The sequence below is a fragment of the Thermophilibacter sp. genome, assembly GCF_966187215.1.
Genome location: NZ_CBIFYV010000028.1, coordinates 1 through 50,198 on the forward strand (window position 1 = coordinate 1; position 50,198 = coordinate 50,198).

42 protein-coding genes and 1 tRNA gene are annotated in these 50,198 nt (G+C 68.5%); 12 read left to right on the forward strand and 31 right to left on the reverse strand.

Annotated elements, in window-relative coordinates:
* A partial coding sequence (locus ACWTSU_RS02620) for a DUF3825 domain-containing protein (RefSeq protein WP_455138324.1) occupies positions 1-643 on the forward strand: 643 nt, incomplete at its 5' end.
* Between the two features lie 381 nt (positions 644-1,024).
* Positions 1,025-2,245 (forward strand): NADP-dependent isocitrate dehydrogenase, encoded by a 1,221-nt coding sequence (locus ACWTSU_RS02625; RefSeq protein ID WP_455138325.1) that lies wholly within the window; start codon positions 1,025-1,027, stop codon positions 2,243-2,245.
* Here the strand turns inward: ACWTSU_RS02625 and ACWTSU_RS02630 are convergent.
* A complete protein-coding gene (locus ACWTSU_RS02630) occupies positions 2,242-2,961 on the reverse strand; it encodes a YdcF family protein (protein WP_455138326.1) in 720 nt (239 codons plus the stop codon). The two genes, ACWTSU_RS02625 and ACWTSU_RS02630, sit on opposite strands and share 4 nt — an antisense overlap.
* A 61-nt stretch (positions 2,962-3,022) precedes the next feature.
* Positions 3,023-4,444, reverse strand: coding sequence for an amidophosphoribosyltransferase (locus ACWTSU_RS02635; protein ID WP_455138327.1), 1,422 nt, complete (start codon positions 4,442-4,444; stop codon positions 3,023-3,025).
* 220 nt (positions 4,445-4,664) lie between these two features.
* On the opposite strand from ACWTSU_RS02635, the gene eno reads away from it, so the two are divergent.
* Positions 4,665-5,954 carry a phosphopyruvate hydratase gene (gene eno / locus ACWTSU_RS02640; protein WP_455138328.1) on the forward strand — a complete coding sequence of 430 codons (1,290 nt, stop codon included), beginning with the start codon at positions 4,665-4,667 and terminating at the stop codon, positions 5,952-5,954.
* A gap of 108 nt (positions 5,955-6,062) precedes the next feature.
* Entirely contained in the window at positions 6,063-7,256 is a 1,194-nt protein-coding gene (locus ACWTSU_RS02645; protein ID WP_455138329.1) for a diphosphate--fructose-6-phosphate 1-phosphotransferase, read from the forward strand.
* A 209-nt stretch (positions 7,257-7,465) separates the two neighbouring features.
* Here the strand turns inward: ACWTSU_RS02645 and ACWTSU_RS02650 are convergent, their stop codons facing one another.
* Genes ACWTSU_RS02650 through ACWTSU_RS02660 form a run of 3 tightly spaced genes read right to left on the reverse strand, consistent with a single transcriptional unit; the run spans position 7,466 to position 9,162 of the window.
* Positions 7,466-8,140 carry a pentapeptide repeat-containing protein gene (locus ACWTSU_RS02650; RefSeq protein WP_455138330.1) on the reverse strand — a complete coding sequence of 225 codons (675 nt, stop codon included), beginning with the start codon at positions 8,138-8,140 and terminating at the stop codon, positions 7,466-7,468.
* Entirely contained in the window at positions 8,141-8,806 is a 666-nt protein-coding gene (locus ACWTSU_RS02655) for a copper homeostasis protein CutC (protein WP_455138331.1), read from the reverse strand.
* Positions 8,800-9,162 (reverse strand): arsenate reductase family protein, encoded by a 363-nt coding sequence (locus ACWTSU_RS02660; protein ID WP_455137301.1) that lies wholly within the window; start codon positions 9,160-9,162, stop codon positions 8,800-8,802. The genes ACWTSU_RS02655 and ACWTSU_RS02660 overlap by 7 nt, the downstream gene beginning before the upstream one ends.
* Positions 9,163-9,270: 108 nt before the next feature.
* Here ACWTSU_RS02660 and ACWTSU_RS02665 point away from each other — a divergent pair, with 108 nt between their 5' ends.
* Complete coding sequence (locus ACWTSU_RS02665; protein WP_455138332.1) at positions 9,271-10,287, forward strand: HNH endonuclease; 1,017 nt, start codon at positions 9,271-9,273, stop codon at positions 10,285-10,287.
* Positions 10,288-10,526: 239 nt separating this feature from the next.
* A complete protein-coding gene (locus ACWTSU_RS02670; RefSeq protein WP_455138333.1) occupies positions 10,527-11,135 on the forward strand; it encodes an HAD family hydrolase in 609 nt (202 codons plus the stop codon).
* Positions 11,136-11,138: 3 nt separating this feature from the next.
* On the opposite strand, the gene ACWTSU_RS02675 is transcribed toward ACWTSU_RS02670, so the two are convergent.
* The 3 genes from ACWTSU_RS02675 to ACWTSU_RS02685 form a co-directional block, all read right to left on the reverse strand.
* On the reverse strand, positions 11,139-12,416 hold the full coding sequence (locus ACWTSU_RS02675; protein WP_455138334.1) for a serine/threonine-protein kinase: 1,278 nt from the start codon (positions 12,414-12,416) through the stop codon (positions 11,139-11,141).
* 75 nt (positions 12,417-12,491) lie between these two features.
* The gene (locus tag ACWTSU_RS02680) at positions 12,492-12,911 is read right to left on the reverse strand and encodes an XRE family transcriptional regulator (RefSeq protein ID WP_455138335.1); all 420 of its coding nucleotides are present in this window, start codon (positions 12,909-12,911) and stop codon (positions 12,492-12,494) included.
* 12 nt (positions 12,912-12,923) lie between these two features.
* A complete protein-coding gene (locus ACWTSU_RS02685) occupies positions 12,924-13,640 on the reverse strand; it encodes a DUF4352 domain-containing protein (protein WP_455138336.1) in 717 nt (238 codons plus the stop codon).
* A 543-nt stretch (positions 13,641-14,183) separates the two neighbouring features.
* Between ACWTSU_RS02685 and ACWTSU_RS02690 the strand changes: the two genes are divergently transcribed.
* Complete coding sequence (locus ACWTSU_RS02690; protein WP_455138337.1) at positions 14,184-15,416, forward strand: Wadjet anti-phage system protein JetD domain-containing protein; 1,233 nt, start codon at positions 14,184-14,186, stop codon at positions 15,414-15,416.
* Positions 15,417-15,450: 34 nt separating this feature from the next.
* On the opposite strand, the gene ACWTSU_RS02695 is transcribed toward ACWTSU_RS02690, so the two are convergent.
* From ACWTSU_RS02695 to ACWTSU_RS02705, 3 genes are all read right to left on the reverse strand, one after another.
* Entirely contained in the window at positions 15,451-15,789 is a 339-nt protein-coding gene (locus tag ACWTSU_RS02695) for a P-II family nitrogen regulator (protein WP_455138338.1), read from the reverse strand.
* A 9-nt stretch (positions 15,790-15,798) separates the two neighbouring features.
* Positions 15,799-17,076 carry an ammonium transporter gene (locus ACWTSU_RS02700; RefSeq protein ID WP_455138339.1) on the reverse strand — a complete coding sequence of 426 codons (1,278 nt, stop codon included), beginning with the start codon at positions 17,074-17,076 and terminating at the stop codon, positions 15,799-15,801.
* A 422-nt stretch (positions 17,077-17,498) separates the two neighbouring features.
* Positions 17,499-18,257, reverse strand: a complete 759-nt coding sequence (locus ACWTSU_RS02705) for an SDR family NAD(P)-dependent oxidoreductase (protein ID WP_455138340.1) — start codon at positions 18,255-18,257, stop codon at positions 17,499-17,501.
* A gap of 217 nt (positions 18,258-18,474) precedes the next feature.
* Here ACWTSU_RS02705 and ACWTSU_RS02710 point away from each other — a divergent pair.
* From ACWTSU_RS02710 to ACWTSU_RS02720, 3 genes are all read left to right on the forward strand, one after another.
* Positions 18,475-18,551 (forward strand) — tRNA-Met (locus tag ACWTSU_RS02710).
* Positions 18,552-18,726: 175 nt separating this feature from the next.
* Positions 18,727-20,133: an ATP-binding protein gene (locus tag ACWTSU_RS02715; protein WP_455138341.1), complete on the forward strand. Its 1,407-nt coding sequence runs from the start codon at positions 18,727-18,729 to the stop codon at positions 20,131-20,133.
* A 327-nt stretch (positions 20,134-20,460) separates the two neighbouring features.
* Complete coding sequence (locus ACWTSU_RS02720) at positions 20,461-21,876, forward strand: DUF2252 domain-containing protein (RefSeq protein ID WP_455138342.1); 1,416 nt, start codon at positions 20,461-20,463, stop codon at positions 21,874-21,876.
* On the opposite strand, the gene ACWTSU_RS02725 is transcribed toward ACWTSU_RS02720, so the two are convergent.
* The 7 genes from ACWTSU_RS02725 to pepT form a co-directional block, all read right to left on the reverse strand.
* The gene (locus tag ACWTSU_RS02725) at positions 21,873-23,048 is read right to left on the reverse strand and encodes a hypothetical protein (protein ID WP_455138343.1); all 1,176 of its coding nucleotides are present in this window, start codon (positions 23,046-23,048) and stop codon (positions 21,873-21,875) included. The two genes, ACWTSU_RS02720 and ACWTSU_RS02725, sit on opposite strands and share 4 nt — an antisense overlap.
* Before the next feature lie 35 nt (positions 23,049-23,083).
* Positions 23,084-24,391, reverse strand: coding sequence for a type IV secretory system conjugative DNA transfer family protein (locus tag ACWTSU_RS02730; protein WP_455138344.1), 1,308 nt, complete (start codon positions 24,389-24,391; stop codon positions 23,084-23,086).
* Positions 24,392-24,991, reverse strand: a complete 600-nt coding sequence (locus tag ACWTSU_RS02735; protein ID WP_455138345.1) for a ClpP family protease — start codon at positions 24,989-24,991, stop codon at positions 24,392-24,394. It abuts the gene before it with no gap.
* A 67-nt stretch (positions 24,992-25,058) separates the two neighbouring features.
* Positions 25,059-25,892, reverse strand: coding sequence for a hypothetical protein (locus tag ACWTSU_RS02740; RefSeq protein ID WP_455138346.1), 834 nt, complete (start codon positions 25,890-25,892; stop codon positions 25,059-25,061).
* Positions 25,893-26,336: 444 nt separating this feature from the next.
* Positions 26,337-27,185, reverse strand: coding sequence for an HAD family hydrolase (locus ACWTSU_RS02745; protein WP_455138347.1), 849 nt, complete (start codon positions 27,183-27,185; stop codon positions 26,337-26,339).
* 8 nt (positions 27,186-27,193) lie between these two features.
* Entirely contained in the window at positions 27,194-27,730 is a 537-nt protein-coding gene (locus ACWTSU_RS02750) for a hypothetical protein (protein WP_455138348.1), read from the reverse strand.
* 1 nt (position 27,731) lies between these two features.
* Positions 27,732-28,991, reverse strand: coding sequence for a peptidase T (gene pepT, locus ACWTSU_RS02755; protein ID WP_455138349.1), 1,260 nt, complete (start codon positions 28,989-28,991; stop codon positions 27,732-27,734).
* Between the two features lie 172 nt (positions 28,992-29,163).
* Here pepT and ACWTSU_RS02760 point away from each other — a divergent pair, with 172 nt between their 5' ends.
* Positions 29,164-30,486 carry a CapA family protein gene (locus ACWTSU_RS02760; protein ID WP_455138350.1) on the forward strand — a complete coding sequence of 441 codons (1,323 nt, stop codon included), beginning with the start codon at positions 29,164-29,166 and terminating at the stop codon, positions 30,484-30,486.
* A 19-nt stretch (positions 30,487-30,505) separates the two neighbouring features.
* Here ACWTSU_RS02760 and ACWTSU_RS02765 read toward each other — a convergent pair whose 3' ends face one another.
* The 3 genes from ACWTSU_RS02765 to ACWTSU_RS02775 all read right to left on the reverse strand — a co-directional run bounded on the left by ACWTSU_RS02765 (position 30,506) and on the right by ACWTSU_RS02775 (position 36,868).
* A complete protein-coding gene (locus ACWTSU_RS02765) occupies positions 30,506-31,324 on the reverse strand; it encodes an HAD family hydrolase (protein WP_455138351.1) in 819 nt (272 codons plus the stop codon).
* Between the two features lie 154 nt (positions 31,325-31,478).
* On the reverse strand, positions 31,479-36,203 hold the full coding sequence (locus ACWTSU_RS02770) for an acyl-CoA dehydratase activase-related protein (protein WP_455138352.1): 4,725 nt from the start codon (positions 36,201-36,203) through the stop codon (positions 31,479-31,481).
* On the reverse strand, positions 36,203-36,868 hold the full coding sequence (locus ACWTSU_RS02775; RefSeq protein WP_455138353.1) for a TetR/AcrR family transcriptional regulator C-terminal domain-containing protein: 666 nt from the start codon (positions 36,866-36,868) through the stop codon (positions 36,203-36,205). Before ACWTSU_RS02775 ends, ACWTSU_RS02770 begins: the two co-directional genes overlap by 1 nt.
* Before the next feature lie 374 nt (positions 36,869-37,242).
* On the opposite strand from ACWTSU_RS02775, the gene ACWTSU_RS02780 reads away from it, so the two are divergent.
* Positions 37,243-38,268: a serine hydrolase gene (locus ACWTSU_RS02780; protein ID WP_455138354.1), complete on the forward strand. Its 1,026-nt coding sequence runs from the start codon at positions 37,243-37,245 to the stop codon at positions 38,266-38,268.
* Between the two features lie 59 nt (positions 38,269-38,327).
* On the opposite strand, the gene ACWTSU_RS02785 is transcribed toward ACWTSU_RS02780, so the two are convergent.
* The 10 genes from ACWTSU_RS02785 to ACWTSU_RS02830 all read right to left on the reverse strand — a co-directional run.
* Positions 38,328-38,642 carry a thioredoxin family protein gene (locus ACWTSU_RS02785; protein ID WP_455138355.1) on the reverse strand — a complete coding sequence of 105 codons (315 nt, stop codon included), beginning with the start codon at positions 38,640-38,642 and terminating at the stop codon, positions 38,328-38,330.
* Between the two features lie 16 nt (positions 38,643-38,658).
* Complete coding sequence (locus ACWTSU_RS02790) at positions 38,659-39,573, reverse strand: NAD(P)/FAD-dependent oxidoreductase (RefSeq protein ID WP_455138356.1); 915 nt, start codon at positions 39,571-39,573, stop codon at positions 38,659-38,661.
* 34 nt (positions 39,574-39,607) lie between these two features.
* On the reverse strand, positions 39,608-41,473 hold the full coding sequence (locus ACWTSU_RS02795) for an aryl-sulfate sulfotransferase (protein ID WP_455138357.1): 1,866 nt from the start codon (positions 41,471-41,473) through the stop codon (positions 39,608-39,610).
* A gap of 2 nt (positions 41,474-41,475) precedes the next feature.
* Positions 41,476-42,450 carry a sugar-binding transcriptional regulator gene (locus tag ACWTSU_RS02800; RefSeq protein ID WP_455138358.1) on the reverse strand — a complete coding sequence of 325 codons (975 nt, stop codon included), beginning with the start codon at positions 42,448-42,450 and terminating at the stop codon, positions 41,476-41,478.
* Between the two features lie 73 nt (positions 42,451-42,523).
* Positions 42,524-42,808: a PTS sugar transporter subunit IIB gene (locus ACWTSU_RS02805; protein WP_455138359.1), complete on the reverse strand. Its 285-nt coding sequence runs from the start codon at positions 42,806-42,808 to the stop codon at positions 42,524-42,526.
* Positions 42,809-42,811: 3 nt separating this feature from the next.
* Positions 42,812-44,236, reverse strand: a complete 1,425-nt coding sequence (locus ACWTSU_RS02810; protein WP_455138360.1) for a PTS ascorbate transporter subunit IIC — start codon at positions 44,234-44,236, stop codon at positions 42,812-42,814.
* 477 nt (positions 44,237-44,713) lie between these two features.
* Positions 44,714-47,197, reverse strand: coding sequence for a phosphoketolase (locus ACWTSU_RS02815; protein WP_455138361.1), 2,484 nt, complete (start codon positions 47,195-47,197; stop codon positions 44,714-44,716).
* Positions 47,198-47,323: 126 nt separating this feature from the next.
* Positions 47,324-48,331: a LacI family DNA-binding transcriptional regulator gene (locus ACWTSU_RS02820; protein WP_455138362.1), complete on the reverse strand. Its 1,008-nt coding sequence runs from the start codon at positions 48,329-48,331 to the stop codon at positions 47,324-47,326.
* A gap of 125 nt (positions 48,332-48,456) precedes the next feature.
* Positions 48,457-49,161 (reverse strand): L-ribulose-5-phosphate 4-epimerase, encoded by a 705-nt coding sequence (locus ACWTSU_RS02825; protein WP_455138363.1) that lies wholly within the window; start codon positions 49,159-49,161, stop codon positions 48,457-48,459.
* A 62-nt stretch (positions 49,162-49,223) separates the two neighbouring features.
* A partial coding sequence (locus ACWTSU_RS02830) for an FGGY-family carbohydrate kinase (protein ID WP_455138364.1) occupies positions 49,224-50,198 on the reverse strand: 975 nt, incomplete at its 5' end.

Here is a 50,198-nt window from a genome sequence, read left to right on the forward strand (position 1 = left end):
TGCCCCTCACCTCACTAGCGGTGGGGGGGGGGGCTCCCTGACCTCGGGTCGACCGCTCACCCAGACGATCGCCCTCGGCTCCTGGGAGGAGGCGCTCGAACGCCTCGCCGCGCTGGCCGCCCCCGAGGACTGGGGGCCGGGACGCGACATCCTGCGCGGCTACCTGACGATGACCTTCGACCGCGTCAGCTCGCAGGAGCTGCTCCGAGTCTCCAACGATGGCTCGTCCGCCGACTTCGACACGGGTCTGCTCACCGCCGACGGCCTGCCCGTCCACGCCCGCCTCGCGGCGCGGCCGAGCGACATCCCGTGGAAGCTCGAGGGCTTCGTCACCGATGGCCCGGGCAAGCCCGCCGGCCTCAACGCGCCCCCGGCGTTGCGGCTGTTTGACCCGACGCTCCCCGCCCCTGACGTGCCCGGCACCGACGCGCTCGCGCGCAGCCCCCGGCTCTCCACGGCCGCCTATGACCCCGTCGCCCGCGCGGCGCGCCTGCTCGTCCCCGCGGGCGGCCGCGCCCTGGCGCTCGACCTCGTCAACGGGGCCTACGCGCGCGTGGCCGAGCTCGCCCTCGAGGACGCCTACGTCTGCGCCCGCGCGCTCGGCTCCGAGCAGCCCTCCTGGCTGCGCCCGCGCCAGCCATAGGCCCCTGGATGTGCAATACGCCCTCTCGTTACACAAATTAGCCCCTCGCAGCGCAATAGAGCCGTTTCTTACACAGGGTTTTGGGGGTCCGCAGACATCCGTGCGGACCCCCAGTGCAGAAAACCGCAGTTGGCATATATCAACTTTTAATCCGTATTCACCTTTTTCAAAAAAATCCTGTGTAAGGAACGGCGCTATTGCACGCGGACTTCCGATTTTGTGTAACGAACGGCACTACTGCGCGCGTCGCCCCCACGGCGGCGTGGCACAATCCCGCGCGCGTCCCGTAACAAGCGCGTCTCAAGCCGCCGTCGCCCGCCGGGCGCCGCGCGCGGCCGTGCTACATTCGTGCCGCTCACCAACGCGACCCGGGAGGCACGCATGGCCAAGATCGAGATGAAGACCCCGCTCGTCGAGATGGACGGCGACGAGATGACGCGCGTCATCTGGCAGATCATCAAGGACGAGCTCATCTGCCCGTACGTGGATCTCAAGACCGAGTACTACGACCTCGGCCTCGAGAACCGCGACGCCACCGACGACCAGGTCACGGTGGACTCCGCCGAGGCCACCAAGCGCCTCGGCGTGGCCGTGAAGTGCGCCACCATCACCCCCAACGCCGCACGCGTGGAGGAGTACGATCTCAAGCAGATGTGGAAGAGCCCCAACGGCACCATCCGCGCCCTGCTCGACGGCACCGTCTTCCGCGCCCCCATCGTGGTCAGGGGCATCGAGCCCACGGTCACCACCTGGAAGCGCCCCATCACGATCGCGCGCCACGCCTACGGCGACGTCTACAAGAACGCCGAGATGCGCGTCGACGGCCCCGGCAAGGTCGAGCTGGTCTACACCGCCGCCGACGGCACCGAGCGCCGCGAGCTCGTCCACGTCTTCGACGGCCCCGGCGTGGTCCAGGGCCAGCACAACCTCGACGCCTCCATCGAGAGCTTCGCGCGCAGCTGCTTCGAGTACGCGCTGTCCACGAGCCAGGACCTCTGGTTCGCCACCAAGGACACGATCTCCAAGACCTACGACCATCGCTTCAAGGACATCTTCGCCGACCTCTTTGAGGCCGAGTACCGGGCGCGCTTCGAGACGGCGGGCATCGAGTACTTCTACACCCTCATCGACGACGCCGTGGCCCGCGTCGTGAAGTCGGAGGGCGGCTTCATCTGGGCCTGCAAGAACTACGACGGCGACGTCATGAGCGACATGCTGAGCTCGGCCTTCGGCAGCCTGGCCATGATGACCTCCGTGCTCGTGAGCCCGCACGGCTACTTCGAGTACGAGGCCGCGCACGGCACCGTCCAGCGTCACTACTACAAGCACCTGAGGGGCGAGCCCACCTCTACCAACTCGGTAGCCACGATCTTCGCGTGGACCGGCGCGCTGCGCAAGCGCGGCGAGCTGGACGGAACGCCCGAGCTCGTGGACTTCGCCGACCGCCTGGAGGCCGCCACGCTCCACACGATCGAGTCCGGCCGCATGACCGGCGACCTCGCGCGCATCACGACCCTCCCCGACCCCGTCACGCTGGGGACGCGCGAGTTCATCCTCGCCGTCCGCGAGACCCTGGACGCCGAGGCGGCCGCGCGCGCCTAGAGGCTCCCGGCGAGCTCGCCCAGCGCGACGGCGCAGCACTCGCGCAGGAGGGCGTGTGGCAGATAGAGCGGGTTCGAGCGGGCTGCCAGGCCGTACGCGCCGGGCAGCCCGCCCCTTTGCGCGATGCGCAGCGCCCGATAGAGGTGGAAGTCGCTGGTCACCACGCCGACCATCGCGTCAGCGTCACCATGCGCGGCGAGAAGCTCGGCGGAGTAGCGGATGTTCTCCTCCGTACTGGTCGAGCGGTCCTCGCGGAGCACGCGCGCCTCGTCCACGCCATGCTCGAGCAGGTAGTCCGCCATCACGTCCGCCTCGGGACGGACCTCGTCGGGTCCCTGCCCGCCCGAGACCACGCAGACGGTCCCGGGGTTGTCGCGCAGGTACGCCAGCGCCGCGTCAAGCCGAAACGTCAGCGCCTCGCTCGGGGAGCCGTCCGACCTGACGTGAGCGCCCAGCACCACCAGGTAGTCGAGACCCGCGGGCGGCGTCACCGAGGTCGCGGACCACACCCGCGCGCCCATCGCGCACGCGGCGAGAAGCCCCATAGCGCAGACGACGCACACCACCGTCCGCACGCGCTCCACGAGGCCCGCGGCCGCGAGCGCCGCGCCCAGCGCCAGCCAGACCACGAAGAAGCCGCCCGCCGGGTACAGCGCCGCCATAGCGACCCCATAGACAAGCGACACCACGCCGAGCGCGACCAGCACATGACCCATATGGCCTCCTCCAGCATGTGGAAAAGGGACAGTCCCTTTTCCACACTTTTCCACATGCGCGCTAGTCCCGTCCGCTCCAGCAGTAGGTGCAGACCTTGCTCCGGTCGATGCCGATGGCCTCGAGCATGCCGTCGAGGCTCTGGTACTCCAGCGAGTCGAAGCCCATCTCCTCGCAGATCGAGCGCAGCAGGCACCGCCCGCGCTCGGAGCGGCCGTCGGCGTACTCGTCGAGGTGCCTCTCGCCCTCGTCGCCCTCGAGCTCGCGGACCTTGCGCCGCGCGATGAGCTCGTACTCCGAGCGACTGCGCGAGAACGACAGGAACTTGCAGCCAAACATGATCGGCGGGCACGCAGAACGCATGTGCACCTCGGCGGCGCCGGTGTCGCGCAAGAAGTCGATCGTCTCGCGCATCTGGGTGCCGCGGACGATGGAGTCGTCCACGAGCAGCAGGCGCTTGTCGCGGATGAGCTCGGGCACCGGGATCTGCTTCATCTTGGCCACGCGATTGCGGACCTCCTGGTTGGCGGGCATGAACGAGCGCGGCCAGGTGGGCGTGTATTTGACGAAGGGGCGCGCGAGCGGCACGCCCGACTCCGTGGCGTAGCCGATTCCGTGCGGCAGGCCGCTGTCGGGCATGCCGGCCACGTAGTCCACCTCGGGGAGAAGCCCGGCGGCACGCTCGGCGCGGGCCATGATCGCGCCGTTGCGATAGCGCATGACCTCCACGTTGACGCCCTCGTAGGTGGAGTTGGGATAGCCGTAGTAGACCCAGAGGAACGCGCAGATGCGCATCTCGTCGCGCGCCGGGGAGAGCGTCTCGTAGCCGTCCGCGGTGATCCGTACGATCTCGGCGGGGCCGAGCTCGTGCTCGTCCACGTAACCGAGCTTGCCGTACGCAAAGGACTCAAAGGTCACGCAGTAGCCGTCGTCGTCGCGACCGATGAGCACGGGCAGGCGGCCGCGGGCGTCGCGCGCGGCGATGAGCTCGCCGGCCTCGGTCATGATGAGCAGCGTGAGCGAGCCCTCGATCGAGTCCTGCGCGTAGCGGATGCCGTCGACGAGATTGTCCTGGGTGTTGATGAGCGCCGCCACGAGCTCGTTGACATTGACCGCGCCGGAGCCCATGGCCATGAACTGGTGCCCCTCGCCCTCGAAGCGCGCCACGAGCGCGTCGAGGTTGGCCACCGCGCCCACCGTTGAGATCGCGTAGACGCCCAGGTGGGAGCGGACGAGCAGCGGCTGCGGGTCGTTGTCGGAGATGCAGCCCATGCCGCAGGTGCCGCCGAGGCTGGGCAGGTCGTGCTCGAACTTGGTGCGGAACGGCGTGTTCTCGATCGAGTGGATCTGGCGGTTGAAGCCGCCGCCCGCGCGGCACGTGACCATGCCGGCGCGCCGCGTGCCGAGGTGCGAGTGGTAGTCCACGCCAAAGAACACGTCGAGTGCCACGTCGCGGTGCGAGACGGCGCCGAAGAACGCTCCCATGGGTACCTCCCCGTCGATGGCGGCGGGCGCCCCCTACGACCAGCCGCGTCCGTTGTTGAGACGAGGATAGCATGCGCGTCGCTCGCGTCGGGCCACGTCGCCGCGGGCGCGCGGGCTTCTCGCCGCTCGCCATGCCGCCCGGTCCGCCGCGCATGACAAAAGTTAGGTTGGGTATACTACAATCATGCAAAGTTAGCCTTATCAAACAGAAAGGCATGCCATGAGCAAGATCACCAAGGTTCACGGCCGCGAGGTCCTCGACTCCCGCGGCAACCCCACCGTCGAGGTGGAGGTCACGCTCGAGGACGGCTCGGTCGGACGCGCCATCGTCCCGTCCGGCGCCTCGACCGGCGAGTTCGAGGCCGTCGAGCTGCGCGACGGCGAGAAGGACCGCTACCTGGGCAAGGGCGTCCTCAAGGCCGTCGCCCACGTCAACGACGAGCTCGCCGCCGTGCTCGTGGGCCGCGAGGCCACCGACCAGCGCGGCGCCGACGAGGCCATGATCGCCGCCGACGGCACGCCCAACAAGGGCCGCCTGGGCGCCAATGCAATCCTGGGCTGCTCGCTGGCCATCGCCCGCGCCGCCGCGGCCTCCGCCGGCCTGCCGCTCTACGCCTACCTCGGCGGCCCCAACGCGCACACCCTGCCCGTCCCGATGATGAACATCCTGAACGGCGGCGTGCACGCCGACAACAACTTGGACTTCCAGGAGTTCATGATCATGCCCGTGGGCGCGCCCGACTTCGCGACCGGCCTTCGGTGGTGCGCGCAGGTCTACCACACGCTCAAGGACACCCTCAAGGCCGCCGGCCTCTCCACCGGCGTCGGCGACGAGGGCGGCTTCGCGCCCGACCTCAAGACCAACGCCGAGCCGTTCGTCTACCTGATGGAGGCCGTGGAGGCCGCGGGCTTCAAGCCGGGCGAGGACTTCATGTTCGCGATGGACCCCGCCACCTCCGAGTGCTACAACCGCGAGACCGGCAGGTACGAGCTCAAGGGCGAGGGCCGCACCCTCACGTCGGACGAGATGGTGGACTACTGGGCCGAGCTCGTGGAGAAGTACCCGATCGTCTCCATCGAGGACGGCCTGGCCGAGGAGGACTGGGACGGCTGGGTCAAGCTCACCGAGCGCCTGGGCAAGAAGGTCCAGCTCGTGGGCGACGACCTCTTTGTCACCAACACGGCGCGCCTGCGCCGCGGCATCGAGCTCGGCGCCGCCAACGCCATCCTCATCAAGGTCAACCAGATCGGCACGCTCACCGAGACCCTCGACGCCATCGAGACCGCCAAGCGCGCGGGCTACGCCGCCGTGGTGAGCCACCGCTCCGGCGAGACCGAGGACACCACGATCGCCGACCTCGCCGTGGCCACCAACGCCGGCCAGATCAAGACCGGCGCCCCGGCGCGCACCGACCGCGTGGCCAAGTACAACCAGCTCCTGCGCATCGAGGACGCGCTCGGCGACTCCGCCGAGTACCTCGGCCGCGCGGCCTTCTACAACCTCGCGTAGCAGGCGCCCGTCCGCCGGTCGCCGCTCGCGCCCCGGGCCCCAGGGTCCGGGGCGCTTTTCTCGTCGCGTGCGTTATCCTTGCACGCAGGTCCACGTGAAGGGAGCGTCATGGCAGTCGAGAAGTGCGTGCTGGTCGGGCAGTCGGGCGGACCCACCGCCGCCATCAACTCGAGCCTCGCGGGCGTGATCGCCGCGGGCATCTTCGAGGGCGCGCGCGTCGAGGGCATGCGCTACGGCATCCAGGGGTTTCTCGACGGCTGCCACGTGCGCCTGGACGAGGCGTTCATGAGCAGGGTCGACATCGACCTGCTGCGCCAGACGCCCGCCAGCTGGCTGGGCAGCTGCCGCTACAAGCTCCCCGACCCCACGCGCGACACCGAGGTCTTTGAGCGGCTCTTCGAGCGCTTCGACGAGGTGGGCGCCACCGCCGTGCTCTACATCGGCGGCAACGACTCCATGGACACCATCGCCAAGCTCGCCGCCTACGGCAGCTCCGTGGGCAGCGACATCCGCTTCATCGGCGTGCCCAAGACCATCGACAACGACCTCGTGGGCACCGACCACACGCCCGGCTACGGCAGCGCGGCGCGCTTCGTGGCCACCACGATGAACGAGCTTGCCTACGACGCGGACGTCTACAACCTCAAGAGCATCTCGTTCGTCGAGATCATGGGGCGCGACGCCGGCTGGCTCACCGCCTCGAGCGCGCTCGCCCTCGCGACGCCCGACCTGGTGCTGCTCCCCGAGGTGCCCCTCGACGAGGACGTGCTCGTCGAGCGCATCGCCGGGATCTGCGAGCGCAAGAACACCGTCATGGTGGCCGTGAGCGAGGGCGTGCGCACGCCGGACGGCGCGCTGATCTGCGAGCGAGCGTCCTCGCAGGCGGGCGTGGACGAGTTCGGCCACCTCGCCGCGCTCTCGGGCGCGAGCCGCTACCTCGCCGCCCTCACCAAGCAGCGGCTGGGCTGCAAGACCCGCGCCATCGAGCTCTCCACCCTCCAGCGTTGCGCGAGCTACGCGGCGAGCCGGGTCGACCTCGACGAGGCCTACGACCTCGGGCACGCCGCCGTCGAGGTCGCGTTTGCCGGCGAGACCGGCAAGATGTGCGCCCTCGAGCGCGTCTCGGACAGCCCCTACGAGGTGCGGACGGCCCTGGTCGACGTGGCGTCTGTCGCCAACCAGGTGCGCAACGTCCCCAGCGAGTGGATCTCCGCGGACGGCATGGGCGTGGGCGACGAGCTCATGGCCTACATGCGCCCGCTCGTGGGCGACCTCCCCGCGCAGATGGCGCCGCTGAGCTAGGCCGCTGGGACGTTCCGCGCCCGGATTTCATTTTGTCTGTAGTTTATGCGGCACCCCTCAAGTATCACCCGAGGGGTGCCATTTTTTCTACCAGCGCGTTTGCGAGCGATTTTTTGTCTGTAGTTGGACGCGCCCCGATAAACTACAGACAAAACGGGCCGGCCCCTTTGACCGCGGTCGCGCAGGCGCATTATCGCTTGCGTCGGCCGTCACTCATCCTCCTTGATGCGGACACCAAGAAGCCCTATGAGCTCCGCGGCCTGGCCCTCGTCAATGATGGCGCCGCGCAGCTCGCGCAGGTCACTCGAGACGCGGATGCCCGCGATCTCGCATGACGAGAGGTCGATTCCCTCGAGGCTCGTACGGAAGAACGTCGCGCGCGTGAGGTCGCAGCGGTCCAGCGACACGTGGCGCAGGCGCGTCTGGTGCAGGGTCGCCTCCATGAGGTTCGTCTCGCTCGCAGCCAGGCGGTCGACCGTGGCCTCCGAGAGGTCGACGTAGCTGAGCTGGCAGTCCTCAAACGACACGCCGGTGAACCGCCCCTTGGCAAAGCTCAGACCCGGCGCCGAGCACGAGTGGAAGTCCACATGGTTGAGCCACGAGCGCCCCATCTCGCAGCGCACGAACCGGCAGCCCGAGAACAGCACGTCGGAAAACGTGCAGCCGCTGAGGTCCACCCACTCGAACGTGCAGCCGCGAAAGGCCACGTTCGAGAAGCCCGTGCCGTCGGCCGAGACCTCCGCGAGCTCGAGGCCGCTGAGGGTCGTGTTCTCCACGCGGGCGTCCGGCGCGCGCAGCGCGGCGAGAAGGTCCTCGCGATCCAGGTGCTCCCCCAGGTTGGGCGTGACCTGAGCGAAGCCCGTCTGGCGACGCGGGCGCGGCACCTACGCCACCCGCACGATCTTGGTGCCGTGCACCTCGGCCACGTCGAGCGCCGCGGCCACGTCCTCCGCGTTCTCCCAGGTGATGCCGCCGCCGGGCAGGATGGTGAGACGCCCCGCGGCGCGCTCTACGTACGCGCGCAGGCGCCCGAGGTTGTCCGCGACGGGCGTGCCGGCGGGACCCCCGTGGGTGAGGATGCGCTCGACGCCCTGGTCGGCCAGCCAGTCGATGGCCTCGAGCTGGTCGGTGGGCGCGAGCGCATCAAAGGCCATGTGGAAGGTCACGGCCACGCCATGCGGCGCCTCGGCCGAGGGATCGTGGGCCAGCCGGACGAGCTCGGCGGTGAGCTCGCGATCCAGCCGACCGTCCCTCAGGCAGCCGAAGACCACGCCGTCCACGCCCAGGCGCTTGGCCATGAGCAGGTCGTCGCACATCATAGCCGCCTCGGCAGCGGTGTACTCGAAGTCGCCGCCGCGCGGCCGCACCATGCACATGACCTTGGTGCCCGTCTTGCGCGCGTGCGCCACCGCCGCACGGATGACCCCGTAGCTGGGCGTGGTGCCGCCCACGGCGAGGTTGTCGCAGAGCTCCACGCGCGCCGCCCCGGCGGCCACCGCGGCGGGCACGAGCGTCATGTTCTCGGCACAGAACTCGCGGGTCGTCAGCACAGCGCGGCCTCCCACTCCGGCTCGCGGAAGCCCACAAGCACGAAGTCCTCGCCTACCACGATCGGGCGCTTGACGAGCATGCCGTCCTCGGCGAGCAACGCGAACGCGTCCGCGTCGGACAGGCCGGCGTCGAGCTGCGCCTTGATGTTGCGCTCGCGGTAGAGCCGGCCGCTCGTGTTGAAGAAGCGGCGGACGGGCAGCCCGGAGCGCTCCTGCCAGGTGGCCAGCTCGGCGGCCGTGGGGTTGTCCTCAACGATGTGGCGGTCCGTGTACGAGACGCCGTGCGCGTCCAGCCACGCCTTGGCCCGCTTGCAGGTGCTGCACTTGGGATACTCAACAAAGAGCACGTCAGCCATGGTTTTTCCTCTCGTCGGAGCGTGGGGCCAGTGTATCACGGGGACGGGACGCCATGCGGTCGAGCATCCATCAGCCGTATAATCGATCCATCCGCGGAGAGGAGGAGCATGCCAACCCAATTCGTCCATGAGTGCCCCGTGCTTCTCCCCTCGCTTGCCCGTGCCGAGAAGCTCGTGCCGGCACAGTTTGTCCCCTGCTACGAGTGGTTCATCGCAAACGCGGGCGAGAAGATCTCTCGTCTCCCTCACCGCATGGAGCGCAAGCCACGAACGCCCATCCCGTTGAGCAGGGACTCGGGCATCTATGTTCCCGGAACGGCGCACGTCACCTACGACGGTGGGAGAAGGTACGCCCTCTCGGTCCATTCGAGTGGCGGCGGACGCTACGACGACAGGAGGCCCATCCACCTCGCTGACGGGACCTGGATCTTCGACTACGCCGCCCACCAGGGGTCCGATCTGAGCCAAGGCTACAACGTCGCCCTCATGAACTGCCTCGACGACGGAGTGCCCGTTGGCGTCATGGTCCGCGAAGCGGGGGGCTACCGTGTTCTGGGCCTCGCCTTCATCGAACGGTACAACAGCGTCACGCGCATGTTCACCTTACACGGACCCGTCTCGCTTGCGACCGAGTCCTCCGGAGCGTTCCTGGCTCAGGGATTTGATGAGCTCTCAACCGACGACCAGCAGGTCATGATTGAGTATGACGGTTCCGACGAGAGACGCATCGTGACCGTTCAGCAGGTCAGACGCGAGCAGCAGAGCCGCTTCCGCGACGCGCTGCTCAGTGCATACGGCGGAGCCTGCGCAATCTCAGGAACCGACGTCAGTGCCGTCTTGCAGGCCGCGCACATCAATCCGTATCGAGGGCGCAAGTCGCAGATTGTTCAGAACGGCATCCTTCTGCGGGCCGATTTGCACCTTCTCTATGACGCGTATCTCATATCAGTTGAGCCGGACACTCACGCCGTCAGGCTCAGCGGGCGCCTTGCGGGCACCGATTATGCACACCTCAATCATCAACGGCTGCGGGCAACCTCGTCGCCCGAACTCGCCCCCAATGAGGATCTTCTCGCTCTGCACTATGAGCAGTTCAGGCAGGAGAACCAAGTTCTCGTTGCCTAACGGATACGTACACACGCAGCGGGTACGTACACTATTCAACTTTTGATATATGTGGGGACGGGCCTATGAGCTGGGGCTTCTCGCTTTGTGGGAAGAAATCAGGATTGCAACTGTATACGTAACCCGAAGAAGTGTACGCAACCGGAGGTAAGCGGCCATCGCAGGACGCAAGATGGCGCCCGCGCGGCGGCTGGCCGGCCGTGCTATGCTGCCGATATCGCCGAGGCAAGGAGGCCACCATGGACACGCCCGTCACCAACGTCGTCTTTGACATGGGCGGCGTGCTCATGAACTTCGACGGACCGTACTTCTCGGCTCAGTTCACGGACACGCCCGAGGACGCCGCGGCCCTCAACGCCGCGCTCTTTGGCTCGCCGCTCTGGACGCTGCTGGACTCCGGCACCATCAGCCACGAGACCATGGCCCGCTACGCCCGCGCCCACCTGCCCGAGCGCCTGCACCCCAACCTCGCCGACTGCATCGCGCACTGGCCGGAGCACTCCGCTCCCCTCGAGGCCACCAACGAGCTCGCCATCCGGCTCAAGCGCGAGGGCTACGGCCTCTACCTGCTCTCCAACGCGTCCACGCGCATCATGGAGCAGCTCAACCACATGCCGGCGATGTCATACCTGGACGGCTACCTGGTCTCGGGCATGGAGCGGCTGATGAAGCCCGACCCGGCCATCTACGAGCTGCTGTGTCGTCGCTACTACCTCGACCCCGCCACGTGCCTGTTCGTGGACGACAACGCCGACAACTGCGAGGGCGCGCGCGTCGCCGGCATGCGCGCGTTCCACTTCACCGGCGACGTCGCCGTGCTCGAGGCCGAGATCCGCGCGCTGCGGTAACCGTTACGCCGGCTGAGCCGCCACCGAGATCAGAGCCCACACCGCGAGGATGGCCCCGATGGCGAGAAGACCCGCGCGGGTCTCGCGACCCACGGTGAGACGGGCCAGCGCGGGGATCTCGCGGCGCAGGGGTCGCCGGTCGAGCAGCAAGTAGCCGACTATCAGGAAGAGCGGCACCATGAGGACGACGTAGGTGACGACGAGATACCACGTGGGCCAGGAGGCGTTGGACGGCGAGGGCTCCACGACCGCCATCACGCAGCCGACCACGAGCACCGCCGTCACGCCCAGGACGGCCACGTCCCAGAGCGCTCCTATCCAGCCGGGCACGCGGGCGAGCCGTACGCCGAGGGCGGAGGGGCCCCGGTGCTCGGGCTCGAACGTCGGCGGCTCGGGGTCGGGTGCCGGGGACGCGAGCGGGACGGGCGGCACGCCCCTCTCGGCCCCCGCGCTCTTCTCGGCCCCCGCGCCCAGCGCCGCGGCGAACGCGTCTCGCAGCTCGCGGGCCGAGGCGTAGCGCTGAGCGGGGTCGAGCTCCGTCGCGCGGACGACCACGGCGCGCAGCGCGTCCGGCAGGCCCGCGTCCGCGAACCCGGCCTCGCGGTCGCGCGCCAACGGCTCCCGACCCGTGAGGCAGAACAGCAGCACCATCCCGAGCGCGTAGACGTCGCTCTGGACGCTCGTCTGACCGAAGCCGAACTGCTCGGGCGGCGCGTAGGCGCGCGTGCCGAAGTGCGTGGTGTCCTGCTCGGCCCCCTCGCGCCAGGTGCGAGCGATGCCCAGGTCGATGAGGGTGACGCCGCCCTCCGAGACCATGACGTTGCTCGGCTTGAGGTCGCGGTGGACGATGGGGGCGCCGAGGCGCTCGTGGAGCTCGCTCACCGCGTCGCAGAGGTCCGGGAACACGCGGGCCGTGAGCTCGAGCCGCGCGCCGGCGCCCGCGGCGCGCCCCACAACGGCGTCGAGCGTCTCGCCGGGGACGTGCTCCATGACCACCACGAGGTCGTCGTCGCGGCGGTGGCACTCCACCAACCGCGGGAGGTGCGCCAGCCGCACGCCGCGACGCTGGGCCGCGAGCACCAGCTCGTAGGCCGCGCCCAGCCCGGAGTCAGCCCGGATGACCTTGCGCACAAGGGGCCCCAGCTCGGAACCGTTGGACCCCACGAAGAAGACGCGCTCCGTGCGCTCGAGGCGACCCTGCTTGTAGACCGCGTCCACGCGGTAGCAGTCATCGCGGCGCAGCGCGTCGAGGTAGCGCGAGAGCTCGTCATCGGTATCCATGGGGCCATCCTAACAGAGCGGGCGGACGGCGCCGCACCGACGCCGCCCGCCCGGGGCCTCATCCCCGCCGCATCCCTAGCAGATGGTCCGCTCGCCGAAGCGGTAGAGCTCCTCGTTGACCTTCTGGAGCGAGCAGCCGCGATCGATGCAGAAGATGATGATCGCGTCGCGCCGGTCCTTGCAGTAGAGCTCGGAGACGCCGGCCGCGGTGAGCGCGCGGTTGGTCTCGCGCAGGGTGAGCGCCATCGCGAAGGCGATCTGCAGCACCTTGTCGCGGCTCGGGTTGCGCGCGCCGGTGAAGATCTGATAGCCGAACGTGTCGTTGAGGTTGGCCATGCGCACCACGCGCGAGCGCTCGAGGCCCTTCTCGTCGAGCAGCTGCTGAAGGTACTCGGCGAGCGTGCGGTTGCCGGGCTCGCGCGCCGCGAGATAGTCGTCGATGCTCGACGTGGAGAGCAGCTCGTCAAGCAGCTCCTCGGTCAGCGGCTCGCTCATCGGTGGCCCATCCTACGCAACGTCCCAGCTCGCCGACGGCGAGTCACTGAGCATGGAGCCGAAGTACAGGATCTTGACCGTGCCCTCGACGAAGTAGACGGTGCCGGACTTGGTCCCACCGGCGGCAAGCGTGCCGGACGAGAGGTCGTCGGTCGCCTCGCTGTAGTAGGTCGTGTATTCCTGAGCGCCGTTGGCATCCTCGCCCTTCCAGTCATACGTATTGTAGGCTGCCGGCTCATCACCGTTGTTGACGTACGTCACATGCGCGGCCACTAGGGCTGAGCCATCATAGTTGGTGATGCCCGTCTCGACTGAGTCGACCGTAACCGTGAGCCCATTGTCGAGGCTAATGGATGCGCCGGGAGCGAGGTCAGTGGTTGCCTGCTCGTCGGAACCATCCTGCTGACCGTCAGCTCCCTCAGAGGAGCTCACGCCCGTGACGTCAGGGCCGCTCGTCGCATCGTCGATAGCCGCGCTCATGGCGCTCTGACTCGCGAGGACCACCACGAGCGCCACCACGTTCACCACGACAGCCGCAACCGCGAGACCCTTGCCCGACCGCTTGCCGCGCAACGTCCCCACCAGACCGACGATGGCCAGCACCAAGCCGATGGCCCCGATCACAAAGCTCAGGTTGTTCACGATTGGGACCCACGAGGACACCGCTGCGATGATGCCCAGCACCAGTCCCACGATTGCCATGACCGATGTGCCCCTCTTCTCGCTCATCCTCTGCACCTTCCTTCCGGCGCGCGCGGCGCCGCTCTTCAACGGACGAGTCCCATTCTTGTGAAGACGCAGATTGATTTCATTAGCTGGGAGCTAATGTGACGGGAGGCGCAGACGACGAGACACGCTATAACTCCGGTTGGCCGAAAATCCGTGCAATAACGCTGTTCGTTACACAAACAGGGGACCATCCATGCAATAGGTCGACTTGTTACACAGGGGGTTCTAGCTTCCAGAGATATCTTTCCCATGATTTAACTGTCTATATCGCTGTCTCCGCAGGTAGAAAGGATATAGGAGTGTTAATTAACGCCCGGATACTCCTCGAGTCGTCCATAATCCGTGTAAGAAAGCGCTCGATTGCACGACAGTCCGCAATTCTGTGTAAGAAACGGGCAAATTGCACACTTTTCGGTCGTCCCAGCCGTCCGTCCGAGCCCACAACCGCGTCGCCCCTCGCGTTAACACGCGGACGGATGGCACTGCCCCTCCCCGTCGCGGTATGCTTTTGGTAACGAATCTCGCACCCCACGAAAGGCACCCATGGCAAAGAAACTCACCGAGCAGGAGCAGGCGGCCGTCGTGGCGCTGGCCAAGCTCCTGGGCAAGGAGCTCCCCGCGGACCAGCGCGGCAACGCGGGCGGCATCGCGAGCGGGCTCGTGCGCCTGCGCCAGAACCCGATTCCCGAGAAGGACATCCGCACCGTCGTCGCGCGCTACGACGGGGACGACCGCACCATCGGCGCCCTCATCGACCTCGGCGTGCTCGCGGTGATGCCGGACAACGGCGGCTACGAGCTCGTCCTCCCCGGCACCCCCGACGGCGACGCCGAAGGCGCCCCGACGCCCGACGCCGACGCCGGCTCCGACGCCCCCATCGAGCGCGCTTCCCGCCGCGCGCCCAGCCGGCGCGAGAACCGCAGCCTCTCCCACCTCGACTGCGTGCGCAAGCAGACCCCCGAGCTCAACGAGGTCCGTCGCCAGATCGTGAGCCTCGACCCGCGCCTGTGGATCAACGGGTGGCTGCTCAGCTCGCCCGATGCCTTCGTCCTCTACGAGCGCGAGCTGCGCGCGCTCGACGCGGCGCTCGCCGGCAAGCCCGCGCTCGGCGACGGCACCCTCAGCGTCCGCGAGCTCTCCTACCAGGTCTTCGGCGACGAGAAGTTCCTCGCGCTGGAGTCGGACGGCCGCAAGCTCCTGCACCTGATGGGCCTCTCGGACATCGTGAGCAGCCGCCCGCAGGTCCGCCTCGACCTGATGCACCACATCCCCAAGCGCCATCGCCACATGCGACTCGTGGTGTCCGAGAACCTCGACCCCTGGGTCAACATGCGCAACGCCCTGTACCGCGACGGCCGCAAGCGTCTGCTCGGCGAGCGCGTCCACGGCGTGGTTTTTGGCAACGGCTACATCGTCGACGACCCGCACAAGCTGCCCGACCTCATCGCGACGCTGGACGCCGAGAGCGTCTGCGTGCTCTACTGGGGCGACATCGACCGCGCCGGGATCTCCATCCTCGACAAGCTGCACGAGATGGCCGACGGCCGCTTCGAGGTGCGCCCGTTCACGGCCGCCTACCGCCTCATGCTGCGTCGCGCGATGGACCGCTTCCCCGACCCCCTGGACAACGAGGGCACCGACCAGCGCACCGTCCCCGCGCACGGGCTCGAGCTCCTCGAGGCCGACCTCAGTGCCGATGAGGCCGCCTACCTGCGCGCCGTGGTGGACAACGCCCGCCTCATCCCCCAGGAGATCGTCACCGCGGCGGACCTGTAGGCCGCGCCCCGCGCCGCCCGCGTGGGCGGCGCGCCTACACCGCCTTGACGCCCCGCTCGCCGGTTCGGATGCGCACGCACTCCTCGACCGGGTAGACGAAGATCTTGCCGTCGCCCACCTCTCCGGTGCGCGCCACCCGGCAGATGAGGTCGATCATGTCCTCCACCTGCGCGTTGTTGATGACGAGCTCGACCTTGACCTTGGGGATCATGTTGAGCATGACCTCCGAGCCGCGGTAGTACTCGGTCCAGCCGTGCTGGCTGCCGCACCCCATGACCTCGTAGACGGTCATGCCGTGGCTGCCCTTCTCGTTGAGCGCGTCCTTGAGCTCCTCGAGCTTCTCGGGGCGGATGACGGCGGTTACCTTCTTCATGCTCTCTCCTTAGGAGTCGAGGCCGGTGTAGGCGGGGTAGGCGCTCTCGCCGTGCTGGGCCACGTCGAGGCCGAGCGCCTCGTCGTGCTCGCTGACGCGCAGGCGCCCGCGGAAGACGGCGCGCACCGCGGCCACGATCGCCAGGTCGAGCACGACCACGATGACGAGCGTCACCGCGATGCCCGCGAGCTGGCTCAGCAGCAGCGACGGGTCGCCGGTGTAGAGCAGGCCGCCCTTGCCCGTCCACGACAGCTCGGGCACGCAGAAGAGCCCCGTGAGGATGCCGCCCAGGATGCCGCCCACCCCGTGGCAGCCAAAGGCGTCGAGCGCGTCGTCGTAGCCCACGCGCGCCTTAAGGTGCGAGATCGCCAGGTAGCAGACGGGAGAGACGAGAAGCCCCATGACCACGGCGGCCCACGGCTCCACGAAGCCCGCGCCCGGCGTCACCACGACGAGACCGGCGACGAGGCCCGTACAGGCGCCCACGAGCGTGGGCTTGCCGGTGGCCACGCGCTCGACCACCAGCCACGAGGCCAGCCCCGCCGCGCTGGAGACCACGGTGTTGAGGATCGCGAGCGCGGCCACGCCGTCGGCCGCGAACTCCGAGCCGCCGTTGAAGCCGAACCACCCGAACCACAGCAGGCCCGCGCCCAGCGCGACGAACGGCACGTTGTGCGGGCGGTAGCTCTTGAGGCCGAAGCCCTTGCGCCGGCCGAGGAACAGGCACAGGGTGAGGCCCGTCACGCCGGAGCTGATGTGCACCACGTCGCCGCCGGCAAAGTCGAGCGCGCCGATCACGTCGCCGATCAGCGAGCCGTCGCCGCCCCAGACCATGTGCGCGAGCGGCGCGTAGACCACGAGCGCCCACACCACGAGGAACGCGCACACGGCGCCGAAGCGCATGCGCCCGGCCACCGAGCCGGTGACGATGGCGGCGGTGATCATCGCGAAGGCCATCTGGAACGTGATGTCAATGACGCTCGGGTAGACGGTGCCGTCGGGGACCGCCGCGCCCTCCTCGAGCACCCCCGAGACCACGCCAGTGAGCCCGAGCTGGTCGAACCCTCCGAACCACGAGAGCGAGCCGTCGCCCCCGTAGGCGAACGACCATCCCGCGACCACCCACACGAGCCCCACCACGCCGATGGCGGCGAAGGTCATGAGCATCGTGTTGACCACGTTCTTGCGGCGCGAGAGCCCGCCGTAGAAGAACGCCAGCCCCGGCGTCATGAGCAGGACGAGCATCGTGCAGACGAGCATGAAGGCGGTTGAGCCCGTGTCGTACATGGCGGCCTCCTCGGTCTTTCCTACCTGAAAACGCGACCGATGGTCGCACTGACCGAGAGAGGTGGTATCGCCGGGGCATGACCTGTTTACGCGCTCGCACGCGGGTCGAAACGTTGGACGCCGTCTCGCAACACGCGGCCGCACGCCGGAAACCGACGCGCAAAGAACCGTGCGGCGAGAAGGACGCAGGCCGAACGCCCTCGCCTCGCGCGAGCCAAGTGACGGGTATGTACACCCGCTTCGGGTATGTACACCCCGACGTCCGTACTGCTCTTCTCGTCACCCATCTGACCTGGGGATTTGTAGACGTGCCACCCCGTAGGAGTGTACATACCCGAAGCGAGTGTACATAGTCGACAACAGAGGACCGAGGGGCGCGTCAGATGGACGCCGCGCCCCTCGGCTCGTGCCAGCGAGAGGCCCTAGAGCATGGAGCCGAAGTCGCTCACGATGATCTGGCCGGTGATCGCGCGCGACTCGTCGCTCGCGAGGAACAGCGCGATGTTGGCCACGTCCTCAGGCGTGCAGGGCTGCGTCTGCATGTTGGAGTGGGCGGCCATGGCGCCGATCATGTCCGGGTCGAGCGTGGAGGGGTCCATGCCGGCGACCATCGGCGTGACAATGGTGCCGGGGCAGATGGCGTTGCAGCGGATGCCCGTGGCCTGGAAGCGCAGGGCGGTGTGCTTGGTGATGCCGATGACGGCCGCCTTGGACGAGACGTACGCCGCGCCGCCACAGCCCTTCTCACCGGCGACCGAGGCGATGTTGACCACGGAGGCGCCGCTGGTCATGCGCTTGGTGGCGGCGCGCATGCAGCGCATGGTGCCCTTCTGGTTGGTCTCGACGATGCGGTCGAGGTCCTCGTCGGTGTAGCGGTCGATGGGCTTGAGGCCCGCCTCGAGCACGCCCGCGTTGTTGACGAGAACGTCGATCCTGCCGTACCGCTCCACGGCGGCGGTCATGAGGTTCTCGGGGTCGTCGGGCTTGGAGATGTCCGTGGGGACCACGAACGCCTCGCCGCCGGCCTCGGCGATCTGCGCGGCGACCTCCTCGAGCGCGGCGGCGCGGCGGGCGCTCATGACGACCTTGGCCCCCTCGGCGGCGAAGAGCTTGGCGATGGTGGCGCCGACGCCGGAGTTTGCCCCGGTGACGACGGCGACCTTGTCTGCGAGTCGGTTCATGTAAGTGCTCCTTTACGTTGGTCGGGCAAAACGTGTAGCGCAGCGTATCGTGCGTCGCCAGGGGCACGCGCGGGCTTTCGGCCTGGGTCGGGGACGTCCTCGGGGAGCGGGCCGGGCGGACACGGATTGTGGAGAAGCGTCCACAATCGAAAAAGACCTTGCGAGAGGAGCGCTGGGTCGGTATAGTTATTTCTTGCACGCACGAAGTGCACCATAGTGCGGGGTGGAGCAGTCTGGTAGCTCGTCGGGCTCATAACCCGAAGGTCGTAGGTTCAAATCCTGCCCCCGCGACCAAATGCTCGGCCCAGAAGCTATGGCTTCTGGGCTTTTTTCTTGTTCTTGTGCCCTTAGGTGCATGTACGTGTGTCTGCATGAGAGAAATGCTTTTGTTGGAGTTGCCGACCGTCATGCAGCAGCGCCTCCTGGGGGTGGACGGATGCAGAGCCCCGTCGTCACAAACAATATCGAAGTGCTCTCCTCCATAAAGGAGAACCACTACTTTGACCGCAAGAGCGCGAGAATAAAGCCGGAGGACCTCGCCCGGCACGTGGTGGCCTTCGCCAACGCATCGGGCGGAAAGATCGTCGTGGGCGTAGAGGACGACGGGGCCGTGACCGGCTTCGCTCGCCAGGGTTCCCGCGATCCCGAGCGCTTCGAGCAGTGCGCCATCTCCGACTGCTCCCCGGCGCCCGACGTCTCCTGCACGCGCGTGCCCGTCACCAACGCCTCCGGCGAGGACGACTTCGTGCTCGTCATGGACGTCGAGCCGTCGACCAACCGCGTCATCACGCGGCGCAAGGACGGAGCGGTGTTCCTGCGGCAGGGCGACCAGAGCAAGACATTGGGTTATGAGCAGATACGCGCGCTCGAGTACGACAAGAACCAGCGCGTCTTCGAGGACGAGCTCGTCGAGGACTCCGGAATCGGGGACGTGGACCGCGAGGTCCTCGCCCGCTACAAGGAGATCCTCGGCACGGACGCCCCCGACGAGCAGGTCCTCCGCGCGAGGCGCTTCATGCGCGACGGGCGCCTCACCGTGGCGGGGCTCCTGCTCTTCGGCGAGTGCCCGGCCGCCTTCCTCCCGCAGGCGCGCGTTCGCGTGCTCCGCTTCGACGGGACCAAGATGGAGACCGGCGAGCGGCTGAACACGACCAAGGACGTCACGTTCGACGGGCCCATCCCCAAGGTCGTCGACGGTGCCTTCTCCCTCATCTCCGGGATGCTGAGGGAGTTCCAGTTCCTCGGGAGTGACGGAAGGTTCCAGACCGTGCCGGAGTACCCCGAGTTCGCCTGGTTCGAGGGCCTGGTCAACGCCGTCACCCACCGCGACTACGCCTACGCGGGGGACTACATCCGGGTCTCCATGTACGACGACAGGCTTGAGATCCTGAGCCCGGGCAAGCTCCCCAACACCGTCACGCTCGACAACATGCGTGAGACACGCTACTCGAGAAATCCCAGGATTGCGCGTACGCTCGTGGAGTTTGGCTGGGTCCGGGAGCTCAACGAGGGCGTGAAGCGCATCTACACCGAGATGCAGAGGTTCCTGCTCAACGATCCGATCTTCAGCGAGCCAGACGGGACGAAGGTCCAGCTCACGCTGGAGAACAACATCGTCGCGAGGACCCTCAGGCAGCGGGACGCCCTCGAGGACAGGGTCTCCCGGGAGGTCCTGGACGGCCTCGGCGAGTACGAGCTCGTCGCGGTCCAGGCAGCCTACGCGAGGGGCCGCGTGACCCCGAGGGAGCTTGCCTCGCTTATCGACAGGAGTCAGCGCTCCGCCACGCGCGTGCTCAAGGGACTCTCGAAGCGAGGAGTCCTTGAATGGCACGGGACTTCGACCAACGATCCCATGCAGTACTACACAGTCGCGTAGCTTGCCCCCGGCCCTGTCGGACCTTTGTCGGACCTCTGTCGGACCTTGTCGGACCTCGGCCACCAAGGCGCCCCCTGCTCGCGCCCCTCGGCTCGAGATCTTGTCGAACCTCTGTCGGACCTTGTCGAACCCTGTCAGACTTCGGCCACCGCCACGCCCGCGTCGTCAACCGGGGCGTGGTAGGCGATGCGCGAGAGCGAGAGGCCCCAACGGGCATACACCGCCGCTGCACGCTCCTTGGTCTCCTCCCGCCCTCAACCGCCGGCGGCACCCCGCGTCCCGCCCTCGTGCGAGAATGGGGCGCAGACCCCCGGCCGAAGGAGCCCCATGGCACAGAAGCAGAAGACCACGCCCGACCGCCGCGAGCGCGGCACGGTCGCCCAGCGCGAGCGACGCGGCGCCGAGGCGGCCGCGAGCGCCCCGATCGAGGCCCTCGGTGCCTGGACCCCGCGTGAGGACAGCGCCGCCGTCCTCGCGCTTCTCGCCGAGCAGTCTGCCGCGCGCGTCCCCGAGCTCGTGCCGCTGCGCTACGAGCGCATGGGCGTCTCGCCCTTCACGTTCTACCGCGGCTCCGCGATCGTCATGGCCCGCGACCTCTCCACGATGCCCGTCAGCGGCATCGAGGTGCAGTGCGTGGGCGACGCGCACGTGGCCAACTTCGGCATCTTTGCCAGCCCCACGCGCCACCTCGTCTTTGACGTCAACGACTTCGACGAGACGGCGCCCGGCCCCTGGGAGTGGGACGTGCTGCGCCTCGCCGCGAGCCTGGAGGTCTGCGGGCGCGACCGCGGCCTCTCCAAGCGCGAGCGCCGCGACGTGGTGGAGGCGTGCGCGCGCCAGTACCGGCGCTCGATGCGGCGCTTCTCGCGGATGGGCGAGCTCGACGTGTGGTACGCCCACCTCGACGTCGAGCAGGCCGTGGACGAGCTGGTGGGCGAGCTCTCGGGCAAGACCACGCGCACGCTGCGCCGCGCCGTCGAGAAGGCCCGCGGCAAGGACAGCCTGCGCGCGGCCGACCGCCTCGCGCACCGCAGCGGCGACTTCCTGCTCTTTGACTCCCGCCCGCCCGAGCTCGTGCCCGTGTCCGAGCTCGCCGACACCCAGGGCTACGCCACGCCCGACGACCTCTTTGCCTCGCTGGAGGGGCTGCTCAGCGCGTACTTTGAGAGCCTCCCCTACGACCGCCGCGTCCTGCTCAACCGCTACCGCCTGAGCGACGCCGCGCGCAAGGTGGTGGGCGTGGGCAGCGTGGGCACGCGCGCGTGGGTGGCGCTGCTCACGGGCAAGGACGCCGACGACCCGCTCGTGCTCCAGGCCAAGGAGGCAACCGAGTCGGTGGTCGAGCGCTTCTGGCAGCCCGCCCCCTTCGCCCACCACGGCGAACGCGTGGTGCAGGGCCAGCGCCTCGTGCAGTCCACCGCCGACGTCCTGCTCGGCTGGACCAACGTGACGGCCCCGGACGGCGCGCGGCGCGACTACTACGTCCGCCAGCTCTGGAACGGCAAGGGCTCGATCGACCTCGACCAGATCGGCCCGGGCAGCCTCGAGGGGGTCGCGCGCCTGTGCGCCCACGCCCTCGCGCACGCACACGCGCGCACCGGCGACGAGGTGGCCATCGCCTCCTACCTGGCCGACGCCGACGCCTTCGCCGAGGCCCTCGTGGGCTTCTCGCGCGCCTACGCGGACCAGAACGAGCGCGACTACGAGGCGTTTCTCGCCTGGCGCGACGGCGGGCGCAGCTAGTCCCGCCCGACCCACCGCCTCCGGCGACGGTCCCAGCGCAGGGCCCGCTCCTCGTCCGTCGGCGGAACGGCGCGCTCCACGGCGTCCGCCACAAAGCCCCAGGTCCCCTCGGCCCCGTCCGCGCCCTCGCGAAAGACGGCCGCGGCCGTGCCCGTGACCCACGAGCGGTCGGCGACGCCGTGGCGCGCGGCCAGGCGCGCCGGAACCAGGACGTCACCCGACGCCGCCGTGCCGCCGGGCAGCCGCACGAAGCCGTAACCGTCGGCGCCCACCCGCTCGAAGCGCCCCTCGAAGCCCCGGACGAAGACCGAGCGTATGCGCTCGTCGGCGCAGACCTCGGGCGTGCCCAGGATCGAGCGCCCGTCCGGCGAGAGCACGGCGTCGTAGACCTCGTGCGGCCTGAGCAGCCCCGCCAGCCGGGCGCTGGGCACCACGCTGCGCTCGATGCTCACGGTGGGCGGGCCAAACTCGCGCGGCGCCTCGCTGCGGTACGCGGTGACGCCCACGGCGCCGCGCCTTGTGCTGACCCACTCCACGTAGATGGGGGTGCGCGGGACGCCGGCGAGCTCTCCTGCGCCCGCGGCCGCCGCGCCCGGCCGCCCCCACGTGCCACGACGCACGTCGTCCGGCGCGGCAAAGCGCTCGGGGCCGCACCACGCCACCAGGTCCGCCAGGTCGTCCGGACGGTCCCCGAACGCCGAGAAGAGCGGGCGCAGCAGCGGCTCCGCCTCCTCGGGCGTCACGACGAGCCGCCCGGCGGCCGCGCCCTCCCCGTCGCGCGGCCGCGCGGCGGGCTCCAGGACAACCGTCTCGCGCAGGGCGGCGAGAAGCGCCCTCAGCTCGTCGAGGCTGCCGCCGCGCACCAGGTCCCACGCGAGCGACGTCAGCTGCCGCAGCACGGACGCGCGCAGGCGCGCGGCGCCCGCGCCCGAAAGGCCGAGCCCGGCCAGCTCGCGCAGCAGCTCCGCGACGCGCCCGATGCGCGCCTCACCCGCAGCCTCGCGCGCGCGACCCATCAGGTCGGCGAGCACCCAGCCGAGCGAGAGCGCCACGTCGGCGTCGCCCGGGTCCGCGGCGTGCGCGCGGCGCGCGAGCGCGAGGGCCGCGTCGAGCCGGCCGCTCTTCCTGAGCCCGATGATCTGCCCGCTCGCGCGCGCACGCCCGTCGCCCATCGCGCCACCTCCGTCCCTCTCGCCCCCATTGTGCCTCATGCCGCGGCCTCGCGTGCACGGTCCCGCCCGCCGGCCCCACGCCGGCGCGCCGCGAGCTCCGCCGCGCGCATCTCGCCGTAGAGCGGGTGGTCCTCGAGCTCGTAGCGCCGTACCTGCTCGCCCGCGCGACCGCGCACGAACAGCCACGCGCGGTCGAGCGGCGTCGCCAGCAGCCGGGACGCCGGGCGGTCGGCACGGTCGGCGTAGGCCGCCGCCGTCTGGGTGTCCTGGAATCCCAGCACGAGCTGCGCGTCGCAGTTGCCCGCGATGGTCCGCGCGCCGGCGTCGCCGTAGCGCTCCTCGAGCTGCGAGACCGTCTGGAGCAGCAGCGTGCACCAGACCTCCCGGCTGCGGAGGACCGCGATCACGTCCGCGAAGCCGGGGATCCGCAGGTTGGAGAAGTCGTCGAGCATGAGGCGCACCGGAACGGGGAGGCGGCCCCCGGGGCAGCGGTCGGCCTCGCGCATGAGGCCCTGCAGCGCCTGCGTCACAAAGAGGCTGGTCAGCGGGTCGAGCGAGCGGTCGGTGTCGCTCACGGTGACGAACAGCGCCACGCGCTCGTGGCCCATCCGGGCGAAGTCCGCCTGACGCGGACGCGTGTAGAGCCTCACGGCCGAGCCGAAGGCCAGGCACATGAGCTTCTCGGCGAGAATCGCCATGATCGAGCCGTTGGTCCTGTCGGCGGAGCGCGAGGCGCTGATTCGCCGCCAGACGCTCAGCGCGTAGCTGTCGGGCCGGCTCACCTCCAGCTCGGCCATGAGGCGAACCATGCCGTCGCCCATCTCCTCCGCGAGGCGCGCAACCGAGCCCAGGTGCTGCTCGGCCGGCGGCAGCTCCTCGAGCGCATAAGCGATGCAGCAGGTGAGGTAGTTGGCGGCCGCGTGCTCCCAGAACGGGTCGTCGCCCAGCTCGGTCGGGCAGATCGAGCTGGCTACCGAGATGACGTCCTGCTGGACGGGGGCGCCGGTCACGGGGTCGCGGCGGATGTGCGCGAGCGGGTTGTAGCCCACGGCCTCCGCGTCGCAGGGGGCGGCCTGCGCGCCGGCCGTGCCGTCGAGGTCGGTGAAGTCGACGCGCTGCACGTCGTAGCCGTGGGCGGCGGGCACCGGGCCCACCTCGCGGCAGAGCAGCCCCTTGGTGTCGAGCACCAGGAAGCTCGAGCCCATCTGCAGCAGGTTGGGCTTGAGGACGTGACGGGTCTTGCCCGAGCCGGACGGCCCGAGCACGAGCAGGTTGTTGTTGAGCCCGGTGGCGCGCGTGTCGCAGGAGAGCGCGCGGTCGTGGGCGAGGATGGTCTCGGTCATCTAGAGCTCCTTTCGGGAGGTGACGATGCGGGTGGCAAAGCCCAGCTCGAGCGCGCGCTCGGCGTCGAGATAGGTGTCGCGGCCGGTGAGCTGCTGCACGCGGCGCAGCGTGAGGCCGCTGCGCTCGGCCAGGATCGTGTTGAGCGTACGGCGCGTGGACATGAGGCGGCGGCTCGTCTCCCGGACCGAGAGCGCGCTGCCTCCGGCGCCGCTCGGGATGAGCGGGTCGTGGACCATGAGCTCGGCGTGCGGGTACATGGCGCGCTCGTCGCCGGCCGCGAAGACCACGGCGCCCATCGAGGCGGCGCAGCCCACGCAGACCGTGGTAACGGGACAGCTCACGCAGCGCAGCAGGTCAAAGATCGCGAGGCCCGCGCTGACGGAGCCGCCGGGGCTGTCCACGAAGACGGTGATCGGCGCCTCGGCGTCGGTCGCCTCGAGGTGACGGACGAGCTGGCAGACGAGGTGCGCGAGCGACTGGTCGATCTCGCCGAGCACGGAGACCTCGCGGCGGGCGAGCATCTCGTCGTAGACGCTCACGCGCTCGACGCCCCGGCTCGACTCGCGCAGCACGGACGGGATCGCGGGATAGGTGGTCATGGGGTTTCTCCCTTCGGTTGGGTTTGTGGTTGTGGGCTCGGCCGCGGCGCGGCCGGCGAGAAGGGCCTCAGCGCGCGGCCAGCCGGCGCTCGAGCTCGCTCGCGGCACGCTCCCGCCCAGCGCGCTCGCGCGAAAGGCCGCGCAGGGCGCCCGAGGCCCAGAGCTCGGCGAGTGGCGACACGAGCACCGGGCGCAAAAGCTCGGCGCGCTCGCGCTCGCCCACCTCGGCCCGGGCGTCATACAGGCACGAGAGGACGCGCCGGCCCTCCCAGCCCGCCGGCGGACGGCGGCCGATGGTGCGCGCGGCGCCGCGCTCGGCGACCAGCTGGCCGACCGCGTCGTAGAGCTGGCCCACCGTGAGCAGGCAGAGGCCGCGCACGCTCGAGACCTGCCGGGGCGTCGCGGCGACGACGTCGTCGTCCCTCTCGCCCGCGCGCAGGAAGAGCTGGTTGGCGCTCGCGCCGTCCCAGGGCTCGCCGCCGTCCGCGCCCGGAGCGGCGAACCAAGCGAGCCGGCTCGTGACCACGGGCTCGACGAGCTCCGAGAGCGTCTCGGTGGCCCGCGCGGCGCTGCGGGCGAAGCCGCGGCGCACGTCGGATCCCGGCCGCGCCCTGTCGCGCAGGCGGAACGCGCAGTCGATGGCCCAGGCCGCCGAGGCGAGGCAGGAGCGGTCGACGTCCCAGCCGCACCGGACGGCGGGGTTCAGCCGGTCGGTCGCCTCGATCCGCGCGAGGCCGTCCAGCTCGCGGCCGATCGCGGGGTCGTCCGGGCGGACGGCCGTGGCGGGCGTCAGCGCCAGCTCGAGCGCGATCGCGCGCGCCGTGGACGGCAGGAGGGTCCCCGAGCGCACGTCGGTCAGGCGCCGCTCGAGGGGGATGCGCTGATGAATGGGTTCGGACATGGTGTGCCCCCTTTCGGTTGTGCTTGAGTGCTTGTTCGGCCGCCTCCCCTCGAGGGCCGTCATCGCGTGGCGCGCTCGGACCCTTGCCCAGGGAGGCGGTATGCGGCTGTCAAGGAGCGACGGGGCGCGTTTCTCGACAGAAAAAGGCCCCATGGCGGCACCTCTGGGCACAGCTGTCCCAGGGTTGCCACCACGAGGCCATATCTCATTAGATTGTGTCGCGCAGCCGTCGTCCTTGACGGCCGCCTCAAGCGCTCGCGCTCGGGGCGTGGGCAGAGTTATACCCCACCCGCCGCGCCGGCGCAAGCGGAACGGCCAGACGGGCCCGGGTCCTTCTCGCCGGGCCGATAACGCGCAGAATCAAGCACAGCTTTCTATATCCGCAGGTCAAAATAACGCGCATGTCCGATTCTGCGCGTTATTGCCCTTGGAGGCCGGCCCCGCTCAGGACGCGGCAAAGAACGACGGGTCCTCGCCGGCGGCGTTGGCGCGCACGACCTCGAGCAGCGCGTCGGCCACGCCCTCGTCGGCGCAGGCGCCCACGTGGTGGCACGCGGCGGCGGCAACCTCGGGCGTGGCGTTGGCCACGGCCACCGAGTGCGGGACCTTGCGCATGATCTCCAGGTCGTTCTCGGCGTCGCCGAAGACGAGAACCTCGTCGAGGTCCACGTCCAGCGCGTCGAGGAGCACGTCGAGGCCCGCCGCCTTGGAGACGTCGCGCGGCAGGACGTCGAACCACTCCGGGATCGGCGAGACGATCCTCATCTCGGGCGCCGCCTCGGCCACCACCTGGCGGCAGCGCTCCATGCGCTCGGGGCCGCCCGGGCAGGCGATCGTGGCGGCCACGAAGTCGATGTCGGGGACCTCGTCCACCACGCCGCCGTTGAAGCCGGTGCGCGCCTCGAAGACCGCCAGCTCGGCGCTCGTGACGCCCACGCCGTAGGCGGGGTTGAGCAGGTTGGTGTCAACGGGGTAGCAGACGAGGAACATGCCCTTCTCGCCGCGCAGGGCTTGGTCGATGCGCACGAGGGCGTCGTGGTCGAGCAGGGTGGTGCTGACGTAGGCGCCATCGGCGCGCACGCGCTTGCCGTTGGAGAAGATGCCGGTCATGAAGCACGACTCGTCCATGCGGAAGAAGCGCATGAGCTCCACGTAGTCGCGCCCGGTGTCGGGGCCAAAGCGCACGCCCGACTCGATCACGGCGTGGATGGCGTCGACGGTGCGCGACGACACGTGACGCGCGCCGAGCGGGACGAGGGTGTTGTCCATGTCCGAGAGGACGAGCTTGATCATGGGGCCTCCTAGGCGCTCCGGGGCAGCAGGTCAAAGCGGTCGATGCTCATGATGAGCTGCTCGATGTCAACGATGCCGTACAGCGTGACGGGGCGGCGCCCCTCCACGTGCACCACGAGGTTGCGGAAGCCCGACTCGTTGCGCAGGCCCGCCCACTCGAGGTGGTCGATCTCCGCGTAGCGGATCCACACGCGCCGGCCCACGAGCGGCGTGACGGCCATGCAGCCGTCGAACGTCGAGACGCGGTAGCGGCACAGCGCGGCCCACAGCGCGCAGCAGGTGACGAGAAACGCGTCGGTGAAGCCCAGCACGAGCTCGAGCGAGGCGTCGAGCGCGCCCTCCCAGCTCAGCCACGCCATCACGAGCCCGAGCACCGCCATGAACACCATCGCGAGCACGAGCGCGCGCGTGAACGAGGCGGGCACCGCATAGGTGTCGTGGTGGCTGTGGTGGCGCTCCGAGATGCGGACGTTGCCCGCGTGCTCGAGCACGAGCGCGACGAGCGGCACCAGCACCGCCACGGCGAGAAGGACGGCCACGCGCACGCTACGCCCCCGCCCCGGCGGCGCCGTCGGCGGCGAACTTGGCCACGAGACGCTCGAGCAGGTCCACCGTCAGCTCGAGCGCGCGCACGGGCACGAACTCGCGCACGGAGTGGGCGTTGTAGCCGCCCGTGGCGATGTTGGGGCACGGCAGCCCGCGGAACGTGAGCTCGGCGCCGTCGGTGCCGCCGCGTGCCGCCGTGACGCGCGGCTCGATGCCCACCTCGCGGTTGGCCTCGAGCGCGTAGTCGATGAGGACCTGCTCGTCCGCGCCAAAGCGCTCGTACATGTTGCGGTACTGCTGGCGCACCTCCACCGTGACGGTGCCCTCGCCGTAGCGGTCGTTGAGGAAGGCAGCGATCTCGCGCAGCACGGCCTCGCGGCGCGCGAAGGCGTCGGCGTCGAAGTCGCGCAGGTTGCAGACGAGCGTGACCTCCGAGGCGTCGCCGCGGATCTCGTTGGGATAGTAGTAGCCCTCGCGGCCCTCCGTGTGCTCGGGACGCTCTGCGGCGGGGAGCATCTGCATGAACTCGCCGGCAACGGTGACGGCGTTGACCATCACGTCCTTGGCCCAGCCGGGGTGCACCATCACGCCGCGCACGGTGACGGTGGCCTGCGCGGCCGAGAAGCACTCGTAGTTGAAGTCGCCCAGCGTCTCGCCGTCCACGGTGTAGCCCCAGCGCGCGCCGAGGCCCTCCACATCGAGCAGCGCCGCGCCGTGGCCGATCTCCTCGTCCGGCACGAAGGCCGCCACGATGCGGGGGTGCGGCAGCTCGGGGTTGGCGGCCAGGCGGGCGAGCAGCGCGCAGATCTCGGCCACGCCGGCCTTGTCGTCGGCCGAGAGCAGCGTGGTGCCGTCGGAGCAGACGATGTCCTGGCCCACCAGGTCGTTCAGGTCGGGGACCTGGTCGGGCGTGGTCTGGACCGGCGCGCCGTCCACGATGCCGGACACGAGCGGACCGCCCTCGTAGCGCACCACGTGCGGGCGCACGCCCTCGGCCGGGGCGTCGGGCGAAGAGTCGATGTGGGCGCAGAGCAGAAGGGCCGGGGCCTTCTCGGCGCCCGGGCTCGCGGGCAGCGACCCCGTGACGTAGGCGTGCTCGTCGGCACGGACGTCGTCGAGCCCGATGGCGGCCAGCTCGTCGGCGAGCACGCGCGCCATGTCATGCTGGCAGCTCGTCGAGGGCGTCTGGCCCATGTTGTCCGGATCCGACTGCGACATGACCTGCACGTAGCGCATGAAGCGCTCAAGGACGTCCGACATCGACCCTCCCGTCTCGCGGTTCTCTCGCCTGCTAGTCTAGCGCGCCCGCGCCGCGGGGGCCACGGGCTCGCGGAACCCTGACACGGGCCCGCGCTCGATCCGTGGCCGGGGGTCCGCTCGCCGCGCGCCGGCCGCGAGCGCTACAGTTGTGGGAACGTCGAGAGGGGGCCGCATGGCAAGAGGAACCGATCGCAACGCGCTCCGCCCGCACCGGCGCGGGACGCCCGTCACGCCCGTGACCGCGCGCGAGGTCGCGCGCCGCTCGGGGGCGGCCGCGCCGTCCGCGCAGCCCGTCCCGCACCGGCGGAGCCGGCGGCGGCACGGCCGGGGCCCGCGCTCGGGCGGGCTGGTCGTGGGGCTTCTCGCCCTGGTCGCGATCGTCGGCGTCGTGGTGGCGGTGCGCGCGCTCACGGCACCGGCCGGCGACCCCGCGGCCCCCGCCGAGCCCACCGGCCCCGCGACCGTGCACTTCGTGGCCGTGGGCGACAACCTCCCCGAGATCAAGATAGCCGCCTACGCCGACGCCCAGGCCGGCGAGGCCGGGGACGGCGACTACGACTACTCGGCCGTCTACGAGCACGTGCGCCCCTACGTCGAGTCCGCCGACCTCGCCTACGTGGACGAGGAGACGCACCTCGGCGGGGACGACATCGGTCCCAAGGGCTACCCCTCGTTCAACACCACCGACCAGATGGCCGACGCGATCGTGGGCTGCGGCTTCGACCTGGTGGCGTCGGCCACCAACCACGCCTACGACTGGGGCTACTTCGGGGCCAACGAGCACTCGCGCTCGGTGTGGAACCAGCAGCCCGTGGCCTTCACCGGCACGGCCACGAGCGAGGAGGAGGCCGCGGAGGTCGCCACCGTCGAGCGCAACGGCATCACGTTCGCGCTGCTCAGCTACACCTACGGCGTCAACGGCTACGACCAGTCCGACCTGCCCGACTACGCCGTCAACTTCATCGACAGGGATCGCATCGCCGACGACGTGGCGCGCGCCCGCGAGCAGGCCGACGTGGTGCTCGTGGCCATGCACTGGGGCACCGAGAACCTCATGGAGGCCGACGACTACCAGACCGAGTACGCGCAGTACCTCGCCGACCTGGGCGTGGACGTGGTCCTGGGCTCGCACCCGCACGTCATCGGCCCGGTGGAGTGGGTCGAGGGCAAGGACGGCAACCGCACGCTCGTGGCCTACTCCCTCGGCAACTTCGTGAGCAACCACGACGCCCCGAGCGCCAAGCACGAACTCGAGGGGATGCTGGGCTGTGACTTCGTGCGCGGCGACGACGGCGACGTGAGCGTCGAGAACGTCACGTGGACGCCGCTGGTGATGCACACCGACGGCACGAGCTTCGCGGTCTACGCGCTCAAGGACTACACGGCGGAGCTCGCGGCGGCGCACCCCGTGCTCTCGGGCCTCGACGACCCGATCGGCTGGCTGCGCCAGACCACGGCCGACGTCATCGGCGACGAGTTCCCGATAGACGACTAGGACCCGCCCCCCGCAGGCGTCAGGCGAGAAGGGCGCGCAGGTAGCTGGCCACGCCGGCCTCCTCGCAGCGCGACGCCACGTGGTCGGCCGCGACGAGCGCCTCGGGCGTGGCGTTGGCCATGGCCACGCCGTCGCCGGCCGCCTCGAGCATGGACGCGTCGTTGCCGGAGTCGCCGAACGCCACGACGTCGGCCACGTCCACGCCGAGCGCGGCGCAGACCCGCCGCAGCGCGCTGCCCTTGTTGACGCCCGCGCGCGTGAACTCCACGTTGCACGGCAGCGACGACACCGCGGTGAGCTCGGGATGGGCCCGCGCGACCTCCCACACGCGCGGCCCCTCGTCCGCGCCCACGTAGAAGACGTTGACGCGGCAGACGCCGCCCGTGGCGTCGATGAGCTCGTCGGTGGTGCCCGGCACGCGGGTGCGCAGGCTCTTGAGCATCCGCCGCAGCGCCTCCGTCACCTCAATCTGGTCGAGGTAGCCCCAGCGGTCCTCGGCGGTCAGAATCCGGTCGCCCGAGAAGAGGTCGAAGGTCACGCGCAGCTCGCGCAGGTCATCGTAGAGCGCGCGCACCACCGAGGGGTCGATCGTCTCGACCGCGAGGTCGCGCCCGGCGCGGACGTCGCGGATGATGGCGCCCCCGCCGCAGACCGTGTAGCGCACGCAGGGGTGCGCGACCAGCTCGCGCGGCAGCCCCGCCACGCTGCGCCCCGTGCAGGGCACCACGCCCACGCCGCGCGCGTGCAGCTCGTCGAGGACGCGGAGGTTCTCGGCGGGAATGGTCTTGTCGGGCGCCACGAACGTGTCGTCCATGTCCGTGAAGACGAGCCTGAGCATCGGGCCACCTTTCCGATAGCGGGAAGCCGGGGCGCGCCCGTCAGAAAAGCCGCGTTGCGCATGGCGAGAAGGACGCGCAACCCCAGATTATCGCTCAAACGGGCGAATAATCTTGAGCCACGCGTCCTTCTCGCGTGCCGCATCCGTCTCAGCGTCAGCTGGTGACGCCCGCCTTGCGCTTGGCCTCCTCGATCCGCGCGAGCTGCTCGTCCGTGAGCTCGATCGCCGGCGCGTGGCCGTGGATGCCGCACGCCGAGCCGTCGCCGCGGGCCACGGAGTCCTCGAAGCGCGTGGAGCCGGTGTAGGGCATCGCGGCGTCGTTGGTCACCGGGTCGTTGGGGTTCTCCAGGCGGAAGCCGCCCTCGCGGTTGTTGCGGAAGTTCTCCTTGGCCACGGAGATCATGAGCTTGATGCGGTTGAGCTGGTTGACCTCGGAGGCGCCCGGGTCGTAGTCGACGGCCACGATGTTGCTCTCGGGGTGCATCTGGCGCAGCCGCTTGATCACGGACTTGCCCACCACGTGGTTGGGCAGGCACGCGAACGGCGAGCAGCAGATGATGTTGGGCGTGCCGGTCTCGATGAGGTCGCACATCTCGGCCGTGAGCAGCCAGCCCTCGCCCATCGTGTTGCACAGCGACAGCACCTGCTCGGCCTTGTGCGCCAGCTCGAAGATGTCCGGGTACGGCTCGAAGCGCTCGGTCTTCTCGAGCATCTTGTTGATGGGCTCGCGCAGGGCCTCGATGAACTTGATGCCCGCCATGTGCGTGGCGCGGCTCGTGGCCTTGGTGCCCAGCTCGTGGTTGGTGTTGATCGCGTTGGTCATGCCAAAGAGGAAGAAGTCCACCAGCCCCGGCACGTTGGCCTCGCAGCCCTCGGACTCGATGACCTTGACCACCTGGTTGTTGGCCGTGGGGTGGAACTTGACCAGGATCTCGCCGACCACGCCCACGCGCGGCTTGGAGCGGTCGTTGACCAGCGGCAGCGTCTCGAAGGCGTCGATCGTGCGCTGGCACAGCTCGTGGAAGCGCTTGGTCCCGCCGGCCACGATGGCGCCCTTGGCCTCGGCCATCATGCGGTCGTAGAGCGCGTCGGCGGAGCCGGGCTCGGCCTCGTAGGGCCGGGTGCGGTGGAGCAGCTGCATGATGAGGTCGCCGTAGAGCAGGGCGTTCACGGCCTTGAGGAGCAGGCCCGGCTGCTTGAAGACGTTGAAGCCGGGGTTCTTCTCGTCGAGGCCGGAGGCGGCGGTCAGGCTGATCACCGGGATGTCGGGGTGACCGGAGTCCTTGAGCGCCTTGCGGATGAGGGCGATGTAGTTGGTGGCGCGGCAGCCGCCGCCGGTCTGGGTGATGATGACGGCCGTGCGCGAGAGGTCGTACTTGCCGCTCTCGATGGCCTCCATGATCTGGCCCGTGACCAGGATGGACGGGTAGCAGATGTCGTTGTTGACGTACTTGAGGCCCGCCTCCACGGCGCCCTGGTCAACGGACGGCAGCAGCACCACGTTGTAGCCCGAGCTCTTGAACAGCTCCTCGATCAGCTCGAAGTGGATCGGCGCCATCTGCGGCACGAGGATCGTGTAGCCAGCCTTCTGCATGTCCTCGGTGTAGCGGACCTTCTCGAAGGCGGCGCTGGCGGCCTCGCGGTAGACGGGCACGCGGCGGCTCGTGTCGGTGGGGCGGGCGCGCTCGAGCGTGCCGTCGGCCATGTGGACGCCCACGGGCTCGACCTCGTGCGCGGTGCCCTCCTTCACCTCCTCCTCGAGCTCGGCGCGCTGCTCGGTGAGCGCGGCCATGAGCGAGCGGATGCGGATGCGCGCCGCGCCCAGGTTGGACACCTGGTCGATCTTGAGGACGGTGTAGATCTTGCCCGAGGCCTCCAGGATCTCCTGGACCTGGTCGGTGGTGAGGGCGTCGAGGCCGCAGCCGAACGAGAAGAGCTGGATGAGGTCGAGGTCGTTGCGGGAGGCCACGAAGCGCGCCGCGCGGTACAGGCGGCTGTGGAACATCCACTGGTCGATCACGCGGATCGGGCGCTCGGGCTCCATCTTGTGCGCCACCGAGTCCTCGGTGAGCACCGCGAAGCCGAAGGAGTGCACGAGCTCCGGGATGGCGTGGTTGATCTCGGGGTCGTTGTGGTAGGGGCGGCCCGCCAGCACGATGCCGTGCGCGTCGTGCTCCTCGATCCAGCGCAGGGCCTCGTCGCCGGCGCGGTGCATGGCGTCCTTGAACGCCAGGTCGGCCTGCCACGCCTCGTTGACCGCCTCGTCGATCTCGGCGCGGGTGATGTGCGCGCCGCGCACCCGCCCGCGGCCCGCGGCGGCGTCCTTCTCGCGCTGCTCGCTGACGATCTCGTAGAGACGGCGCTTGAGCTCCTTCTTCTTGTCGTACGGGATGAACGGCGAGAGGTACTCGACCTTGGAGCCCTCGCCCAGCTCGTCCACGTTGAGGCCGAGCGCCTGCGGGTAGCTCATGACGATCGGGCAGTTGTAGTGGTTGGTGGCGCCGTCGTCCTCCTGGCGCTCCCAGCGGATGCAGGGCATCCAGATGAAGTCCGGGTCCTTCTGCAGGAGGTTCATGATGTGGCCGTGGGAGAGCTTGGCCGGGTAGCACACGCTCTCGGACGGCATGGACTCGATGCCGGCATCGTAGGTCTTGGCCGAGGTCTGGTCGGACAGGATCACCGAGAAGCCCAGCTTGGTGAAGAACGCGTGCCAGAACGGGTAGTTCTCGTACATGTTGAGGGCGCGCGGGATGCCCACCGTGCCGCGCGGGGCCTTCTCGGGGTCGAGCACCGGGCGGTCGAAGAGCAGCTTGTTCTTGAACTCGAAGAGGTTGGGCGCGTCGTTCTTCTTGGCGTGGCTGCCGCCCGCGCCCTTCTCGCAGCGGTTGCCCGTGATGAAGCGGCGCCCGCCGCCAAAGTCGTTGATCGTGAGCAGGCAGTTGTTGGAGCAGCGGCCACAGTGGACGTTGGTGTGCTTGACCTGGAGGTTGTCGATCTCCTCACGGGAGAGCAGCGTGGAGGTGCCATCCGCGCCGGCCCGGTCGCGGGCGAGAAGGGCCGCGCCGTAGGCGCCCATGCAGCCGGCGATGTCGGGACGGATGACGTCGCGCCCGGTGAGCACCTCGAAGGCGCGCAGCGTGGCGTCGGACATGAAGGTGCCGCCCTGGACCACGCAGTACTTCCCGATCTCGTCGAAGTCGCGCAGCTTGATGACCTTGAACAGGGCGTTCTTGATGACGGAGTAGCTGAGGCCGGCCGCCACGTCGCCGATGGTGGCGCCCTCCTTCTGGGCCTGCTTGACGCGGGAGTTCATGAAGACGGTGCAGCGGCTGCCCAGGTCAACGGGGCTCTTGGCGTGCACGGCGGCCTGCGCGAACTCCTGGACCGACATGTTCATGGACACGGCGAAGCTCTCGATGAACGAGCCGCAGCCCGACGAGCACGCCTCGTTGAGCATGATGTGCTCGATGACGCCATCCTTGACCTGCAGGCACTTCATGTCCTGGCCGCCGATGTCGAGGATGAACTCGACACCCGGGACGAAGGCCTTGGCGCCGCGCAGGTGCGCCACGGTCTCGATCTCGCCGGAGTCGGCGCGCAGGGCCTCGATGAGGATCTGCTCGCCGTAGCCGGTGGTGGTCACGTGGCCGATGGTGCAGCCGGCGGGCATCTTGTCGTAGATCTCGTCCATGATGACGCGCGCGGTGCCGAGCACGTCGCCGTTGTTGTTGCCGTACCAGGTGTAGAGCAGCTCGCCGTCCTCGCCCACCACGGCGGCCTTCATCGTGGTGGAGCCGGCGTCGATGCCGATGAACACGCGGCCCTGGTGGGTGGCCAAGTCGCCCTTGGGGACCACCTGCCTGTCGTGGCGCTCCTTGAACTCCCGGTAGTCCTGCTCGCTAGCAAAGAGCGGCTCGAGGCGCGCGACCTCGGAGCCCTGGGTGTCCTTGAGGCCCTCCAGCGCCGAGATGATCTCGTCGAAGGTCACGTACTTGTCGGACTCGCCGGCCAGCGCCGCGCCCGTGGCCACGAAGAGGTGGGCGTTCTCGGGCAGGACGATGTGCTCCTCGTCGAGGTTGAGCGTGATGTAGAAACGCTTGCGCAGCTCCGAGAGGTACTGGAGCGGGCCGCCGAGAAACGCCACGTGGCCGCGGATGGGGTGGCCGCACGCCAGGCCCGAGACCGTCTGGTTGGCCACGGCCTGGAAGATCGAGGCGGCCACGTCCTCCGGGCGGGCGCCCTCGTTGAGCAGCGGCTGGACGTCGGACTTGGCGAAGACGCCGCAGCGGCTGGCGATGGGGTGGATCTGCGTGGCGCCCTTGGCGAGCTCGTTGAGGCCCGAGGCGTCGGTGTGCAGCAGGCTCGCCATCTGGTCGATGAAGGCGCCGGTGCCGCCCGCGCACGTGCCGTTCATGCGCTGCTCGATGCCGTTGTCGAAGTAGATGATCTTGGCATCCTCGCCGCCCAGCTCGATGGCGCAGTCGGTCTGCGGGATGAGGGTCTCCACGGCGCGCTTGGAGGCGATGACCTCCTGCACGAACTCGAGGCCGAGCCAGTTGGCGAGCAGCATACCGCCCGAGCCGGTGATCGAGACGCGCATCGGCGCCGACCCGATGACCTTGCGGGCGCGGGCGAAGAGCTCCTTGGCCGTGGCGCGGATGTCGGTGTGGTGGCGCTCGTAGTTGGCGTAGACGAGGTGGTCGTTGTCGTCGATGACGGCGAGCTTGACGGTGGTGGAGCCCACGTCGATGCCCAGGCGCAGGCGCGCGTGGGAGAAGTCGGTGCGGTGCGCCGGGGAGAGCTCGGCGCCCTCCTGCTTGAGCTCGAGCGCCTGGCGCGCGCTCTTCTCGGCCTGGATGGAGTCAGCGGTCTTGGTCATCAGTTGTCCTCCTCGGAGCACAGCACGGACAGGGCGAAGCGCGGGATGTCCAGCTCGATCGGGTTGTCATAGAGGTCGCCGGGGCGCACGAACATGAGCGCGGTCATGAGGCGCGCCATCGCGGGCACGCCCTCGCGACAGCCGGCGTCGAGCCAGCGCAGCAGCACGCCCACCTCGGCGGAGATGCAGAACGTGAGGTAGTAGTCAAAGAACGAGCCGAACGCGCGGGCGTCGAGGTCGTCGAGGGCGCGCGGGGCCACCACGTCGTGCGCGAGCCGCTTGAGGCGCTCGGCGAAGCCCGGGTCCCCGCCCGCGCCCAGGAGCGGCCGCAGGTAGTCGGCGCGGTCGCGCACGGCGTCGAGAAGCTCCGTGGCGCCGGGCGCGGGCTGGCCGCGGTCGAGGGCGGCGCGCAGCTCGTCGAGGTGGCTCTGCGCGATGCGCGCGAGCGGGGCGCGCAGGTCGGCGAGGGTCTCGTCCTCGATCTGCGTGACGAGGTCGGGGATGTCGCGGAAGTGGGAGTAGAAGGTGCGCCGGGTGACGCCGGCGCGCTCGCTCACGGCGGTGACGGTGACGCGGCTGAGGTCGCCGCTCGCGTCGATCTCACGGGCGAGGGCCGCGCGCAGGGCCCGCCTCGTGCGGACGCTGCGCCGGTCGGTGCTGAGCACGCATTCCTGCATGGGTTCCTTTCGGCGTTTTTTCACAGCTTGCGTAGTATTACACAATCTGTGCAGGAACGCGGGGCGGCACAATCTCTACACGTCGGGCGCGGCGCGCGGGGCCGGAGCCGTGGCCGACGCTTCAGAATCGCCGGAAGTCTGTGGCTCCTTCTCGCTTCCGCTTCAAAATGGCGAGAAGTCTGTGTAAGCAGCGACAGACTTCCGCACATTTGCGAGCGGGGCAGCCTGAAATCGACAGACTTCCGAGAATCTGCAAGCAGGCGGGCATGGGGGCGGCCGGGCACATGCGTCCGACCGGGCGCCGCCCCGTCGACGGGTGCCATAATGAAGACGTTCCCAGATCTCCTCCGAGGTGATGTGCCATGGTACGACGCAGACGGGTCCTCATAGCGGTGCTCGCGGCGATCGCGCTCGTCGCGGCTGTTGTCGCGGTGCTCGTGGTGCCGCGGCTCGCGCAGGCCCCGGGACAGGCGCCCGAGGACGAGCCCGCACAGGAGGTCCCCACGGTGGAGGACCCGGCGGTCGAGGAGCCGCCGACGGAGGAGCCACAGGAGCCAGAGCGCCCCACCGTCGTCGAGGAGTCGGCGACCCCGGTCACCATGGCCGAGGCGCCCGTGCGCACCGAGACCACCGACGACGGCCTCACCGTCACCGCGCCCGAGGCGTTTCTCGCCACCGACGAGATGGCCGACGTGAGGGACGCCATCCACCAGCTCGAGCAGGAGCGCGGCGCAACGGTGAGCGTGGTTCTTCTCGACATCCAGACGCGCCGCGGCATCACCTACAACGCCGATGCCTCGATGTATCCCGCGAGCAGCATCAAGGCGGCGTACTGCGCGTACCTCTTCGAGACGCACGGGGGCGCGGGCGGCGCGTCGGCGCTGGCGGAGAACTGCATCGTCAACTCCTCGAACGACGCCTACAACTCCCTGGCCACGACCTTCGGCTTCCGCCCGTGGGCGGCGTGGCTCACCAGCCACGGGGCCGCGGGGGCGGCCGCCGAGGCGTCCGTCTACACCTATCCCCGCATCTCGGCCCAGGAGCTCGCCGCGGTGTGGGAGGAGATCTGGCGCTACGGGACGTCGGGCGAGGCCGGCGCCGACGAGCTCACCGGATACCTGGCCCGCACCACCGTCTCCCCCATCGCCGACGAGCTGCGCGATGATCACGTGGTGTGGAGCAAGGCGGGGTGGTTCCCGGCGGACGCCAACAACATCCCCGCGAGCAACGACGCCGGGGTGGTTTTCTCGGACGAGGGCCCCTACGTCATGGTGGTCATGACCGACATCGGCTCCGACCTCGACGCGCTCCACCCGCTCATCGACGCGCTCGACGCCGCCCACGCCTGCATGTGCGGCGACGCCGTGGCGTACTACGAACACGACTGACGCGTCGGCGGCGTGCGTCGGGCTTCTCGCCGCGCGCCGCGCCACCCGTGTCGCGCAACCTAGGCGCGCGCCGACTCCACCATCTTCACGATCTCGGGCTTCTGCTTGAGTCCGGCCGAGCGGGCAACCTCCTCACCGTCACGCAGCAGCACGAGGGTCGGATAGCCCTTGATTCCGAACTCCTCCACGAGCTCGGGGTTCCTGTCAAAGTCAAGTTTGACGATGGTCAGCTCGTCACCGAGCTCCTTGTCGACATCGGCCAGGATGAACGCAAGCATCTTGCACGGCCCGCAGGTCGTCGAATAGAAGTCCACGAGCACCAGGCCCGCGTCGCGCAGGCCGGCGAACTCCTCGGCACCAATCTCCTTGATCATCGAAACGCTCCTCTCACTAGGCGTTCTTGAGCCAGCGCGCCGCGGCTCGCGCGGCGACGGCCCCGTCGGAGCAGGCCGTGACGACCTGCCTCAGGTCCTTCTCGATGCAATCCCCGCATGCGAAGACGCCCGGCACTGTGGTGCCCATCCCCGAGTTGACGACCACGTAGCCGGCGTCATCGAGGATCCCCAGGTCAGCGACGAACGACGTCACCGGCTCGAGACCCACGTACTCGAAGGCGTGCTGGCACGCGATCTGGCGCTCCTCACCTGTGGCGGCGCAGCGCACCCGCACCGACTCGAGGCACGCGGCCCCCTCGAAGGCGACGGCGTTCCAGCCCTCCATGACCGTCACGTTGTCGCGGGAGCGCAAACGATCGCACGAGGCGGGGTCGGCGCGCATCGTGCGCCGCACGAGCACGGTTACGCTCGAGGCGAGCTCCGAGAGGAACAGCGCCTCCTCGACAGCGGAGTTGCCACCGCCCACCACGACCACGTCCTGGTCGCGGCAGGCCGCCCCGTCGCAGACGGCGCACCAGCTCAAGCCGTTGCCGCGCAGGCGGTCCTCCCCCTCCACCTCGAGGGTCCGTGGCGTGGTGCCCGTTGCCACGATCACCGCGCGGGCCTCCACGGGATCGTCAGGCCGCTCCGCGCAAGTGAGCGAGAAGCCCTTCTCGCCGGGCGTCACGCCCGTGACGGTGAGGTAGTCAAACTCCACTCCGAGCTCCTGCGTGTGCTGGTACATCTTGATCGCGAGCTCAGCACCGTTGATAGTGCCCATGCCCGGATAGTTCTGGATCTCGCTGGTGTTGACGATCTGACCGCCCGGCGCGAGCCGGTCGAGCAACAAAACCGATAGGTTGGAGCGGACGCCGTAGATTGCGGCGGTCATGCCCGCCGGACCGCTCCCGATGATGACGAGGTCGTGCATCGTTCTCCCTTCTGGGCGCATATGGCCCGAGGTGTCAGCAGGTGATGGTGACGCCCGTCTCGAACTCGGTGTCGTCCACGGTCACGCACACGTCATAGGTTCCAGACAGCCCCTCCTTGCTCACGCTGAGCGAGACGCTGCGCGGGTCGTTCTTGATGAAGGTGCCGCAGCACAGAGCGTTGAACTTGTTCTTGGCGGTGCTGATGAAGTAGCCGTGGCGCTCCGCGCCCTGCTCGAGCATGAGCATCACGAGCTGGCCGCTCTCGAAGATCGCGTTGAAGGTGAAGCGATCGTCCTCCTCCTCGAGGCTCGCCTCGTAGCGCTCGGGCAGCAGCTCGCCGGTGCGAGGGGCGGGCACGATCGTGCCGAACTCGCTCGTGCGCCCGATCGAACCCAGGCGGACGGCAGGACCGAGCGGTGCATTGTCCTGGTCATGGTAGAGCCCTAGCTTCTCAGCGCGATAAAAGTTACCCGTTATCCTGAGATCAAGGACCACCTCACCGTCAGCAATCTCCACGGTCTCGCTCTCGGCGCGGACGTTGGGGTCGTTCTGCATGAGGGCCGCCGGCGTCTCGGAGGCATGCTCCCCGTAGTACTGGATGCCGCCCGAGTGGACCATGTAGTGACCCTCCCCGTAGTACTCCACGTTGCCGATGTAGGAGGAGTAGAAGTCCTCGCCGAGCTCCTTGCCGTACTGCCACGTCTGCTCGACGGTCATGTCGTCACGGTTGAGGCGGTAGCGCACCCCGCGCGAGAAGTTGTCCTTGTTGAGCAGGAACTCCTCGCGGATCTTCGAGCGGAAGCGCCCGTTGTCGAAGCACATGACGTCGCCCTGGGGCGTCACGAGACAGCCATGCTGCTCGTAGAACCAGTCGAAGTCACCGCCACCGACCCGCTTGAAGAGATAGCGCTGCTTGTCCTCGGGCCAGGTCCTCGGGTCGCCAAGAATCCACTTGAGCTCCCCGGTGTCGTAGTCGATGCTCACGATGCAGTCGGTGTGGCGCCCGGACAGCACGATGGCGTTGTCGTTGGCGTCGTACCACAGAGCGTTGTTGTGGAACCAATCCTTCTCGGACCAACTCCCCGACTTCCCCTCGCCCGGGGTCAGACAGTCCTTGAGGTCCCAGCGGCGCAGCTCCTTGCCGGTCTGACGGTCGAGAAGGACCACCTGGTCCTCGACCGTCTCGAACGTGGGGTTCTCCGTGAGCACGAGAAGGTTGCCATCATCCATCTCCCACTGGTCGTGATGGTAGCCGCCCGGAATCGAGTACTCGCGTACGATTTTGCCGGCCATCGTCATTTCGTAGAGGCCGGTCATGTAGTAGGGCATCTCGATGACGCGCTCGGTGCCGATGAGCACGTTGCCGTTGCGCAGCCGCTTCATGTCAAAGACGAGCGGCTCATTGAGGTGCCAGCGGATGTCGCCGCGGTAGTCGAAGCCGGTGGCGAGCGCCGCGAGCGACGGTGTGACGAAGATCATGTTGTCGCCCAGGTAGGCGTGGGTCGTCTTCATGCTCACGAGCGAGGGGGCGTCGGTGAGTGCCTCCGTCCTCACCTCGATCGTGTGCGACGCCCCCTCGTAGGGGGCGATCTCCACCACGTTCGTGCGGTCGGAATAGAGGCCGAGCACCGGCAGCACGTGGCGGCGCGCGGGCGGGAAGGTGTGGGTGATGTCACCCTCGGGCTCGATGCCGCGCACGGTCAGCGTGATCGCAACCTCGTCATCGGTGTAGAAGCCGACGAGCGCCGAGAGAGGGTTGATGAGGTAGGGATTCACCAGGACGAGCGGGTCATCGATGCGGTTGCGACCCGTGTCCAGCTCGGTGAGGAAGCGCTCCTCGGAGCGTGCCTGGCGTGCGGCCAGTGACTCCTTGAAGCTGTAGTCTATCTTGTTGCGCATGATCACACGCTCCGATTCATCTGTAAGAGTTTCTCAGCGATGACGCTGTCTGTGATGAGGCAGTCAATCAGCCCGCCCGCGAGGGCGGCGTGAATCGACTGGGTCTTGTCGATTCCACCCGCTACGGCGATCACGTGGGGCGTCCTCTTGAGCTCGTCGAACTGAATTCCGACGATCTTCTCGTTGAGCTCATCGTCGAGCTTGCGGCCATCCCGATCTATGAAGTATCCGCAGATGTAGCCCACGGCCCCCTTCGCGCGAATCTCGCGACGCCGCTCGTCGGTGAGATAGCCAGCCCAGGTGTTGCCCACCATGGCCGCGTTCATGTCAGCGATGCCAGTCAGCACATAGTCGCAGGTGCGAATGCGCTCGAGCATCCGCCGGATGGTCGGCTCCCTCTTGAGCTCCTTGCGCACGATGTCGTTGTTGATGTACATCGGCGCGTAGAGCAGCGAGCAGCTCCCCTTGAACGCACTCGCGATTCCCTGCGCGAGGGCCGAGATCTGGTTCCCCGTGTCGTAGTCGTCGTTGGGGCTCCCGACTACCTGGTAGACCTGGATCTGACGAGGATGCGTAGGCTTGAGGTGAGCGACCACCTGGCTGATGGTCCTGCCCCATGAGACGCCGATACGGTCACCGTCGACAAGGACCTCGTCAAGATAGGCAGCCCCCAGACCCCCGATCTGCTTGAGCGACACCTCCGCGGTGTGGTAGCTCTTCATGTCCAGCGCCACCCGCGCATCTTCGAGGCCGTACATCCGCTTGAGAGACTCCTCGAGCATCACCGAGCGCTCGAGGGGATAGTTGATCGTGAACTCCACGATCTTCTTCTCCCGCGCGGTCTTGAGCGCTCGTGAGACCCGGGCCTTCGAGAGGTACAGGCTCTTGGCAATGTCGACCTGGGGAATCCCCTCGATGTAGTAGAGCCGGGCGATCTCCGCCATGAGCATAAGCTCATCGTCGCAGGAGCGTGACATGCCAACCCTCCGTCCACCTTCCGCCTGGGCAATCGCCGTGGGGCGCCGCCGCGGGGCGGCGCCCCGGAGGAGATTAGCTGTTGAGCCCAAGCGCCTCGATCTTGTCCTTGAGCTCCTTCTTGCTCATGATGTTCTTGAGTCCGACGATGGTTGCGCCGCAATCCGCGTCAAAGCTCGAAACGAAGTTCTCGGCAACGATGACGAGATCGTAGTTGTGGGCCATGGACTTCGCCTCACCGACGCTCGTGTGCTCCACCTCATGCTCGATTCCGAGCGAGTCGAGGACCTTAGAGCAGTTCATCTTGAGAAGCTGAGAGCTGCCCATCCCGCATCCGCAGGCAACGAGAACCTTAAGCATGGCCTACTCCTCCATCTGGAAGTACGTGTCCTTGTGGTGACGATACTGGAGCTGAGGGATGATGAGCATCCCGACGATGCACAGAATGGCGCCCGGAACGGCAAGCCAATTGAGGATGCCGCCGATGGCGAGCCACACGGTCGCCCAGTCGAGGTTGCCAGGGTAGCCACCGAAGGCAGCGAGCTGGAAGAGCCCGATGGCCGCAGCGCTGCCGAGCACCTGGACCACACCGGAGACGGTGCAGCAGGCCATGAGCGCCTTCATGCCGCCCTTCATCTCTGCGTAGAGGCCGAGGGTGGCGTTGTCGAAGAACAGCGGGACGAAGCCCGGGATGACCATGATCGGGGACTGGAAGATCAGCAGGCCGGCGATGGCGATGACCTGACCGAGCGCGCCGAACAAGAAGCCGAGCGTCGAGGCGTTGGGGTTGCCAAACGACAGGGTCGCGGCACAGTCGACGGCCGGAATCGAGCCCTTGAGGGCGGAGCTGGAGATGCCGTTGAAGGACTCGACCATCTCGTTGACGAACATGCGGATACCGGTCTTGAGGATGACGAGGTCGACAGCGAACGAGGCGCACTTCTGGAAGATGTAGACGCCGAAGGAGACGCCGGCGGACCAGGAGGTGTCGAGCTCAGCCAGGATGTCGGGGCCGATGATGACCATCACGACGCCGAAGAAGATCAGCATGATGAGCGTGGTGGAGACGACGTAGTCGTCGAGCACCTTGGCGGCACCGCTGAGCTTGATCTGCTTCTCCTCGCCCTCCTTCTTCTTGCCGCGGAAGAGCGGGGCTATCTTGGTGACGACCCAGATGCTGAGCATCTGCTGGTGACCGATAGCGAAGCCCGAGTCCTCCGTGAGCTCTTGGGTCGGCTCAACGGTGAGGTTGGAGAAGACCGACCAATAGGTTCCGATCAGGATGCCCGTGAGCAGGACGCCCCAGATGTTGCGCAGCGGCGGGAGCAGGAACAGGACGATCCAGGTGGCCACAGCCGTCTGCTGGACCATGATGTGACCGGTGGTGAACAGCGTGCGAATCTTGGTGTACTTCCTCAGAGCAACCAGCACGATGTTCCAGATGAATGCGATGAGCAGGGCGATTGTCGCAAACGACGTGGTGATTCCGATGCTTTCGAGTGCGCTCTGGCCGGCTGCCATGCCGATGTTGGGATCCATCACCGCGGCCGAGATGCCCCACTTCTGCTGAATACCGTTGAGCAGCGGAGTGATGGTGGCCTTGAGCTGCGAAGAGCCGACCTGCAAGATCATGTAGCCGACCACGGTGCGGATGAAGCCCGCCGCGACCTCGTACCACTTCTTCTTCATCAGGATGTAGCCGACCACGACGATCAGGCCGATGAAGATTGCGGGAATCGCGATGACGTTGTTGAATATCGCGTTCCAGATTCCGAGGACTACGTCCATGCCTTCAAACCCCCTTCAACACGTCTGAACAGAGTTCCAACAAAGCCTGCGCGCGCCTTTCATGACACTCATTCTTCTCGCACGCTGAAACTCGTTCAACGACGGCAGGAGTTGGGCAACTCGTATCACCCAAACTCTGACATGGTCTGAATGGAGTTGCACCGTTCGCCGCTCATGGACGGATGAACGGCTGGCATGGGGCGCCCACCTCCGCACCTGGCGTCGCAGACTATGCGCACTGAATCCGACTATGTACACTCGTCGCATGCGGGGTTCTTTACGGCAAACCTCTGAGCTGGTGATTTGTTCTCGGCACTCTCGCCGAGGTGTACATAGTCGTTCCCTGTGTACATAGTCTCCGCCGGATGCAGTCGAAACCGGCCTGCGCACCCCGCAGCCGCCACGCAAAAGGGCGCCCCGACCCACCTGCGAGGGTAGTGCCGGGGCGCCCGAAGCCCACTTGGAAGGCGGGAGGCGCTACTCGTTGTCGCCCGCGGTCATCTGCGTGGCGGAGATGTCCTCGCCCGCGTCGGACGCGTCGCGCCACTTCCAGTCAGTGAAGGCCGGGTGATCGTAGCCGTTGTCGACGGCGAACTGGAACGCCTCGACGCGGAACTTCTCCCACTCGTCGATCTGGTCGGCCCACTTCTCGGCGTCGATCATGCGCAGCGCGTCGGCGGCCAGCGCCCAGCGGTCCATGTCGTTCAGGCGGACCATGTCGTACGGCGTGGTCGTGGAGCCCTGCTCCTTGTAGCCGTGGACGTTGAAGTTGTCGTGATTCGGGCGGTCCCAGATGAGGCGACGGACCGTGCCGGGGTACGCGTGGAACGCGAAGAGCACGGGCTTGTCGGCCGTGAAGAGCTCCACGAACTTCTCGTCGGAGATGGCCTCGTCGTTCTCGGAGACGTTCTGGATCTTGAGCAGGTCGACGACGTTGACCAGGCGCACCTTGACGCCCAGCTTGTCGAGAAGGTCAAGCGCGGCCATGGCCTCGCCGGTGGGAACGTCACCGCAGCACGCGAGCACGACGTCCGGCTCCTCGCCCTCGGCGGTGTTGGAGGCCCACTTCCACTCGGCGGCACCCACCGAGAGCTCCTCGCGGGCCTCGTCGAGCGTCACCCACGTCGGCGCGGGCTGCTTGCCGGCGAAGATCGCGTTCACGCAGTTGGTGGACGCGTAGGCGCGCTCGGCCACGGCCAGCAGCAGGTTGGCGTCGGCCGGGTAGTAGATGTTCACCACGTGGTCGTTGTTGAAGCTCTTGTTGAGCAGCACGTCCACGAAGCCCGGGTCCTGGTGCGAGAAGCCGTTGTGGTCCTGGCGCCAGACGTGGCTGGAGAGCAGCATGTTGAGGCCGGCGATGGGCTTGCGCCAGGGGATGTGGCGCACGGTGGCCTCGAGCCACTTGCAGTGCTGGTTGACCATCGAGTCGACGATGTGGACGAACGACTCGTAGGAGCTCCACAGGCCGTTGCGGCCGGTGAGGATGTAGCCCTCGAGAAGGCCCTCGCACTGGTGCTCGGAGAGCTGCTCGATGACGTTGCCCACGGGCGACAGGTGCTCGTCGTTGGCGGGGTCGTCGTACACGCCGCCGCCGAACCACTGCTTGTCCGTCACCTGGTAGGACGGCTGCAGGCGGTTGGACGCCGTCTCGTCCGGGCCGAAGATGCGGAAGCGGTCGCGGTTGTTGTTGATGAGCTTGGCCGTGTACTCGCCCAGCACGCGCGTGGCCTCGGTGGCGCCGAAGCCGTGGCCCTTCTCGGCCACCGGCACCTCGAACTCGCGGACGTCCGGCAGCTCGAGCGGGTCGGCCGCGTGCAGGATGCCGCCGTTGGCGTTGGGGTTGGCGCCGAGGCGCAGCTCGCCCTTGGGCATCCAGTCGTTGACCTCGGGGCGGATGGCGCCCTTCTCGTCGAAGAGCTCCTCGGGCTTGTAGGACTCGAGCCAGCCCTTGAGGACCTGGAAGTGGGCCTCGGTGTCACGGGCGGACGCCAGCGGCACCTGGTGCGCGCGCCAGGAGCCCTCGGTCTTCTTGCCGTCGATCTCCTTGGGGCACGTCCAGCCCTTGGGGGTGCGGAAGATGATCATCGGGTAGAACGGGCGCGACGCCTCGCCGGCGGCCGCGCGGCTCTTGATGTCGCAGATCTCGTCGAAGACGGCCTCGAGCAGCGCCGCGAAGCGACGGTGGATGGAGGCGTGGTCCTCCTCGTCGAAGCCAGCGACGAAGTTGTAGGGGTGGTAGCCCATGCCGCGGAAGAACTCGTCGCGCTCGCCGTCGGAGATGCGGGCCAGGATCGTGGGGTTGGCGATCTTGTAGCCGTTGAGGTGCAGGATCGGCAGCACGATGCCGTCGGTCAGCGGGTCCATGAACTTGTTGGTCTGCCAGGACGTGGCGAGAGGTCCGGTCTCTGCCTCGCCGTCGCCCACCACGGCCACGGCCAGCAGGCTCGGGTTGTCGAGCACCGCGCCGTAGGCGTGGCTGAGCGTGTAGCCCAGCTCGCCGCCCTCGTGGATGGAGCCGGGGGTCTCGGGCGCGTAGTGGCTGGGGATGCCGCCGGGGTAGGAGAACTGGCGGAAGAACTTCTGGAGGCCGGCCTCGTCATCGGTGATGTCGGGACGGATCTCGCGATAGGTGCCGTCGAGCAGCGACTGCGCGGTGCCCGCCGGGCCGCCGTGACCGGGGCCCATCAGGAACACGGCGTTCTGCTGGTGGTCGGCGATGAGGCGGTTGACGTGGCCAAAGAGGAAGTTGATGCCCGGCGTGGTGCCCCAGTGGCCCACCAGACGGTGCTTCACGTCCTCGCGGGAGAAGCCCTCGCGCATGAGCGGGTTGCTGCGCAGGTAGATCTGACCGACGGAGAGGTAGTTCGCGGTGCGCCAGTAGCGGTCGACTCCCTTGAGCTCCTCCTCCGAGACGGGCTCGTTGAGCCTCTTCCAGGGGGTCCCGATGACGGGCTGTGCCATGTGTGCTCCTTTCTCAAATCCCCGCCGCGCGGGGCACGACACGTCTTTCCGGTCGCATTGTACTTGGTAAATCGCTTAACTCCTCGCGGTTATTTCAGACTTTAGAGAACATCCCTCGGGGGCGCGTCACGTGAGGCGCCGGACGCTCTGGCGCTCCACGAAGGTCGTCGACAGGTGCACGACGCTCGTGTAGTCGCGCGGCTCGCGCAGCCGGCCGATGATGGTCTCCACGGCGAGCTCCCCCATCACGCGGTTGGGGACGCGCATCGTGGAGAGCGGCGGGTTGGCGATGCTCGCGAAGGTGAGGTCGTCGAAGCCGATCACCGAGACGTCGGCGGGCACGCGGATCCCGCACTCCGTCATGGCGCGCATGCACCCCAGCGCCATGATGTCGTTCTCCACGAAGAAGGCCGTGGGGAGCGCCGGGTTGGTCTGGAGCCACGCCTTCATGGCGTCGTGCGCCTTGGAGACCGTGGTCCCCACCTCCACGCAGAAGTCGCGGTTGATGGGGAGCCCCGCCTCGCGCAGGGCCCGGCGCCACCCGCGCTCGCGCAGCGGGAAGTTCTTGATGCGGTACGAGCCGTAGATGTAGCCGATGTCGCGGTGGCCCATCCTGATGAGGTAGCTGGTCGCGCGGAAGGCCGAGTTCTCGTTCGACGTCACGATGCAGTCGAAGAACAGGTGGTCGCTCCACCCGTCCACCACCACGAAGGGCGCCTCGGGCCTCTCGAACAGCGCGTAGTCCTCCTCCGCCATCTCGGTGCCGAGAAGGACCACGGCGCTGCGGGAGTCGTGCGTGATGTCGTAGGCCTGGCGCGCGGCCGCGGCCCGGTCGGAGAGCTCGATGGTGGTGAAGGTGGTGCCGATGCCCTGCAGGCTGGCCGCCCGCTCGACCCCCTCGATGACACCGGGGTGGAAGGTCCCCTCGTCGAGGACCTCGCCGGTCTTGCGCGCGAGCACGAAGTTGACGCTCTCCACGTGGTCGAGCCGGTCGTAGCCCAGCTCGCGCGCCGTGCGCAGGATGAGGGCGGCCGTGTCGCGGTTCACGCCGCGCTTGTGGTTGAGCGCGTTGGAGACCGTCGCTGGGGAGAAGCCCGTCCTCCTGCTTATCTCCCGCACACCCGGATGTCTCATCGGCGCTCCGCTCATCGTGGTCCCTCAGGCCCTCCCATGGTAAACAATCGCTAAACAGATGCGAACACGACCCGAAAAACACCACGGGCCGCCCCGCGTGGAAAAGGGACAGTCCCTTTTCCACATCACTTCTGGCCGTAGTAGGCGTTCGGGCCGTGCTTGCGCAGGTAGTGCTTGTCCTGCAGGTACTGCGGGGCGGGCTCGACGTCGCGGTCGAGTGCCTCGGTGCGCGTGGCCATCTTGCAGACCTCCTCGAGCACCACGGCGTGGTAGACCGCGTCGGCGGCGTCCTTGCCCCAGGTGAAGGGGCCGTGGTTGCGCACCAGGGCAGCGGGCACGGCCACCGGGTCGATGCCGCGCCGCTCGAAGCCCTCGAGAATCACTTTGCCGGTGTTGAGCTCGTAGGCCTCCTCGATCTCGGCCTCGGTGAGGCCGCGCATGCACGGGATGGGGCCGTAGAAGTAGTCGGCGTGCGTGGTGCCGTAGGCGGGCACGTCGCGCCCGGCCTGCGCCCACGAGACCGCCCAGGAGGAGTGGGTGTGCACCACGCCGCGGACGCCCCGCTCGCCCCAGCCGCGATAGAGCGCCGCGTGGGTCGGCGTATCGGACGAGGGGTTGAGGTCGCCCTCCACGACCTTGCCCTCGAGGTCGCAGACGACGAGGTTCTCGGGCGTGAGCTTGTCGTAGTCCACGCCGGACGGCTTGATCACGAAGAGGCCCGAGTCGGGGTCGAGCTCGGAGGCGTTACCCCAGGTGAAGACCACCAGCCCGTGCCGGGGAAGGTCCATGTTGGCCTCGTAGACCTTCTCGCGCAGCTCCTTGAGCATCATGGGAGACTCCTTTCGTACGACGGGGAGGCCGCCCGCCTGGGCGGACGGCCTCCGGGGGAGGATCACTCGAAGGCGCGCTCCGCCGCCTTCTCGGCCTCGTTCGCGCGGACGAAGGCATCGAGATAGGCTCGGTAGCCGGCCACGTCATCGGGATCGGGTTCGAGCGTGGCGCCGCTCATGGTGGCGAAGACGCGGCGCTCGAGCCACGCGGCGAGCGACTCGTCGCCCTCGCGCTCGAGCATGTAGGCCGCGGCGAGCGCCTGGCCCCACGCGCCGCCCTCGCCCGCCGTGGACATCACGGTCACGGGAGCGTCGAGCGCGGCCGCCAGCAGGCTCTGGGCCACCTTGGGGGTCTTGAAGATGCCGCCGTGCCCGTAGAGCTTGTCGATCTTCACGCCCTCCTTGCGCAGGGCCTCGTTGCCCACCGCGAGCGCGCCGAAGGCGGCCATGATGTTGGCGCGCATGAAGTTGGCCACGCCGAGGTGCGCGTCGCCGCGGCGCAGCATGAGCGGATGGCCCGTCTGCACGCCCATGACCGTCTCGCCCGAGACGAACGGGACGCTGACCAGCCCGCCCGCGTCCTTGTCGGCCGTGAGCGCGGACTCGAAGAGCTTGGTGAACGCCTCGCCCTTGTCCACCGGCTGGCCCATGAGCGCCGAGAAGTCGCACAGCAGGCCCACCCAGTCGTTGATGTCGGAGGTGCAGTTGTTGCAGTGGACCATCGCCACCGGGTCGCCGGAGGGCGTGGTCACGAGGTCAATCTCGGGCACGGTGGCGTCGTTGAGCGCGTGCTCGAGCACGACCATCGAGAAGACCGAGGTGCCCGCCGACACGTTGCCCGTGCGCGGCGCCACGGAGTTGGTGGCGATCATGCCGGTGCCGGCGTCGCCCTCGGGCGGGCAGAGCGGGCAGCCGGGCTCGAGGTCGCCCTCGGGGTCGAGCAGGCGGGCGCCCTCGGGCGTGGGGGGGGAGGTCGCCTCACCGGCGGCCACAACGGCGGGTAGAACGTCCTCCCACCTCCCACCCACACACCTCTC

Coding starts and splice junctions, on each gene's coding strand:
- ACWTSU_RS02625 (WP_455138325.1), top strand. CDS start 1,025: ATGGCCAAGATCGAGATGAAGACCCCGCTCGTCGAGATGGACGGCGAC.
- ACWTSU_RS02630 (WP_455138326.1), bottom strand. CDS start 2,961: ATGGGTCATGTGCTGGTCGCGCTCGGCGTGGTGTCGCTTGTCTATGGG.
- ACWTSU_RS02635 (WP_455138327.1), bottom strand. CDS start 4,444: ATGGGAGCGTTCTTCGGCGCCGTCTCGCACCGCGACGTGGCACTCGAC.
- eno (WP_455138328.1), top strand. CDS start 4,665: ATGAGCAAGATCACCAAGGTTCACGGCCGCGAGGTCCTCGACTCCCGC.
- ACWTSU_RS02645 (WP_455138329.1), top strand. CDS start 6,063: ATGGCAGTCGAGAAGTGCGTGCTGGTCGGGCAGTCGGGCGGACCCACC.
- ACWTSU_RS02660 (WP_455137301.1), bottom strand. CDS start 9,162: ATGGCTGACGTGCTCTTTGTTGAGTATCCCAAGTGCAGCACCTGCAAG.
- ACWTSU_RS02665 (WP_455138332.1), top strand. CDS start 9,271: ATGCCAACCCAATTCGTCCATGAGTGCCCCGTGCTTCTCCCCTCGCTT.
- ACWTSU_RS02670 (WP_455138333.1), top strand. CDS start 10,527: ATGGACACGCCCGTCACCAACGTCGTCTTTGACATGGGCGGCGTGCTC.
- ACWTSU_RS02675 (WP_455138334.1), bottom strand. CDS start 12,416: ATGGATACCGATGACGAGCTCTCGCGCTACCTCGACGCGCTGCGCCGC.
- ACWTSU_RS02680 (WP_455138335.1), bottom strand. CDS start 12,911: ATGAGCGAGCCGCTGACCGAGGAGCTGCTTGACGAGCTGCTCTCCACG.
- ACWTSU_RS02685 (WP_455138336.1), bottom strand. CDS start 13,640: ATGAGCGAGAAGAGGGGCACATCGGTCATGGCAATCGTGGGACTGGTG.
- ACWTSU_RS02690 (WP_455138337.1), top strand. CDS start 14,184: ATGGCAAAGAAACTCACCGAGCAGGAGCAGGCGGCCGTCGTGGCGCTG.
- ACWTSU_RS02695 (WP_455138338.1), bottom strand. CDS start 15,789: ATGAAGAAGGTAACCGCCGTCATCCGCCCCGAGAAGCTCGAGGAGCTC.
- ACWTSU_RS02700 (WP_455138339.1), bottom strand. CDS start 17,076: ATGTACGACACGGGCTCAACCGCCTTCATGCTCGTCTGCACGATGCTC.
- ACWTSU_RS02705 (WP_455138340.1), bottom strand. CDS start 18,257: ATGAACCGACTCGCAGACAAGGTCGCCGTCGTCACCGGGGCAAACTCC.
- ACWTSU_RS02720 (WP_455138342.1), top strand. CDS start 20,461: ATGGCACAGAAGCAGAAGACCACGCCCGACCGCCGCGAGCGCGGCACG.
- ACWTSU_RS02725 (WP_455138343.1), bottom strand. CDS start 23,048: ATGGGCGACGGGCGTGCGCGCGCGAGCGGGCAGATCATCGGGCTCAGG.
- ACWTSU_RS02730 (WP_455138344.1), bottom strand. CDS start 24,391: ATGACCGAGACCATCCTCGCCCACGACCGCGCGCTCTCCTGCGACACG.
- ACWTSU_RS02735 (WP_455138345.1), bottom strand. CDS start 24,991: ATGACCACCTATCCCGCGATCCCGTCCGTGCTGCGCGAGTCGAGCCGG.
- ACWTSU_RS02740 (WP_455138346.1), bottom strand. CDS start 25,892: ATGTCCGAACCCATTCATCAGCGCATCCCCCTCGAGCGGCGCCTGACC.
- ACWTSU_RS02745 (WP_455138347.1), bottom strand. CDS start 27,185: ATGATCAAGCTCGTCCTCTCGGACATGGACAACACCCTCGTCCCGCTC.
- pepT (WP_455138349.1), bottom strand. CDS start 28,991: ATGTCGGACGTCCTTGAGCGCTTCATGCGCTACGTGCAGGTCATGTCG.
- ACWTSU_RS02760 (WP_455138350.1), top strand. CDS start 29,164: ATGGCAAGAGGAACCGATCGCAACGCGCTCCGCCCGCACCGGCGCGGG.
- ACWTSU_RS02765 (WP_455138351.1), bottom strand. CDS start 31,324: ATGCTCAGGCTCGTCTTCACGGACATGGACGACACGTTCGTGGCGCCC.
- ACWTSU_RS02770 (WP_455138352.1), bottom strand. CDS start 36,203: ATGACCAAGACCGCTGACTCCATCCAGGCCGAGAAGAGCGCGCGCCAG.
- ACWTSU_RS02780 (WP_455138354.1), top strand. CDS start 37,243: ATGGTACGACGCAGACGGGTCCTCATAGCGGTGCTCGCGGCGATCGCG.
- ACWTSU_RS02785 (WP_455138355.1), bottom strand. CDS start 38,642: ATGATCAAGGAGATTGGTGCCGAGGAGTTCGCCGGCCTGCGCGACGCG.
- ACWTSU_RS02790 (WP_455138356.1), bottom strand. CDS start 39,573: ATGCACGACCTCGTCATCATCGGGAGCGGTCCGGCGGGCATGACCGCC.
- ACWTSU_RS02795 (WP_455138357.1), bottom strand. CDS start 41,473: ATGCGCAACAAGATAGACTACAGCTTCAAGGAGTCACTGGCCGCACGC.
- ACWTSU_RS02800 (WP_455138358.1), bottom strand. CDS start 42,450: ATGTCACGCTCCTGCGACGATGAGCTTATGCTCATGGCGGAGATCGCC.
- ACWTSU_RS02805 (WP_455138359.1), bottom strand. CDS start 42,808: ATGCTTAAGGTTCTCGTTGCCTGCGGATGCGGGATGGGCAGCTCTCAG.
- ACWTSU_RS02810 (WP_455138360.1), bottom strand. CDS start 44,236: ATGGACGTAGTCCTCGGAATCTGGAACGCGATATTCAACAACGTCATC.
- ACWTSU_RS02815 (WP_455138361.1), bottom strand. CDS start 47,197: ATGGCACAGCCCGTCATCGGGACCCCCTGGAAGAGGCTCAACGAGCCC.
- ACWTSU_RS02820 (WP_455138362.1), bottom strand. CDS start 48,331: ATGAGACATCCGGGTGTGCGGGAGATAAGCAGGAGGACGGGCTTCTCC.
- ACWTSU_RS02825 (WP_455138363.1), bottom strand. CDS start 49,161: ATGATGCTCAAGGAGCTGCGCGAGAAGGTCTACGAGGCCAACATGGAC.